General features: G+C 67.3%; 60 protein-coding genes (2 of these 60 running past the window's edge). 32 read left to right on the plus strand and 28 right to left on the minus strand.

Going from position 1 to position 54,465, the window contains the following annotated elements; all coding sequences use genetic code 11:
- Positions 1-719, plus strand: partial view of a biotin--[acetyl-CoA-carboxylase] ligase gene (locus ACWF4Z_RS30600; RefSeq protein ID WP_452246636.1) — the 3' portion only. It extends 91 nt beyond the left edge of the window; the window shows 719 of its 810 coding nt (coding positions 92-810); the start codon falls outside the window, past its left edge; its stop codon occupies positions 717-719.
- A gap of 377 nt (positions 720-1,096) precedes the next feature.
- On the opposite strand, the gene ACWF4Z_RS30605 is transcribed toward ACWF4Z_RS30600, so the two are convergent.
- Positions 1,097-1,204, minus strand: a complete 108-nt coding sequence (locus ACWF4Z_RS30605) for an MFS transporter small subunit (RefSeq protein WP_452246637.1) — start codon at positions 1,202-1,204, stop codon at positions 1,097-1,099.
- Positions 1,201-2,595 carry an OFA family MFS transporter gene (locus tag ACWF4Z_RS30610; RefSeq protein WP_452246638.1) on the minus strand — a complete coding sequence of 465 codons (1,395 nt, stop codon included), beginning with the start codon at positions 2,593-2,595 and terminating at the stop codon, positions 1,201-1,203. The genes ACWF4Z_RS30605 and ACWF4Z_RS30610 overlap by 4 nt, the downstream gene beginning before the upstream one ends.
- 162 nt (positions 2,596-2,757) lie before the next feature.
- Between ACWF4Z_RS30610 and ACWF4Z_RS30615 the strand changes: the two genes are divergently transcribed.
- Positions 2,758-3,387 carry a PH domain-containing protein gene (locus ACWF4Z_RS30615; protein ID WP_452246639.1) on the plus strand — a complete coding sequence of 210 codons (630 nt, stop codon included), beginning with the start codon at positions 2,758-2,760 and terminating at the stop codon, positions 3,385-3,387.
- Positions 3,388-3,390: 3 nt separating this feature from the next.
- On the opposite strand, the gene ACWF4Z_RS30620 is transcribed toward ACWF4Z_RS30615, so the two are convergent.
- The 4 genes from ACWF4Z_RS30620 to ACWF4Z_RS30635 all read right to left on the minus strand — a co-directional run bounded on the left by ACWF4Z_RS30620 (position 3,391) and on the right by ACWF4Z_RS30635 (position 6,087).
- A complete protein-coding gene (locus ACWF4Z_RS30620) occupies positions 3,391-4,602 on the minus strand; it encodes a GNAT family N-acetyltransferase (protein WP_452246640.1) in 1,212 nt (403 codons plus the stop codon).
- Positions 4,603-4,624: 22 nt separating this feature from the next.
- Positions 4,625-4,843, minus strand: coding sequence for a hypothetical protein (locus ACWF4Z_RS30625; protein ID WP_452246641.1), 219 nt, complete (start codon positions 4,841-4,843; stop codon positions 4,625-4,627).
- A 116-nt stretch (positions 4,844-4,959) separates the two neighbouring features.
- Positions 4,960-5,526 (minus strand): hypothetical protein, encoded by a 567-nt coding sequence (locus ACWF4Z_RS30630; protein ID WP_452246642.1) that lies wholly within the window; start codon positions 5,524-5,526, stop codon positions 4,960-4,962.
- Complete coding sequence (locus tag ACWF4Z_RS30635) at positions 5,527-6,087, minus strand: GtrA family protein (protein WP_452246643.1); 561 nt, start codon at positions 6,085-6,087, stop codon at positions 5,527-5,529.
- Positions 6,088-6,209: 122 nt separating this feature from the next.
- On the opposite strand from ACWF4Z_RS30635, the gene ACWF4Z_RS30640 reads away from it, so the two are divergent.
- The 3 genes from ACWF4Z_RS30640 (at position 6,210) to ACWF4Z_RS30650 (ending at position 9,210) form a co-directional block, all read left to right on the plus strand.
- Complete coding sequence (locus ACWF4Z_RS30640) at positions 6,210-7,403, plus strand: 5-(carboxyamino)imidazole ribonucleotide synthase (protein WP_452246644.1); 1,194 nt, start codon at positions 6,210-6,212, stop codon at positions 7,401-7,403.
- Positions 7,404-7,428: 25 nt separating this feature from the next.
- Complete coding sequence (purE, locus tag ACWF4Z_RS30645) at positions 7,429-7,914, plus strand: 5-(carboxyamino)imidazole ribonucleotide mutase (RefSeq protein WP_452246710.1); 486 nt, start codon at positions 7,429-7,431, stop codon at positions 7,912-7,914.
- Positions 7,915-7,989: 75 nt separating this feature from the next.
- Positions 7,990-9,210 carry an MFS transporter gene (locus ACWF4Z_RS30650; RefSeq protein ID WP_452246645.1) on the plus strand — a complete coding sequence of 407 codons (1,221 nt, stop codon included), beginning with the start codon at positions 7,990-7,992 and terminating at the stop codon, positions 9,208-9,210.
- Positions 9,211-9,242: 32 nt separating this feature from the next.
- Here the strand turns inward: ACWF4Z_RS30650 and ACWF4Z_RS30655 are convergent, their stop codons facing one another.
- On the minus strand, positions 9,243-10,580 hold the full coding sequence (locus tag ACWF4Z_RS30655; protein ID WP_452246646.1) for a UDP-glucose dehydrogenase family protein: 1,338 nt from the start codon (positions 10,578-10,580) through the stop codon (positions 9,243-9,245).
- Between the two features lie 135 nt (positions 10,581-10,715).
- Between ACWF4Z_RS30655 and ACWF4Z_RS30660 the strand changes: the two genes are divergently transcribed.
- A complete protein-coding gene (locus tag ACWF4Z_RS30660; protein ID WP_452246647.1) occupies positions 10,716-11,879 on the plus strand; it encodes an acyl-CoA dehydrogenase family protein in 1,164 nt (387 codons plus the stop codon).
- On the opposite strand, the gene ACWF4Z_RS30665 is transcribed toward ACWF4Z_RS30660, so the two are convergent.
- Positions 11,872-12,834, minus strand: coding sequence for an amidohydrolase family protein (locus tag ACWF4Z_RS30665; RefSeq protein ID WP_452246648.1), 963 nt, complete (start codon positions 12,832-12,834; stop codon positions 11,872-11,874). The genes ACWF4Z_RS30660 and ACWF4Z_RS30665 overlap by 8 nt on opposite strands.
- Before the next feature lie 170 nt (positions 12,835-13,004).
- Between ACWF4Z_RS30665 and ACWF4Z_RS30670 the strand changes: the two genes are divergently transcribed.
- Both ACWF4Z_RS30670 and ACWF4Z_RS30675 read left to right on the plus strand, forming a co-directional pair.
- Positions 13,005-14,255, plus strand: a complete 1,251-nt coding sequence (locus ACWF4Z_RS30670; protein WP_452246649.1) for an oxygenase MpaB family protein — start codon at positions 13,005-13,007, stop codon at positions 14,253-14,255.
- Positions 14,256-14,286: 31 nt separating this feature from the next.
- Entirely contained in the window at positions 14,287-14,955 is a 669-nt protein-coding gene (locus ACWF4Z_RS30675; RefSeq protein ID WP_452246650.1) for a TetR/AcrR family transcriptional regulator, read from the plus strand.
- Between the two features lie 28 nt (positions 14,956-14,983).
- On the opposite strand, the gene ACWF4Z_RS30680 is transcribed toward ACWF4Z_RS30675, so the two are convergent.
- The 9 genes from ACWF4Z_RS30680 to ACWF4Z_RS30720 all read right to left on the minus strand — a co-directional run bounded on the left by ACWF4Z_RS30680 (position 14,984) and on the right by ACWF4Z_RS30720 (position 23,735).
- Positions 14,984-16,249, minus strand: a complete 1,266-nt coding sequence (locus tag ACWF4Z_RS30680) for an ABC transporter substrate-binding protein (protein WP_452246651.1) — start codon at positions 16,247-16,249, stop codon at positions 14,984-14,986.
- A complete protein-coding gene (locus ACWF4Z_RS30685) occupies positions 16,246-17,313 on the minus strand; it encodes a branched-chain amino acid ABC transporter permease (protein ID WP_452246652.1) in 1,068 nt (355 codons plus the stop codon). The genes ACWF4Z_RS30680 and ACWF4Z_RS30685 overlap by 4 nt, the downstream gene beginning before the upstream one ends.
- Positions 17,306-18,181: a branched-chain amino acid ABC transporter permease gene (locus tag ACWF4Z_RS30690; RefSeq protein WP_452246653.1), complete on the minus strand. Its 876-nt coding sequence runs from the start codon at positions 18,179-18,181 to the stop codon at positions 17,306-17,308. The genes ACWF4Z_RS30685 and ACWF4Z_RS30690 overlap by 8 nt, the downstream gene beginning before the upstream one ends.
- Positions 18,178-18,942, minus strand: coding sequence for an ABC transporter ATP-binding protein (locus tag ACWF4Z_RS30695; protein WP_452246654.1), 765 nt, complete (start codon positions 18,940-18,942; stop codon positions 18,178-18,180). Before ACWF4Z_RS30695 ends, ACWF4Z_RS30690 begins: the two co-directional genes overlap by 4 nt.
- Complete coding sequence (locus ACWF4Z_RS30700) at positions 18,939-19,697, minus strand: ABC transporter ATP-binding protein (protein ID WP_452246655.1); 759 nt, start codon at positions 19,695-19,697, stop codon at positions 18,939-18,941. The genes ACWF4Z_RS30695 and ACWF4Z_RS30700 overlap by 4 nt, the downstream gene beginning before the upstream one ends.
- Before the next feature lie 147 nt (positions 19,698-19,844).
- Positions 19,845-20,489 (minus strand): response regulator, encoded by a 645-nt coding sequence (locus ACWF4Z_RS30705; RefSeq protein WP_452246656.1) that lies wholly within the window; start codon positions 20,487-20,489, stop codon positions 19,845-19,847.
- Complete coding sequence (locus ACWF4Z_RS30710; RefSeq protein ID WP_452246657.1) at positions 20,468-21,616, minus strand: GAF domain-containing protein; 1,149 nt, start codon at positions 21,614-21,616, stop codon at positions 20,468-20,470. The genes ACWF4Z_RS30705 and ACWF4Z_RS30710 overlap by 22 nt, the downstream gene beginning before the upstream one ends.
- Positions 21,617-21,744: 128 nt before the next feature.
- Positions 21,745-22,191 carry a pyridoxamine 5'-phosphate oxidase family protein gene (locus ACWF4Z_RS30715; RefSeq protein ID WP_452246658.1) on the minus strand — a complete coding sequence of 149 codons (447 nt, stop codon included), beginning with the start codon at positions 22,189-22,191 and terminating at the stop codon, positions 21,745-21,747.
- A gap of 953 nt (positions 22,192-23,144) precedes the next feature.
- A complete protein-coding gene (locus tag ACWF4Z_RS30720) occupies positions 23,145-23,735 on the minus strand; it encodes an ArsR/SmtB family transcription factor (RefSeq protein ID WP_452246659.1) in 591 nt (196 codons plus the stop codon).
- Between the two features lie 58 nt (positions 23,736-23,793).
- Here ACWF4Z_RS30720 and ACWF4Z_RS30725 point away from each other — a divergent pair, with 58 nt between their 5' ends.
- Positions 23,794-24,369 carry a dienelactone hydrolase family protein gene (locus ACWF4Z_RS30725; RefSeq protein ID WP_452246660.1) on the plus strand — a complete coding sequence of 192 codons (576 nt, stop codon included), beginning with the start codon at positions 23,794-23,796 and terminating at the stop codon, positions 24,367-24,369.
- Here the strand turns inward: ACWF4Z_RS30725 and ACWF4Z_RS30730 are convergent.
- Together ACWF4Z_RS30730 and ACWF4Z_RS30735 are read right to left on the minus strand one after the other, a co-directional pair.
- On the minus strand, positions 24,366-24,602 hold the full coding sequence (locus ACWF4Z_RS30730; protein WP_452246661.1) for a hypothetical protein: 237 nt from the start codon (positions 24,600-24,602) through the stop codon (positions 24,366-24,368). The genes ACWF4Z_RS30725 and ACWF4Z_RS30730 overlap by 4 nt on opposite strands.
- Positions 24,602-24,796, minus strand: coding sequence for a hypothetical protein (locus ACWF4Z_RS30735; RefSeq protein ID WP_452246662.1), 195 nt, complete (start codon positions 24,794-24,796; stop codon positions 24,602-24,604). Before ACWF4Z_RS30735 ends, ACWF4Z_RS30730 begins: the two co-directional genes overlap by 1 nt.
- A gap of 158 nt (positions 24,797-24,954) precedes the next feature.
- Between ACWF4Z_RS30735 and ACWF4Z_RS30740 the strand changes: the two genes are divergently transcribed.
- From ACWF4Z_RS30740 to ACWF4Z_RS30765, 6 genes are read left to right on the plus strand one after another with little or no spacing between them, the layout of a single operon-like run.
- Positions 24,955-26,163 carry a cytochrome P450 gene (locus tag ACWF4Z_RS30740; protein WP_452246663.1) on the plus strand — a complete coding sequence of 403 codons (1,209 nt, stop codon included), beginning with the start codon at positions 24,955-24,957 and terminating at the stop codon, positions 26,161-26,163.
- Complete coding sequence (locus ACWF4Z_RS30745; RefSeq protein WP_452246664.1) at positions 26,163-26,810, plus strand: TetR/AcrR family transcriptional regulator; 648 nt, start codon at positions 26,163-26,165, stop codon at positions 26,808-26,810. Before ACWF4Z_RS30740 ends, ACWF4Z_RS30745 begins: the two co-directional genes overlap by 1 nt.
- Positions 26,807-27,958 (plus strand): NAD(P)/FAD-dependent oxidoreductase, encoded by a 1,152-nt coding sequence (locus ACWF4Z_RS30750; RefSeq protein ID WP_452246665.1) that lies wholly within the window; start codon positions 26,807-26,809, stop codon positions 27,956-27,958. Before ACWF4Z_RS30745 ends, ACWF4Z_RS30750 begins: the two co-directional genes overlap by 4 nt.
- A gap of 51 nt (positions 27,959-28,009) precedes the next feature.
- Positions 28,010-29,221, plus strand: a complete 1,212-nt coding sequence (locus ACWF4Z_RS30755; RefSeq protein WP_452246666.1) for a cytochrome P450 — start codon at positions 28,010-28,012, stop codon at positions 29,219-29,221.
- 14 nt (positions 29,222-29,235) lie between these two features.
- Positions 29,236-29,430, plus strand: coding sequence for a ferredoxin (locus tag ACWF4Z_RS30760; protein WP_452246667.1), 195 nt, complete (start codon positions 29,236-29,238; stop codon positions 29,428-29,430).
- Positions 29,431-29,475: 45 nt separating this feature from the next.
- A complete protein-coding gene (locus tag ACWF4Z_RS30765) occupies positions 29,476-29,823 on the plus strand; it encodes a VOC family protein (RefSeq protein WP_452246668.1) in 348 nt (115 codons plus the stop codon).
- Here the strand turns inward: ACWF4Z_RS30765 and ACWF4Z_RS30770 are convergent.
- Positions 29,714-30,415 (minus strand): GNAT family N-acetyltransferase, encoded by a 702-nt coding sequence (locus ACWF4Z_RS30770; protein WP_452246669.1) that lies wholly within the window; start codon positions 30,413-30,415, stop codon positions 29,714-29,716. The genes ACWF4Z_RS30765 and ACWF4Z_RS30770 overlap by 110 nt on opposite strands.
- A 55-nt stretch (positions 30,416-30,470) precedes the next feature.
- Between ACWF4Z_RS30770 and ACWF4Z_RS30775 the strand changes: the two genes are divergently transcribed.
- Entirely contained in the window at positions 30,471-30,962 is a 492-nt protein-coding gene (locus ACWF4Z_RS30775) for a winged helix-turn-helix transcriptional regulator (protein ID WP_452246670.1), read from the plus strand.
- A gap of 58 nt (positions 30,963-31,020) precedes the next feature.
- Here the strand turns inward: ACWF4Z_RS30775 and ACWF4Z_RS30780 are convergent, their stop codons facing one another.
- Entirely contained in the window at positions 31,021-31,893 is an 873-nt protein-coding gene (locus tag ACWF4Z_RS30780; protein WP_452246671.1) for a helix-turn-helix domain-containing protein, read from the minus strand.
- 160 nt (positions 31,894-32,053) lie between these two features.
- On the opposite strand from ACWF4Z_RS30780, the gene ACWF4Z_RS30785 reads away from it, so the two are divergent.
- A complete protein-coding gene (locus ACWF4Z_RS30785) occupies positions 32,054-32,884 on the plus strand; it encodes an SAM-dependent methyltransferase (protein ID WP_452246672.1) in 831 nt (276 codons plus the stop codon).
- 60 nt (positions 32,885-32,944) lie between these two features.
- Here the strand turns inward: ACWF4Z_RS30785 and ACWF4Z_RS30790 are convergent, their stop codons facing one another.
- A complete protein-coding gene (locus tag ACWF4Z_RS30790) occupies positions 32,945-33,550 on the minus strand; it encodes a helix-turn-helix domain-containing protein (protein WP_452246673.1) in 606 nt (201 codons plus the stop codon).
- Positions 33,551-33,617: 67 nt separating this feature from the next.
- Here ACWF4Z_RS30790 and ACWF4Z_RS30795 point away from each other — a divergent pair, with 67 nt between their 5' ends.
- Genes ACWF4Z_RS30795 through ACWF4Z_RS30820 form a run of 6 tightly spaced genes read left to right on the plus strand, consistent with a single transcriptional unit; the run spans position 33,618 to position 37,629 of the window.
- Entirely contained in the window at positions 33,618-34,304 is a 687-nt protein-coding gene (locus tag ACWF4Z_RS30795; RefSeq protein WP_452246674.1) for an AzlC family ABC transporter permease, read from the plus strand.
- Positions 34,301-34,621, plus strand: a complete 321-nt coding sequence (locus ACWF4Z_RS30800; RefSeq protein WP_452246675.1) for an AzlD domain-containing protein — start codon at positions 34,301-34,303, stop codon at positions 34,619-34,621. The genes ACWF4Z_RS30795 and ACWF4Z_RS30800 overlap by 4 nt, the downstream gene beginning before the upstream one ends.
- 24 nt (positions 34,622-34,645) lie before the next feature.
- Positions 34,646-35,251: a hypothetical protein gene (locus ACWF4Z_RS30805; protein WP_452246676.1), complete on the plus strand. Its 606-nt coding sequence runs from the start codon at positions 34,646-34,648 to the stop codon at positions 35,249-35,251.
- A complete protein-coding gene (locus ACWF4Z_RS30810; RefSeq protein ID WP_452246677.1) occupies positions 35,241-35,942 on the plus strand; it encodes a tyrosine-protein phosphatase in 702 nt (233 codons plus the stop codon). Before ACWF4Z_RS30805 ends, ACWF4Z_RS30810 begins: the two co-directional genes overlap by 11 nt.
- Positions 35,943-35,996: 54 nt before the next feature.
- Positions 35,997-36,887 carry an ABC transporter permease gene (locus tag ACWF4Z_RS30815; protein WP_452246678.1) on the plus strand — a complete coding sequence of 297 codons (891 nt, stop codon included), beginning with the start codon at positions 35,997-35,999 and terminating at the stop codon, positions 36,885-36,887.
- The gene (locus ACWF4Z_RS30820; protein WP_452246679.1) at positions 36,874-37,629 is read left to right on the plus strand and encodes an ABC transporter ATP-binding protein; all 756 of its coding nucleotides are present in this window, start codon (positions 36,874-36,876) and stop codon (positions 37,627-37,629) included. Before ACWF4Z_RS30815 ends, ACWF4Z_RS30820 begins: the two co-directional genes overlap by 14 nt.
- A 6-nt stretch (positions 37,630-37,635) precedes the next feature.
- On the opposite strand, the gene ACWF4Z_RS30825 is transcribed toward ACWF4Z_RS30820, so the two are convergent.
- Positions 37,636-38,640, minus strand: a complete 1,005-nt coding sequence (locus tag ACWF4Z_RS30825) for a glycosyltransferase family 2 protein (protein ID WP_452246680.1) — start codon at positions 38,638-38,640, stop codon at positions 37,636-37,638.
- A gap of 6 nt (positions 38,641-38,646) precedes the next feature.
- Positions 38,647-40,188 (minus strand): LCP family protein, encoded by a 1,542-nt coding sequence (locus ACWF4Z_RS30830; RefSeq protein ID WP_452246681.1) that lies wholly within the window; start codon positions 40,186-40,188, stop codon positions 38,647-38,649.
- 252 nt (positions 40,189-40,440) lie between these two features.
- Here ACWF4Z_RS30830 and ACWF4Z_RS30835 point away from each other — a divergent pair, with 252 nt between their 5' ends.
- The 4 genes from ACWF4Z_RS30835 to galE all read left to right on the plus strand — a co-directional run bounded on the left by ACWF4Z_RS30835 (position 40,441) and on the right by galE (position 45,382).
- A complete protein-coding gene (locus ACWF4Z_RS30835; protein ID WP_452246682.1) occupies positions 40,441-41,319 on the plus strand; it encodes a S1 family peptidase in 879 nt (292 codons plus the stop codon).
- Positions 41,320-41,477: 158 nt separating this feature from the next.
- Positions 41,478-43,568: a spermine/spermidine synthase domain-containing protein gene (locus tag ACWF4Z_RS30840; protein WP_452246683.1), complete on the plus strand. Its 2,091-nt coding sequence runs from the start codon at positions 41,478-41,480 to the stop codon at positions 43,566-43,568.
- A gap of 59 nt (positions 43,569-43,627) precedes the next feature.
- On the plus strand, positions 43,628-44,260 hold the full coding sequence (locus tag ACWF4Z_RS30845; RefSeq protein WP_452246684.1) for a class I SAM-dependent methyltransferase: 633 nt from the start codon (positions 43,628-43,630) through the stop codon (positions 44,258-44,260).
- A gap of 168 nt (positions 44,261-44,428) precedes the next feature.
- The gene (gene galE / locus ACWF4Z_RS30850; protein WP_452246685.1) at positions 44,429-45,382 is read left to right on the plus strand and encodes a UDP-glucose 4-epimerase GalE; all 954 of its coding nucleotides are present in this window, start codon (positions 44,429-44,431) and stop codon (positions 45,380-45,382) included.
- A 42-nt stretch (positions 45,383-45,424) separates the two neighbouring features.
- On the opposite strand, the gene ACWF4Z_RS30855 is transcribed toward galE, so the two are convergent.
- Both ACWF4Z_RS30855 and ACWF4Z_RS30860 read right to left on the minus strand, forming a co-directional pair.
- On the minus strand, positions 45,425-46,207 hold the full coding sequence (locus ACWF4Z_RS30855) for an SDR family NAD(P)-dependent oxidoreductase (RefSeq protein WP_452246686.1): 783 nt from the start codon (positions 46,205-46,207) through the stop codon (positions 45,425-45,427).
- 2 nt (positions 46,208-46,209) lie between these two features.
- Positions 46,210-46,890 carry a TIGR03089 family protein gene (locus tag ACWF4Z_RS30860; protein ID WP_452246687.1) on the minus strand — a complete coding sequence of 227 codons (681 nt, stop codon included), beginning with the start codon at positions 46,888-46,890 and terminating at the stop codon, positions 46,210-46,212.
- A 66-nt stretch (positions 46,891-46,956) separates the two neighbouring features.
- Here ACWF4Z_RS30860 and ACWF4Z_RS30865 point away from each other — a divergent pair, with 66 nt between their 5' ends.
- From ACWF4Z_RS30865 to ACWF4Z_RS30885, 5 genes are all read left to right on the plus strand, one after another.
- On the plus strand, positions 46,957-47,208 hold the full coding sequence (locus tag ACWF4Z_RS30865) for a twin-arginine translocase TatA/TatE family subunit (RefSeq protein ID WP_452246688.1): 252 nt from the start codon (positions 46,957-46,959) through the stop codon (positions 47,206-47,208).
- A 97-nt stretch (positions 47,209-47,305) separates the two neighbouring features.
- Complete coding sequence (locus ACWF4Z_RS30870; protein ID WP_452246689.1) at positions 47,306-48,643, plus strand: hemolysin family protein; 1,338 nt, start codon at positions 47,306-47,308, stop codon at positions 48,641-48,643.
- Positions 48,640-49,707 (plus strand): hemolysin family protein, encoded by a 1,068-nt coding sequence (locus tag ACWF4Z_RS30875; protein WP_452246690.1) that lies wholly within the window; start codon positions 48,640-48,642, stop codon positions 49,705-49,707. Before ACWF4Z_RS30870 ends, ACWF4Z_RS30875 begins: the two co-directional genes overlap by 4 nt.
- Positions 49,708-49,847: 140 nt before the next feature.
- The gene (locus tag ACWF4Z_RS30880) at positions 49,848-50,912 is read left to right on the plus strand and encodes an NAD(+)/NADH kinase (protein ID WP_452246691.1); all 1,065 of its coding nucleotides are present in this window, start codon (positions 49,848-49,850) and stop codon (positions 50,910-50,912) included.
- 11 nt (positions 50,913-50,923) lie between these two features.
- A complete protein-coding gene (locus ACWF4Z_RS30885) occupies positions 50,924-52,018 on the plus strand; it encodes a mannose-1-phosphate guanylyltransferase (RefSeq protein WP_452246692.1) in 1,095 nt (364 codons plus the stop codon).
- A gap of 750 nt (positions 52,019-52,768) precedes the next feature.
- Here ACWF4Z_RS30885 and ACWF4Z_RS30890 read toward each other — a convergent pair.
- On the minus strand, positions 52,769-53,488 hold the full coding sequence (locus tag ACWF4Z_RS30890) for a DUF3105 domain-containing protein (RefSeq protein ID WP_452246693.1): 720 nt from the start codon (positions 53,486-53,488) through the stop codon (positions 52,769-52,771).
- Positions 53,489-53,574: 86 nt separating this feature from the next.
- A protein-coding gene (locus ACWF4Z_RS30895) for a coenzyme F420-0:L-glutamate ligase (protein ID WP_452246694.1) crosses the window boundary here: on the minus strand, positions 53,575-54,465 show its 3' portion. 84 nt of this gene lie beyond the right edge of the window; 891 of the gene's 975 nt are visible here — the last part of the coding sequence; its start codon lies beyond the right edge, outside the window — the gene reads right to left on this strand; its stop codon occupies positions 53,575-53,577.

Below are 54,465 nucleotides of genomic sequence, written 5' to 3' on the forward strand. Positions count from 1 at the left end.
ACGTACTCACCGAGACGCCGTCGACCAACGCGGTCGTCGCGGCTGCGGCGGCCGAAGGTGCGGCCGAGGGGTTGGTGGTCGCCGCGGAGTACCAGTCGTCCGGTCGCGGGCGGTTGGGACGCACGTGGACCACTCCGCCGCGCTCTGCCGTGCTCATGTCGGCTCTGCTGCGTCCGACCGCTGTGAGCGCGTCACGATGGCCGTGGCTGGGTCTCCTGGTCCCGCTGGCCGTGGCCGCCGCGGTACGACGGGTTGCCGAGATCCCCGCGCTGGTGAAGTGGCCGAACGACGTACTGGTCGAAGACCGGAAGCTGGCCGGCATCCTGCTCGAGCGGATCGACGGTCCGGCCGCTGTCGTCGGCATCGGCCTCAACGTAACGCTCCGCGAGGCTGAGCGCCCGCACCCTGCAGCAACGTCGCTGGCCCTGGAAAAAGCCGCCACCACCGACCGCGCCACCGTAACGGCCGCCATCCTCCGAGAACTCGCAACCCGCTATCAAACCTGGGTCGACTCAAACGGCGACCCAGCCACAATCCTCCCCGAATACCGCACCCTCTCAGCCACCCTCGGCAACAAAGTCCGAGTAGAACTCCCCGACAACACCTTCCTAGAAGGCACCGCCACCGACCTGGCCGACGACGGCCGCCTAATCATAGAAACCCCCAACGGCCCACGCCCCCTGGCCGCCGGCGACGTAACCCACCTACGAAGTTCTTGAAGAACAAAACCTAAAAAAAACAAGCAAAGAAAAGAACAGACAAAGACGAGAGATTAGATTGGCCGGGTGCCTGGCTGAGGTCGGCGCCAGTCAGCGGTCGGTCAGGTGAGCATTCAGAGCATCGGCCACCCGATCTCCAGGCCATCACAATCGTCGTCCAGCAGGCGAATCACGCCTGATCTTCACCAGAACCGTGGATTGTGATGGCCTCCAGCACCTGCTCGCTCGGTGGCTGGTCCTCGGCAGCCCCGATCCCTCGCATGCGTGTGAGTCGCTGCACTCCTCACCCGCCGACCACCGGCTGGCCGCACATACGCGCCGAGCCCGCCAGGCACCCAGCCACCCTGTTCTTTCTTTTCTCTTCTTTTCTTTGGTTTTTAGTTTGTGAAGAGTTTGGCGGCTGTGATCAGGGTTTCTACTATGCCGTAGCCGAGGAGGATGGCGATCAGGAGCCAGGAAATTACCAGGCGTGGGGTTTGGTTCATGGTGTTGCCTCCACCGGGGTTTCGGAGGGTTCGTGGAAGCGGGCGGAGACTGAGCGGATCAGGAGGTTGGCGATGAAGCCGACTGCCAGTACGCCGACCATCGTGAAGAGCGCGGGGCGGTAGGCCGATGCCGTCAGGGTGCCTGGCTTTCCTTCGCGGTCGAGGAAGCCGTTGACGATGAGTGGACCCGCGATGCCCGCCGCCGACCACGCGGTCAGCAGGCGGCCGTGGATCGCGCCGACCTGATACGTCCCGAACAGATCCCGCAGGTACGCCGGAACCGTCGCGAACCCGCCTCCGTAGAACGAGATGATCACGGCTGCGAGCAGCACGAAGATCACCGTGCTGTTGGGCCCGACCGTGGCGAGCAGGAAGTACGCGATGATCCCGACGCCGAGATACATCGCGTAGATCGGCTTGCGGCCGATCAGGTCCGACGTGGTCGACCAGCCGAATCGCCCGGCCATGTTGAAGATCGAGAGCAGGCCGACGAACCCGGCCGCCGCCGCGACCGCGACGCTCGACTTGCCGTCCGCGCCACGGAAGAAGTCCTGGATCATCGGGCTGGCCTGCTCGAGGATGCCGATCCCCGCGGTCACGTTGCAGAACAGCACGACCCAGAGGAACCAGAACTGCGGGGTCTTGATCGCGTTCGCCGCCGACACGTTGGAGGTGGTGACCAGCGTCTTCTGCTTGACCGCGGCCGAGTCGAACCCGTCCGGCATCCAGCCGTCGGCGGGCACGCGGATGTTGACGACGCCGAACATCATGACGACGAAGTAGCCGATGCCGAGCGTGACGAAGAGCCCGACCAGGGCTCCGCCACCGGCGACCGACGTACTCACGTTGGGGTCGTAGCCCGAGTCGTACAGGCTGAGGAGCTGGCGGGACAGCGGGCTCGCGACGAGCGCGCCGCCGCCGAAGCCCATGATCGCCAGGCCGGTCGCCAGACCCGGGCGGTCCGGGAACCACTTGATCAGCGTGGACACCGGCGAGATGTAGCCGATCCCGAGCCCGATGCCGCCGATGACGCCGTACCCGAGGTAGACGAGCCAGAGCTGGCCCGTGCCGATGCCGAGCGCGCCGACCAGGAAGCCCGTGGCCCAGAAACTGGCGGACACGAACATCGCCTTGCGCGGGCCGTTGCGTTCGACCCAGGTGCCACCGATCGCGGCGGACAGGCCCAGCATCACGATCGCGATGCTGAAGATCACCCCGACCGCGGTCTGACTGGTGTCGAAGTGCTTCACCATCGACGTCTTGTACACGCTGGTCGCGTACGCCTGCCCGATACAGAGGTGGACAGCCAGCGCGGCCGGCGGGATCAGCCAGCGGCTGTATCCCGCGGGCGCAACGGTGCGCTCCCGATCGAGTACCGACAAGATGCCCATCACGGCTCCTTCTCCTGCCCCCCAGAGTTACCCTTCGCGCATCCTCGCCGACTGTATGCAGTTTTGTGAAGGCTTCAACCACTATCTGGCCGGGCGTGTCGCCCCGACCGTTCATCGTGTCGGGGGAGGACAGCGGACCCCGGGAACTGTGAGACTGGGCCCATGGCGATCTCGGCGAAGTTGTTGGGTGAGGACGAGTACGTCGTCGTCAGCACCCGGACGCACTGGAAGGCACTGATCTTCCCGGTGTTCCTGCTGCTGGTGGTGGCGGGTCTGGGCGGTTTCCTGGCCGCGATCGTGCCGTCGGGGTCGATGCAGACACCGGCCCGGATCGCGATCCTCGCGGTCGGTGTGGTGGTCCTGGTGGCGTTCGCGCTGAAGCCGTTCCTGAACTGGTACTTCTCGACGTACACGGTGACGAACCGGCGGCTCATCACGCGGCACGGCATCCTCACCCGGACCGGACGCGACATCCCGCTGATGCGCGTGAACGACGTCTCCTACGAGCACGGCCTGATCGACCGGCTGCTCGGCTGCGGCACGCTGCACATCGAGTCCGCCGGTGAGCGGGGTCAGGTCGACCTGCCCGACGTACCGCATGTCGAGCACATCCACCTGCAGATGTCCGACCTGCTCTTCGGTGGCCCGGAAGGCCGGCCCGGCGACGGCATCCTGGCCGACGAGGAGCCGCCGGAGCACATGCGCCGCCGCCCGGAGCAGTCCGAGCAGCAGCAGCCTCGCTCGGAGGACGGGCAGACGCTGTTCAGCTCGGACGACGACCGGCAGTCGTAACCCTCAGAAGATCTCTAGGCTGACCGGGCGGACCGGCCACGAGAACGCAGCGGACGCCGTGCCGAGCGCGCCCGCGGTGTGCTCGACGACCCGGCCGCTCGCGGCGAACTCGGCGAGCGCACGTCCACCGAGGTAGACCGCACCGAGCTCGTGCACGGACAGGCTGAGGTCGGCTGGATCAGCTGTAGCTGAGCACTGCGCGGAAGCTCTGTCCGCGGTGAGGCGGAACCGGCCCGCGTTGGCCGGCATCAGGTCGTCGCGGACCTCCAGCACCACATCGAGGGGAACGGCGTACCGGCGCTGTTCGAGAGCGCGGACGACGTCGGTCACCCGGAGCCAGAGCGACTCGTTCACCCTGCGGTTCAGCGCGGCCGGGTTGGCGACGAGTTGCTGGACCGGCTCGTCCAGCGCGGCGAACCCGAACTCGAGCTTTGCGGCCAGGTCCATCGTCAGCAGATAGTGCCACAACGCCTTGTACGCCGTGGGTTCCAGCGCGACGAGCTCTTCGAGCGCCACCTCGCTGGCCGGGCCTGCCGAGTCCCAGGTCGGCTTGCCACGCCACAGCGCGTACCCGTCGATGGCACCGGACTCGTCGCGGTGCACAAGGATCTCGCGGGGCGTCCGCCCTTCGCGATCCTCCTTCTTGTCCTCCAGGTGTGCCTGCCACTCGAGCTCCGACCGGCCGGAGACGCCAGGTCGTCGTTCCTGCAGCGCACGCAGGAGCGGCGCCAGCTCCTTGACCGCGGCCTCGGCGGTGAGCAGCCCGAACTCACCAGGCCGGGACTCGACGGGATGCGGTACGACGCGGTGCAGGTCGACGTCGTACGACACTCCCTGCGCGGCCGCGCCGTACCCGAAGCGTCCGTAGATGGCGGGCTCGCTGGCCCACAGGATCGCGATCGCCTCCGGCACCTCGCGCAGTTGCCGCGTGATCAGGCCGGACATGACACCCCGGCGGCGATGCGTCGGCCGCACGCCCACCCCGGTCACATGCGCCGCCGGCACCACCGCGCCCGGCACCGACAGATCACGGGTGATCGCCCGAGCGGTGCCGATCACCTCGCCGTCGTCGGTCGCGACCAGCGCCCGCTCGGGCTCGAACATCCGTTGACCGAGCTCGTCCACCGGCCAGTCGAACATCATCGCCGCGGCGAACAACGCCCTGACGGCCGGATAGTCCTCGGTCACCCCTGCACGAACAGTGATCTCACTCACCGTCGCATCTTCACACGGGGACTCACTTGACGAACAGGTACCAGGTGCCCTGAACGTTGGTCCGGCAGCTGTACTTGTCCCAACCTTCGCGCTGGTACGACTGCCCCATGTCGATGCACTTCGACTTGGTCGGGTACTCGCCGATGTACGTCCAGTCGGCGGCGTGCGCCGGGAGTGCGATCCCGGTCAGGGTGGTGGCGGCCAGGCCGGCCGTGACGATTGCTGCTGCGCGCTTGGTCATGATGGTCCTTCCGGTGGGGCGAACGTCGGGATGCACCGAAGCATCCTGTGAAGTTCTCACCGGAACAAGCGATCAGGTGTGGCAGATACCGGAGCTGACTGTTAATGGACAGCCGGTCAGACCGCGTCAACCCCGTCGACCAGCCAGCGTCCGCCGGCCAGCTTGAGGGTGAGCTCTACCCGGGTCCGCTGCACGCTCGGCGTCTTCGAGGTCTTGGTAGTCGTGGTCGTGTCGACGAACATCAGCACGTGGGCGCTGTCAGCCGTCGCGTCCTTGACCGCCGCGTCCGTGACCGCTGCCTTGGCGACAGCCTGCTGGGCCAACTGCTGCGGGTGAATCGCGGCGACGGTCTTCGCGAACTCGACCCCGAAGGTATCCGTCGTCACCGTCTTGGCCGCGGCCGCGTAGTCGTCCAGCTTGCGGTAGTCGTAGCTGAAGAGGGTGGTCACGTCGGTCTGCGCCGCCGCCAGGATGTCCTTCTGGACCGCTGCGCCCGGCCCGGCGGCGTCGAGCTTCTGCTGCAGGTCGTCGGCGCGCTTCTGCTGCGTGTTGCGCTGCGACCCTTCGATCGCAATGCCCGCGATCCCGGCACCGGCGGTGCCCAGCAACAGCACCGCCAGGATGATGCTGACGATGATCGCCGGATGAACCCCGGATCGCCGCGGCGGCGCTGGATGGGTCATTCAGCGAACGACGGGCAGGTCGCCGGTGCTCTCGCCATCTAACTCGGCGGGGGAGTCCGGGGCCGGCGTGTGCTCGACCTCGTCCAGCTCGATCTCTTCCTTGAAGACGAACTTCCGGTACGACCAGAACCGGAACAGCGTGCCGAGCCCCAGGCCGACGAAGTTCGCGGCGATGTTGTCCGACAGCCAGGTGTGCAGGTCGAGGACGTAGCGGGAGAACGCGAGGCAGCCGGCCGCGATCAGCAGGCCGATGCCGTTGAGCACGAAGAACAGCACGTACTCACGGTGCAGTCCGCTGCGCTCGCGGTGTCGCCAGGTCCAGAAGCGGTTACCGAAGTAGGTGACCACGGTCGCGACCGTGGTGGAGATCAGCTTCGCCGTCAGCGGCTTGTGATGCAGCATGCCTTCGCCGGAGTCGGCGAGCACCAGCGGGTTGTTGAAGACCAGCCAGTTGTAGATCGGCAGGTCGACGACCAGACCGAGCAGACCGACCAGACCGAACTTGGCCACTTCGTGCACCAGGTGCTGGAACTGGCGATACAGCGTGGTGACGAGCTTCAACGGTCTCGGGCACTTTCTGTGATCACACCGCAACGGGAGGGCAGCTTCCCACGGTACCCGGCGACAGGGCCGACACAGAAATCCCCCGCGCGTCCCGGTGGCCGCCGTACGCGCTGTGTTGTATGGACATTAGGCTCGAGCCCGTGAAGTTTGCTCGCAATGATCTCCCGGTCGGGACGCCCGTGGTCGGCATGATCGGTGGCGGTCAGCTGGCCCGGATGACCCAGGAGACCGCGATCGCGCTGGGAGTGCAGCTCCGCGTGCTCGCCGAGGGACCGACGGTCTCGGCCGCCCAGGCGGTCGCGGACGCGCCGGTCGGCGACTACCGCGACCCGGAGACGGTACGACGGTTCGCCGCGGAGTGCGACGTGGTCACGTTCGACCACGAGCACGTCCCGACCGATCTGCTGCATGCCCTGGAAGCCGAGGGAATCAAGGTCTTCCCGGGTCCGGACGCGCTGGTCCACGCGCAGGACAAGGCGGTGATGCGCCGGCGGCTCGACACGTTCGACGCGCCCGCACCGGCCCATCAGGTGGTCGAGAACGCCGCCGACGTCGCGGACTTCGCCAAGCGGGTCGGCGGATTCCCGATCATCCTCAAGACCACCCGCGGCGGGTACGACGGTAAGGGCGTCTGGTTCATCGACGGTCCGGACGACGATCAGATCGCGGTCGCGTTCGGCAGCGGCGTACCGATCCTGGCCGAGGAGAAGGTCGACTTCGTCCGTGAGCTGTCCGCGATCGTGGCCCGTTCGCCGCACGGCCAGGCGGTCGCGTATCCGATCGTCGAGTCGGTCCAGAAGGACGGGATCTGCGTCGAGGTCACCGCGCCCGCTCCCGGCCTCGCGCCGGAGAAGGCAGCACAGGCGCAGCAGACCGCACTGCGGATCGCCGGCGAGCTCGGAGTGGTCGGTGTGCTCGCGGTCGAGATGTTCGAGGCCCGCGATGGACGCCTACTCGTCAACGAGTTGGCGATGCGTCCGCACAACACCGGTCACTGGTCGATCGACGGCGCGGTCACCTCGCAGTTCGAGAACCACCTCCGGGCCGTGCTCGACCTCCCACTCGGGTCGCCGGCCGCCAGAGCGCCGTACACGGTGATGGTCAACGTGCTCGGCGGGGACGTGGAGGACATGCACCGCGGGCTGCTGCACTGTCTGGCGCGCGATCCCGGGCTGAAGGTCCACTTCTACGGCAAGTCGGTGAAGCCGGGTCGCAAGGTCGGCCATGTGACGGCGTACGGCGACTCGCTGGAGGAGACCCGTGAACGCGCACGCCACGCGGCCGCCTATCTGACCGGAACCATCGACGAGTAAGGGAATCGCTGTGATTGGCATCGTGATGGGGTCGGACTCGGACTGGCCGACGATGAAGGCCGCGGCCGAGGTGTGCGTCGAGTTCGACGTGCCTTTTGAGGCAGATGTCGTGTCGGCGCACCGGATGCCGGCCGAGATGATCGACTACGGACGGTCAGCCCACGAGCGGGGGTTGAAGGTGCTGATCGCGGGCGCGGGCGGCGCGGCCCATCTGCCGGGCATGCTGGCGTCGGTGACTCCGCTGCCGGTGATCGGCGTACCGGTGCCACTCAAATACCTCGACGGGATGGACTCGCTGCTGTCGATCGTGCAGATGCCGGCGGGAGTTCCGGTGGCGACGGTCTCGATCGGCAACGCCCGGAACGCGGGCCTGCTGGCGGTCCGGATCCTGGCCGCGTCCGACCAGAAGCTACGGGACCGGATGATCGCCTTCCAGGAGTCCCTCGCCGACGTCGCGCGGGCCAAGGGCGGCACGGTGCGTGACGGCGCGGCAGAGCTGCGTAAAGGCTGACCGAACGTCAGTTTTCCACAAGCTGCAGCCGGGTATTCGTGAGTTCCCATCCGTTGTCGTCTAAGGTCGTCGATCGTGACTCCGCCCACTGAACCGGATACGCAGCGCATCCCGATCCGCTATTGGATCTGGCTGCTCGGTGCTGCCGTATCCCTGCTGGGCGACCTGACCATGACGTTCGCGATCGGGTGGTCGGCGAGCCGGCACGGTGGTGGCGTCGCCGGATTGATCCTGCTCCTGGCCGCGGCTCCGCGCGCCGCACTGCTGCTCGTCGGCGGCGCGGTCGGCGACCGCTTCGGCGCGCCGCGCGTCCTGCTCGCCAGCTGTACGGCGATGTTCGTGGTGACGGCCGCCCTCGTCCCCGCCTCGATCCACGTCGGCGAGCCCGTCTGGCTGCTCGTCGTCCTGGCGCTTGTCGTCGGGGTGATCGACGCGTTCTTCCTGCCCTCGTCGCGGTCGATGCCGCGGCTGCTCGTCCCGCCGGCCCAGGTGCCACGCGCCCTGGCCAGCTTTCAGGTCACGGGCGTCGTCTTCGCCGTCACCGGTACGGCGGTTGGTGGTCTGCTGGTCAACTGGGCCGGGCTGAAGGCCGCGGCCGGATTCGATGCGGTGACCTTCGGCGTGATGATCGTCGTACTGATCCTGCTGCGGAAGACGATCACGCCGCCCGGACGGATGCCGACCGGTCTGCTGCGGTCCATCGGTGCAGGCATCCGGGTTGCCTTCGGCCGTCCTCTCACGCGTGCCTTGCTGATCACGATGACCGTGGCGGCCGGTCTGCTGATGCCGCTCGACGCGTTGCTCTTCCCACTGCTCGCGCGATCGCACGGATGGGACGCCAGGACCGCGGGTCTGCTCGTCGCGAGCCGCAGCCTGGGGGTGGGGGTGATCGCGCTACGCATCCTCATGCGTGGCGCATTTCCACGCCCGGGCATCTTCGCCGGCGTCGGCCTGGTCGTGGCTGCCGCCGGCCTGTTCGGGCTGTCCGTCTTCGATCCACTGCCGCTGACCTTCGCGGCAGGAATGCTCAGCGGAATCGGCGTGGGCACGTTCACCGGTCACGTGCTGCCCCTGCTGATGAACTCGGTCGAACGCGAGTACCAGTCCCGCCTGCAGTCCGTCGTCGTCCTCTGCCAGAACATCGCCCTGGTCATCATGAACCCGGTGCTGGGCGGCCTGTCGGACGTGAACGGCATCGGCATCACCGGCGTCTGCCTGGGCATCTCGATCCTGGCAGCCTTCACGGGCCTGGTCGTGCTGACCCGACCCGTCCTCCGCGCAGCGACAGTCTCTTAAGGGCGAGGCAGTGTCTTAAAGGCGGCCGGTTCTTAAGGGCGGCCGGGGGCTCGGTAGGTCCAGCCGGCGGCGCGCCAGGCGTCCGCGTCCATGCGTAGGCGGGCGTCGATGATGACGGGGGTCGCGACGACCTGCTTGAGGGCGGCCGGGTCGAGGTCGCGGAACTCGGGCCACTCGGTCAGGTGCAGTACGGCGTGTGCACCTTCGCAGGCCTCGACCGCCGAGGCGGCGTAGCGCAGGGTCGGGCGGACCCGGCGGGCGTTCTCCATCGCTTCTGGGTCGAAGACGGAGACGTTCGCGCCGTGCAGGTGGATCCGGCCCGCGATGTCGAGAGCGGGCGAGTCGCGGACGTCGTCCGTACCGGCCTTGAAGGCGGCGCCGAGGACGGCCACGTTCTTGCCGACCCACTCACCGCCGAGCATGTCGTGGGTGATGTCGACGATCCCCGCGCGGCGACGACGATTGATGTCGTCGACCTCGCGCAGCAGCGTGATGACCTCTTCGACACCAAGCTCACCGGCGCGGTGCATGAACGCGCGCAGGTCCTTCGGCAGGCAGCCGCCGCCGTACCCGGGGCCGGCGTTCAGCATGCCGCGGCCGATCCGCTTGTCGTAGCCGAGCGCGTCGGCCAGCTGGGTGACGTCGGCGCCGGTCGCGTCGGCCATCTCGGCGAGCGCGTTGATGAACGAGATCTTCGTGGCCAGGAAGGCGTTCGCGCCACCCTTGACCAGCTCCGCGGTCGGCAGGTTGCAGACGACCACCGGCGTGCCCTCGCTGATCGGGGTCGCGAACACCTCGCGCAACCGCGCCTCGGCCTCCGCCGACTGCACGCCGAAGACGAGCCGGTCCGGGTGCAGCGTGTCGTCGACGCCGTGCGCCTCGCGGAGGAACTCGGGCTGCCAGGCGATCTCGATCGACGAACCGGCCGGGGCCTCGGTGTGGAAGCGGGCCTCGACGAGCTTCGACGTACCGACCGGGACCGTGGACCGGCCGACCACGAGCGCCGGCCGGGTCAGCAGCGGCGCGAGCATGTCGACCACCGAGTTGACCTGGGACAGGTCGGCCGCTTCGCTGCCCTCGAGCTGCGGGGTGCCGACGCAGATGAAGTGCACGTCGGCCCAGTCCGCGATCTCGCGGTAGTCCTTGGTGAACCGCAGCCGGCCGGAGTCCACGTGCTTCTTCAGCAGGGGGTCCAGCCCGGGCTCGTACAGCGGGGCCTTGCCGTCGTTCAGCAGCTTCAGCCGGTGCTCGTCGATCTCGACCCCGACGACGTCGAAACCGAACTCGGCCATCCCCGCTGCGGTGTTCGCCCCGAGATAGTTGGTGCCGATCACGGCGATCCGCAGGGGGCGGGAGGTCGCTTCACTCATGGCTGGGACTCTACCCATCGGGGTTATCAGCCGGTGACCGGCGTGTGGCCACCGGTGTTCCAGGCCGTGCGGAGTTGGTCACTTTCGGCGTACGACGTCCTGTGTTCGCGGAATGTTCGTCGTACTGTGTGACTCGTGAGTAACTCATTCGAGCTGTACGCGCTGTCCGAGGAGCACGAGGCGATCCGGGCAGCCGTCCGCGACGTCTGCGACGCCAAGGTCGCCCCGCACGCGGGTGACGTGGATGAGCTGGCCGAGTTCCCGAAGGCGTCGTACGACGCGCTGAAGGCCTCGGACTTCCACGCGCCGCACATCCCGGAGGAGTACGGCGGTGCCGGCGCGGACGCGCTCGCGACGGTGATCGTGATCGAGGAGGTCGCCCGGGCCTGCGCCTCGACCTCGCTCATCCCCGCGGTGAACAAACTCGGCTCGCTGCCGCTGCTGCTGTCGGCCTCCGAGGAGGTCAAGCAGCGCTACCTGCCGCCGGTCGCGGCCGGCGACGCGATGTTCTCGTACTGCCTGTCCGAGCCCGAGGCCGGTTCGGATGCGGCCTCGATGAAGGCGCGGGCGGTGCTGGACGGCTCGGAGTACGTGCTGAACGGCGTGAAGCGCTGGATCACGAACGCCGGGGTGTCCGACTACTACACGGTGTTCGCGGTGACGGATCCGGACGCGCGGTCTCGCGGGATCTCGGCGTTCGTGGTCGAGAAGTCCGACGACGGAGTCTCGTTCGGTGCGCCGGAGAAGAAGCTCGGCATCAAGGGTTCGCCGACCCGCGAGGTGTACCTCGACAACGTCCGGATCCCGGCCTCGCGGCTGATCGGTGCGCCCGGGACCGGGTTCGCGACCGCGATGGCGACGCTGGACCACACCCGCGTGACGATCGCCGCGCAGGCGCTCGGGATCGCGCAGGGTGCGCTCGACTACGCGCTCGGGTACATGCAGGAGCGCAAGCAGTTCGGCAAGGCGATCGCGGAGTTCCAGGGCCTGCAGTTCATGGTCGCCGACATGGGCATGAAGATCGAGGCCGCCCGCCAGCTCACGTACGCCGCCGCGGCGCGCTCCGAACGCCGCGACAGCGACCTCACGTACTTCGGCGCAGCCGCCAAGTGCTTCGCTTCCGACGTCGCCATGGCGGTCACCACCGACGCCGTCCAACTCCTCGGCGGCTACGGCTACACCCACGACTACCCGGTCGAACGCATGATGCGCGACGCCAAGATCACCCAGATCTACGAAGGCACCAACCAGGTCCAACGCATCGTCATGGCCCGCCAGTTGCTGAAGGGCCTCAGCTGAAGCGTGGGAACAGCCGGAGGGCGTTGTCGCGCTCGACTCCGCGCAGGTCGTCGGCGGTGAAGCCGTCGAAGCTGGTGAGGTTGGCGATGTTGTGCTCCGCGGTGGCTTCGGGCGCGGCCGGCCAGTCGGTGCCGAAGAGGATGTGGTCCGCGGTGGTGACCTCGAGGGTCGGCAGCAGGGAGTTGCGGTTGCCGGCCAGCGCCGTGTCGTAGTAGAGCCCGCGCAACACGCTCGCGACGTGGGCTGGATCGATGTCAGCGTCGTCGGGTCCGCGACCCATGACGGTATGTTCGCCGATCCGCCAGCCGAGGGTGGGCAGTGCGCCACCGCAGTGGGCGAGGATCAGCCGCAACGTCGGGTGGCGTTGGAAGACGCCCGTGTAGATGGCGTTGGTGATGGTACGTGCGGTGTCGAACGGGAACTCGACGATCGAGCTCGGGCGACCGAACCCCAGTACGTCGATGTACGGGCAGTCGGTCGGGTGAACGAAGACCGGCACCTCCCGTCGGGCCAGTTCGGCCAGCACCGGCTCCAGGGCCGGATCGCCGAAGTAGTGCCCGAGCACGTTCGAGGTCAGCACGACACCGTCGAGCCCCAGCTCGTCCAGGGCGTACGCGAGCTCTGCCAACGCCTGATCGGGGCCGTCGCCCGGTAGCGTCGCGAACGCGCCGAATCGGCCGGGGTGCTTCGCGATCAACTCGGCGCCGTTCTCGTTGATCATCCGGGACAGGCGAGTGCCGAACTCGGGGTCGGCGGCAGTTCCGCCGAACGCGATCGGCATGGACACGATCTGGGTGGCGATGTCGTGCCGGTCCATGTAGCCCAGCGCTGCTTCAGGCGTCCACTGAACCGAGATGGTGTAGCCGCCCCGGGCCTGGTAGCCGTGCCGCGCGGCTTCCGCCATCGCCTCCGCTGGCATGGCGTGAGTGTGAACGTCAATCCGTTGACCTACCACGACGCACTCCTTCCAAAACTGTCCCTAATCACTTTAATCATGCCCCGGAAGATCCTCAACCGCTGCGCTGTGCGAGAGATCTCAAGGAAGAAGGCCTGATAGTAAATTGACGAGCGACACTTTAAAGTCGTACGGTGATGGGACCCAACGCCCTCAACGAGGTGACATCGATGACCCGGTCGACCGACGTATCCGTCCCGGAATGCTTCTCCTACTTCCAGGCACAGCGCAGTCCTGACGGGCTCGCGGCCAAGCGGCAGCTCGAACGTTTCGCGAAGCGCCGGCTCGAGGTCCCCGACGAGCTCGCGATCGCGTTCGGGCAGGCGATGAACACCGGAGACCGGCTCGGCGACGCGTACATCGACGCGGCGTTCGCCTCGCCGAGCGGCAAGAGGCGGGCCAGGAAGGACGTCGAGCAGGCTCTGCAGGACGGGATCGAGAGTGTCACCGATCCGTCGCCGGAGCTGGTGGCGCTCTTCGAGCAGATCAACACCGACCCCGACTGGGTGGACTGGGCGAAGGTCGAACACGGCGCCGAGGTGTTCCGCCGGTACCGGGAGCTGTACCCCTACTTCGGCATGGTCACGTTCAACGGCTACACGCTTGAGACCATCAGCAAGCCGCTCGCGATGACCGGCGCGTACACCGGCGGATCGGCGTTCGGCCGGTTCCTGGAGACCTGTCGCTTCTGGACCGACACCACCGAGCCTGGCGCCCTGCGGCCCGGCGGTGTGGGACGCCGGTCCGCGGTGTTCGTGCGCACCCTGCACTCGATGATCCGCCACACGCTGCTGCCGCACAGCGAGTGGGACCGGGCCAAGCTGGGGGTGCCCATCAGTCAGTTCGGGATGTTCGGGACGCTGATGCTCAGCTCGTTCGCGCCCGGGCAGCAGCTGAAACTGATCGGGTATCGCCCCACCGACGCCGATGTCGAGGCGATGATGCACCACTGGCGGTACGTCGGACACCTGATGGGTGCGGAGGCACCGTGGTATCCGGAGACCGTCGCCGACGGCTTCCTCGCCCAACTCCTGCTCACGCTGTCGGACACGCCGAAGCCGAGCAAGGACTCCGACGAGCTCTGCCGGTCGTTCATGGACACGTTCCGGCCCGGACCCGATGTGCGCGGCGTGCGTCGGGCGTACGGCGACCTTCGGTTCAAGGCGCAACTCGGTCACGCGCGCTTCTATCTGGGTCAGGACAACTTCCGCCGCAGCGGCCTGCCCGACCCGGGCCTGTGGCGGTACGCGCCGCTCGCCCGGGTGGTACCGAACTTCACCCGGGAAACCCTCCGCCGGCACGTTCCGGGGGTGGCCGGGTGGATCGATCGGACCAACCGGCGCGATCGGCAGGAATTCCTCAGCCGGAACCTCGAGGGTGGCGCCGCGAAATTCAAGCCTGTCGACAAGCTCACGCGGTAACGGCGCACCGGCCGCCCGCTAAGGTGCTCGTATGCCCGATCTACCGCCGCGGGTCGCCCGCCCGCGTGGTCGTCCGCGGAAAGACGAACAGATCGCGCCGGCCGATCAGGTGCTGGCGGCCGCGATCGAGGCCTTCTCGGTGCACGGATACAACGGGGTGTCACTGCGGACGGTGAACGACCAGTTGGGCGCCAGCCGTAATTTGCTTTATCAGCGCTTCGGTTCGAAAGCCAATCTGTGGCGTGCCGCCGTCGACTGGGCGTTCCGCCCCCTGGTCGAGCATCTGGAGGCCGCGGACAACGAGTCGGCCGACCCCATGGTGCGACTCCGGGTGCTGACCCGGAGCTTTATCGAGTATTCGGCGTCGCGGCCGTATCTCGCCCGCCTGGTCATGGTGGAAGGAAGCGTCGGCACAGACCGGCTCGAATACCTTTACCACACCTATATCGAGCCGATCCGTGCGCGGTTCCTTCCCGTTTTCGCCTCGCTGCGCGACCAAGGCAGAATCAAGAACATCCCGCCCGAGGTGTTCTATTTCCTGCTGACCTCCGGCGGTTCCGCGCCGTACGGGCAGGCCGGGCTCGTCGCATTGATGAGCCCGGACCTGATCCCGACCGACGAGAATGCCGCACAGTTGTACGCCGAGAATGTCGCCGAAGTACTCATCAACGGTCTGGCATTACCCGGCGCACCCGGATGACCGGTCTGCCCCTTCGGTGCGGAGGGTGCTACTTGGTTTGGTGAGGTGCTTGGTAGGTCTTGGCGTCGTCGGCTTCGAAGAGGGGCTCTACTACCTTGGCTCCGCCTTCGACCGAGGCGTCGGGCTGGGCCACGTAGACCTGGCGGGTCGGCGGGGCTCCGGGGTTGGAGAAGTCGAGGGTTGCGACCAGGTTGCCGGTGTCGGCGGAGGTCGTCTCCTGCAGTGCCTTCTGGATGCCGTCGCGGGTCAGGTCCTTGTTGTCACAGGCCTTCTTTAGTATGGCGCCCCACACTTCGGCCACCGCGTAGCCGTAGGGGACACCGGCGTTCGGCGCCTCGGTGTAGCCGGCGGCCTTGTACTTCTGCACGATCTCCTTGGCCTTCGGGACATCGGCGGAGTACGGCACGGTGCTGGCCACGACGTACAGCTTGTCGAGCGCGGACGCGGCCGGGCTCTTCAGCAGCAGCGGGTCGTATGCCGGGTTGTTCGACAGGACCGGCACGTTGAGTCCGAGTGCCTTGTTCGCGGCCATCGCGGATCCGGTCTGGCCGGGTGTCGTCGTGAGCAGGATCGCCTTGACCCCGTCGCCCTTCAGGCCGGTCACGACGTTGGTCAGATCGGTGTCGGTCGAGGTGAGCTTGACGTCCTTGAGCTTCAGCCCGTGCTTCTCCGCGTAGTACTTCGCGCCGCGGAGCCCGTTCGCGCCGTACTCGCCGTCCACGTAGATGTGCCCGACGGTGTCGCCGTCCTTGATCAGCCCCTTCTTCTGCAGGTACGACAGGCCGTCGATCATCTCGACGTCGTAGGTGGTGCCAACGACCACGACGTACGGGTTGCTGAGCAGCTCCGACGACCACGAGGCCGGCGTCGTGGTGACCTTGTCGGCCTGTACGTCGCTCTTGAGCGCGGCCATGATCGGCGAGCCGGTGATCTGCATGAACCCGAGGATCTTCGGCTCCAGTTGCGGATACAGCGTCTTCGCGGTGTCTGCCTTGTACCCGTGGTCGACGATCTCGAGCTTGACCTGCCGCCCACACACACCGCCGGCCGCGTTCAGGTCCTTGACCCACAACTCGTTGCCATGCGTGATCGCGGTGCCCAGGTTCTTGAAGACACCGGTCTTGTCGGTCATCACGCCGAGCGTGATCTCCTTGTCGGTGACGCCGACTCCGGACTTGACCCCGTCCGACCCCGAGGCCGCGCTGTCGTTGGTATCCGCCTTGGTGCTGCAGGCTGTCACCAGGAGCAAACAGCAGCCTGCCGTCAACAGCTTCGGTTTCAGGTTGAATTTCATGGTGTTCCCCTTCTGGGCTGAGTGAGCCTCCGCCCGATCGCCGCCAGTCCGCCAGGCTCGAACAGCACGATCAGGACGATCGCCGAGCCGTAGACCAGGGAACTGACGAGAACCGGCGTAAGCCCGCCTTCGGCCGACCCGTCGAACCAGCCCAGCTCCACCGAGTACAACGCGAGGATCTGGGGCAGGCCGTTGACGAGGACGGCACCGGCCAGCGCACCAGGCACCGAGCCCAGGCCGCCGATGATGGCCATCGCGAGGTACGCGATGGAGATGTTGATTCCGTAGGTGCCGAACTCGCTCTCGTCCGGTTTGAGAATGTCGAACCAGAGAACGGTCATCACCCCGGCCAGACCGGCGTACGCCGATGACACGGCGAAGACTCCGGCCTTGACGCGTCGTACGTCGACACCCATCGCCGCCGCGGACGCCTCGTTGTCCCGGACCGCCCGCCATGCGCGACCGACCCGGCCCTTCACCGCACCCCGCGCGAGGACGAACGCGATGATCGCCAGCGCGAGGAACAGGTACCACACCCGCTCGGTCGCCCGCATCCGAACGCCGGCGATCACCAGTTCGCCTTCGTTGGAGAACGAGAAACCGAACAGGGAGAACGCCTCCGGCGACCGGCCGGTCGACGTACCCCCGGTCAGCGACGACGCCTCCTGCCCCAGGTAAAGCCCAAGGAACACGAGCGACAGCGACGCCACTCCCAGGTAAATCCCGCGCAGCCGTCCCGCCACCGGAGCGAACGCCAGCCCGAGTGCGGCGGTGATCAGAACCGCACCGAGCAGAGCCGGCAACGGATTCCAGCCGAACCCGATGAGGTCCTCACCCCGCGGTCCGGAAAGGACCGTGTACGACGTGGCACCCGCGAGCACGAAGAACGCATGGGCCAGCGACAACTGCCCGGCCTGCCCACTCAGGAGGGTCAGCCCGATCGCGCCGACCGCACCGATCATCACGAACTGACCAGCCTTGAGCCACGCGGCGTCGAGATAGAGCGGTAGGGCAAGCAGTACGACGAGAGCCGCCACCCAGGCCCCGATACGGAGCTTAGACACGAAGCGTCTCCCTGCTGCCGAACAATCCCGTCGGCCGCACGACGAGGACGACGAGCATCACCAGGAAGACGGCGCTCTTCGCGAACGAGAACGAAATGTAGTGCGTCGACAACGCGTCCACGAGCCCGACCGTGAGCCCACCGACCACAGCGCCCGCGGTCGAATCCAGGCCGCCGAGGATCGCCGCCGGGAACGCGGCCAGCGCGATCGAGTGTGTCCCGCGGGACAGACCCGCACCGGAGAAGTCCTGCGTTGCGATGAACAGCACCGCGACGCCGGCGAGCAGGCCCGCCACCAGCCATGCGCTCGCCGTCACCCGCGAGCTCCGAATCCCTACCAGCGCTGCGGCTTCGGAGTTCTCGGCCTGAGCACGCATCCGGATTCCCCAGTTGGAGAAGCGGAAGGCCAGGAAGAACGCGGTGATCAGTACGGTCGCAACCGCCAGCGCGAGGAGGTGGGTCCGGAACAGCGTGATCCCGCCGACGTTGATCGGATGCGCGTCCCAGCTGCCGCCCAGGAAGGGAAGTGAGATCCCCAAGCGTCGAACGATCTCCTCGGTGATCACCACATCGGCGCCGATCGTCAACAAGGCCAGGCTGAACGGATCGGCCAGCCTGGACAGGGACATCAGCCGCTCGAGGGCGACCGCCAGCAGTCCGGCGCCGACGATCCCGATGACCGCGGCGCCGGCCCAGCCGACCGAGTCCCGGGTCACGACGACGAGATAGCCGCCGAACATCACGAACGAGCCGTGCGCGAAGTTGACCACCCCGGTGGCCTTGAAGATCACCACGAAACCCAAGGCGAGCAAGGCGAACACGGCGCCCTTGCCGAGACCGTTGAGTACCAACTGGACGAACGTGTTCACGAACGAACCTCCGTACCGAGATAGGCCTTGATCACCGCGGGATCGTCGCGGACTTCCTTGGGTGTGCCGTCGGCGATGACCCGGCCGAAGTCGAGCACGGTGACCTGATCGGCGATGCCCATCACGAGGTTCATGTCGTGTTCGACCAGGAGGATGGAGATGTCGAGGCCGGTGTTGACCGCCTGGATCGTGCTCGCCAGCTCGGCGGTCTCGGCCGCGTTCAGACCGGCGGCCGGTTCGTCGAGCAGCAACAGCGACGGTTCGACCGCGAGGGCGCGGGCGATGTCGACGCGTTTCGCCTTGCCGTACGGCAACGAGCCGACGGTCGCGGTGAGGACATCGCCTATCCCGAGGAAGTCGCAGATCTCCTTGGCCCGCGCTGTGTGCCGGCGCTCCTGCCGCGCGGTCAGGTTCAGCGCACAGGCGAGAAAACCGCCGCGGGTCAGGGCATGACGACCGAGCATGACGTTGTCCAGCACGGTCGAGTGCGGTGAGAGGGCGGTGTTCTGGAAGGCCCGGCCGACACCGAGTTGGGCGCGTTGGTGCGGTCGCAGTACGCCGAGGTTCTTACCGCCGAGCGTCAGCGTCCCCGAGGTCGCCCGGTAGAGTCCGCTGATCACGTTGAAACAACTGGACTTCCCGGCACCGTTGGGCCCGATCAGCGCATGTAAGTTGCCCTTGGCAACGACGAACGAGACGTTGTCCAAGGCGCGCAGTCCACCGAACTGCAAGGTCACGCCGGCAACGCGCAGGTCCGTCATCGGACCCACCGCGCCAACGTCCGTTCGGTAGTGGTCACCGGCGCTTCCAGCTCGGCATGTCCGCCCAGATAAAGGCTTTGCAGCTCGTCGCTGTCCGCCAGCTCCGAAGCCGAACCGGACAACGCGACCCGGCCGACCTCGAGCGCGACCACGCGATCCGCGACGCTGAGCGCCATCATCGCGTTCTGTTCCACCAGCACCACAGCCGTTCCCTGTGCGTGGATCTCGCGGATGGTCGCACCGATTCGCTCGACCATCAGCGGAGCCAGTCCGAGCGACGGCTCGTCGAGCAGCAGGAGCCGGGGGCCGGACATCAACGCCCGCCCGATCGCGAGCATCTGCTGCTCTCCGCCCGACAGCAGCCCGGCTCGTTGGCGCGAACGCTCTGCTAGCACAGGGAAAAGTTCAAGCACTCGTTTCTTGGCGGCAGTCCGCGCCGACGCCGAGGCCGCAGCGATTCCGCCGGCCCGAAGGTTCTCCTCGACGGTCATCCGGGCGAAGATCTGCCGGCCCTCCGGTACGCCGACGACGCCCTTGCGCACGATCACGGCCGGATCGAGCTTGTCGAGCCGCGCGCCGTCGTACCGGATCTCGCCGGCGGAGATCACCCCGCGGTGCAGCCGCAAGGTGGCCGAGATCGACCGTAGGACAGTGGATTTCCCGGCGCCGTTGTTGCCGAGCAGTGCCAGTACGCCGTCATCGGGCACATCGAGGTCGACACCGTGCAACGCGGCCGCCGAGCGGCCGTAACGCACACACAAGCCTCGTATCGACAACACAACGAGCCCCTCCGCTCACCCGGCAAGCTAGCCAGTGGCGGTATTCTGCGCAGCGCGCTCCGGCCGACCACACCCCCAGATGGAGAGGGTGTTACAACAACCCGGCGTCAGATGACGCAGGTGTTACAACAACCCGGCTTCGCTCGCCTTGCCGATGGCTTCGACCCGGTTGCGGGCTCCGAGCTTGTGCAGCGCAGATTGCAGGTAGGTCTTCACCGTGTTGCGGGTCAGGCCGGTCGACTCCGCGATCTCCGGGTTCGTCTTGCCCTGCGCGGCATGACGCAGCACTTCGTACTCGCGCCGGGTCAGCCCGGTCCGGGCCAACGCACCGGACCGCTGCGAATCATCAGGCAGGATGCGTGGATCCACCACGCGTTCCCCGCCGAGCACCCGACGCAAAGCCGTCGACAGATCGGTCCCGGCCACGTCCTTCAGCAGCCCGCCGTCGGCGCCGGCCTCGATCGCGGCGATCACTCCGCCGTGGTCCGCGTGCGCGGTGAAGATGACGATCTTGACGCCTGGATGCACCTGCCGCAGCCGGGTGATCACCTCGGGCGCCAGCATGTCCGGGAGTCGAAGGTCGAGCAGCACCACATCGGGAAGCAGCTCGGCGGTCCGGTCGATCGCGGCGTGCCCGGACTCGGCCGAGCCGATGAACACCAACACCGGATCGGCCCGCAGCAGCCGAGTCACCCCGTCCCGGACGACGGGGTGGTCGTCGACGACCAGCACGGTCTTGGCCGCGGTCATCGGGTGTCCGGCAGCCATGCGCGCAAAGTACATCCGCCATCGTCGTCGCGGACCAGACTGACCCGGCCGGACACGTTTTCGGCCCGTTCGGCCAGGGATCGCACGCCCATCCCGGTGCTGTCGGAGTTCTCCGGAGCTGCGCCACCACCGTCGTCGGCGACGACCAGTTGCGTGCCGCCGTCGCACGGACCGAGGCTGACGATCACCGAATGCGGCCGCGCGTGCTTCTCGATGTTCAGCAGGCCTTCCCGGACGACGGCCAGCAACAACGCCGTACGCTCGGAATCCATCGGCGCGACGTCGCCCAGCTGGACGAACCGCGTGGGTACGCCGGTCCGCGCCTCGAAGGACCTCGTGTACTCGGCGAGCCCGACCGGCAACGCTCGTTCGGGGGTGGAATCCGACAACGACAGCAGCGACTCCCGCAGTGCGCTGGATGCGGCCGAGATGTCGGACTCCAGCCGGGACAGGCGTAGCTCGAGCGCGGGGTTGTCCCGGATGGCCTGGTGCAGATCGCGGACCTGCACCCCGATCGAGAACAGCAACGCGCCGACCGAATCGTGCAAAGCGCTCTGCATCCGTTGCCGTTCTGCCGTAACCGCCGCTGCCTTGGTGGTCTCCGCGATCCCCGCGATCCGCAGCGCGGTCGCGGCCTGCTCGGCGATCTCCTCCATCTGCGCGACAGCCTTGTCGCCGAAGTCGGTCGCCGTCCGCATCGCGGCGTACATGACCGCGACCGTCTTGGTCTTGCTGAGAATCGGTACGGCGATCATCGCGCCGATGCCCTCACCCCGGACCTGCGCGTCGAAGTGATGGGTGATGTCGGTCGAGGAGACGTAGTTGCTGACCCGGACCGCCTGGCCCAGCGCCAGCACCCGGCCGCCGATGCCCTGGCCGACCGGGACGGTGAGGTTCTGCAGGAGGTCGGTCCGGGTGCCGGACATCCACCGGACCACCGCCTGATCGGGCGCCTCGAGGTCGGCGACGAAGCCGGAATCGACCCCGATCGTGGCCCGGATCATCCGGGCGGTGCCGTGCAGGGCCACGATCCGGTCCATGACCGTGAGCAGGCCGTCCCGCTCGCGCAGCATCTCGTCGAGCACATTGATCTGCTCGACGGCACGCTCCGCCGGGTTCCGCCGCACGTTCGCTAGGGTCGCACAGCAATCCCGCTCACGGATATCTCCAGGTGGAGATGTTATCGACCCGCTGCCGCCACCGGACCGACCCCGGCCGTTGCCCAGGGCACCGGGATGCCGTCCCTGTTAGTTAATCAACTGGTGAAGTGTTCCGGCGTCAGCAAGACCGCCGTACGACGGTCGGCCACCATCTCGCGGTCGTATTCGTCGAGGTCCGGGTGGCTGCCGCCCGCGGCGTGGTAGATGTCGCGCAGCAGCACCCGCAACCGCTCGGGGTCGATGCCGTCGAGCGCGTCATCCGGTCCGGCGAGCTCGACCGGCCCGGTGACGCCGACCCACTGCCACCCAGCCCGAAACACCAGTGTGGCGTGCGGATTCCGACGCAGATGCGCGAGCTTCGCCGTCCCGCCGCGAGCGACCATGGCAACCACCGGTTCGCCGGTGAGCGGATGATCCAACACCCCGGCATTCACGACCGACGCAGCCGGCTCGCCAGACTTCCGCTGCGTGATCATCACCGCCAGCCAGTGATCCTGCCGCCCCAGCTCCGCAACCCGATCAAGTCCCGCACGAGTATCCATACCCCGAATCTAGACGTCGGCCGGGAGCGTGGGGGTACAGGTCATTAGGACGTATACGGTCACTGAGCGCGAATGTGCGCCTGCGGGCTGGTCTCGGCGCAGGGCAGTGGGGATATACGGCTCTTGTGTTGGATGTGTGGGTTGATGCGGACAGCGCTTCGCGGCGCCTGGTCCGTTTGCCGCCCTTCGGCGGGGGGCGCGGATGGCTGTTGTGCGCTCAGGTCGTGTACGCGAGCGGGGTGGTGGCAGCGGATGCCGGCGATGTGGTTATCGCGGTCTCCGAACCCCTTGGGGGTTGTGAGCCGGGTTCAGGTGATCGAGTCGTGGATCCGGGTCAGGAATCGGCGGCGAATTTCGCCGATATCCACGACTCGAAAAACCCGGCCCGAACCACTCGCCACGACTCGATGCGCCCGGCCACGGCCGCCGCCGTCGCCCCGAGCACGATGCTGACCGCGAACAGCGCCCACCGGTCTTTCCGGAACTTCCTGGTCGCTATCCGCAGATTTACTTCCGGAAAGACCCAGCCCGCCCCTCACCACGGTCCGCCCCCGTGATCACACCCACCCCGCACGGACCCCATTCGTCAGCCTCACCACAGTCCACTCCCGTGACCACACCCCGCGCGTGCGACTACTCGGGTGAGCGGCTCCGGAATAGCTGCGATCCGACCAGCACCATCACGCAGCCCGGAGACCGCGCCACCACAGTTGCCTCGCGTCGCAGCGACGCCGAAGGCGCCCTTGACGCACACCACCGCGACTGGCACGATCACGCAGCCCGGAGACCGCGCCACCACAGTCGCCTCGCGCAAAACCACACGAGCCGGCGAATCCACCACCCGCGCCCCCGCCGCAGGCGGCAACAGCACAGCCGCCGCGAAGCGGCGACCAATCAACCCACACATCCGACACAAGACCCGGATATACGTCCTGTTGAGCTGTACGGGCTCGTTACTTCTCGGCGGGTGGGAGGGTCGGGTAGTCGAGGATGGGGTAGACGCCGACGGTGAAGCCGTAGGTGGTGGCGCCGGAGCGGGGGAGCTGGTCGAACTCGTGGACGATGCCCATCACGCGTGTCCAGAACTCGCCGGCCAGTTCGTCGGGGATGCGGGCGTGGCGGATGAATGTGCGGATCTGACCGGCGTCGTACGCCGCCTTGGACTCGCCGGCCGCGACCTCGAAGTCGTTGAAGTCCCCGGGGAGGCGTTCTTCGTCGCGGCCGAGGCCGTAGTAGAACATCCGGGCCGCGCGACCGTAGAACCGCTCCTCGATCGCCCGGACCTTCCGGGTCCGGACCACGCGCAGAATGCCTGCGTCGGTCAGCACCTTGACGTGGTGCGCGACCGTGCTCTTCGGGCGTTTGACCGCGGTGGCCAGCTCCGTGACCGTCGCGGCCCGCTCGTGCAGCAAGGAAATGATCGTCGTCCGCAACGGGTCGCTGAGCGCGCGGACCTGCTCGATGGTGGTCAGCTCGATGGTGTCCTCGAGCTCGTAGTCCGGGACCTGAGCAGGACCGTCAGAGGCTTGGCCATTGATCGACATGATGCGAATAGTCTAACATCGTCGATTGTTCGAGATAAATGGATCATTGGAGTCGAGCATGGCCGAGATCGTGATGTTCCACCACTCGCAAGGACTCACCGACGGGGTGAAGTCCTTCGCGGACGAGCTACGCGGGGCGGGTCACACCGTCCACACTCCCGACGCGTACGAGGGCCGGACGTACGCAACCATCGAGGAGGGGATGGCCTACGCCAAAGAGGTCGGCTTCGGGAATCTCCTCGAGCGCAGCGTGAAGGCCGGCGAGGAGCTGGGCGACGGACTCGTCTACATCGGCCACTCGCTCGGGGTGATGCCCGCGCAGCAGTTGGCGCAGACTCATCCGGGCGCGAAGGCCGCCGTGTTCCTGTACTCGTGCCTGCCGGTATCCGAGTTCGGCACGTGGCCGGACGGCGTACCGGTGCAGATCCACGGCATGGATCACGATCCGTGGTTCACCGAGGAGGGTGGCGACCTCGACGCGGCCCGGGAGCTGGTCGCGAGTACCAGCGACGCGGAGCTCTTCCTTTACCCAGGGGCGGACCACCTCTTCGCCGACGCCTCACTTCCGGCGTACGACGAAGCGGCAGCCTCACTGCTGAGGAGCCGAGTGCTCGGGCTCCTCGACAAGCTTTAGTCCGTTTCGAGGGCGTGGAGTTTGGCGAAGGGGGCCTGGATGCGCATGAGCTTTCCTGCACCGAAGTCGACGACGACTGCATAGCCGCCGTCGACCGAGCTGATCCGGCCTAGTCCTTCTTTGTCATGCGACACCCGCTGCCCGACCTCGAAAACTTTGATCGGGTCCGGCACGCGGGGTTTGAAGGGGCTCGTGGACAGATGACGACGCGTCGTCCCGCGGAAAGAATCCATCAGGCTTCCAGTATGCGCCAACCCTGCCGTGCCGGGGAACCGGTCAGGATTTCCTGTGCCTGATCCGGTACCCCGGCAGCGTTGTCAGGTCCGTGCACCTTCGGCCGCGAGAGCGGTGACTTCTGCGACGGCAGGGTCGTGCCGCCGAAGGAGATCGTCAGCTGGGCGAGGATCACGCCGAGCGCGGCCGCCACCCAGAACAGCGTGTGCCAGGTGAGACGGGCCTGCCGACGCTCAGGGGTGAGCGGGATGGAATTAGTTGGTTTGTGCAACCATATGTTTAAGTCAGGCAGTTGACTTAAACAAGTCGTCGGGGCAAGCTGGAGGAACGACGACGCGGAGGTGATGGCTCGTGACCGACAGTGATACGAGCGCCGATCTGACCTACCCGATGCCCCCCATCGACGCCATCGACCCGCCTCCGGAGTGGGAGCAGCTGCGGCAGCAATGCCCGGTCGCCCACGTCCGGCTCCCCAGCGGCGACCAGGCAACGCTGCTGACCCGGTACGACGACGTCCGGCAGGTGCTCGCCGACCCGCGGTTCGGCCGGACCGCGGAGGGTTCGGCCCGGATCTCGACCGCGGGCACGAGCGTCTTCGAACGCCGGCGCTCGCCGATCCCGCAATCCGGTGATGGCCATCAGCGCTGGCGGCGGATGCTCACCAAATGGTTCACGACCAAGCGGATGGCCGCCTTGCGACCGGACATCGAGGCGATGGCCGACCAGCTCGTTGACGAAATGGTCGCGGCCGGGCAGCCGGCCGACCTGAAGGCGCGGCTCGCGTTTCCGCTCCCGGTGTGGGTGATTTGCAAGCTCCTCGGCGTACCGGACTCGGACCGGGACCGCTTCTCCTACTGGTCCGACACCTTCCTGACCCTGAGCCGGTACTCGCAGGCTGTGGTCGAGGCGGCGCATGCCGAGTTCAACGCGTACATGGCCGGCCACGTCGAGGCCAAGCGCGCGCAGCCCGGCACGGATCTGCTCAGCGACCTGATCACCGGCACGGACTCCGCGGGGGAGTATCTGAGCGACGAGGCGCTGGTTGCTACCGGGACCGGTCTGCTGGTCGCGGGACACGAGACCACGACCAACATGATCGGCAAGATGACGGCGATGCTGCTCGCCGATCGCAGCCACTGGGAGGCGCTGCTCGCCGATCCCGGTCTCGTCCGCACTGCCGTCGAGGAAACCCTTCGGTACGACGCCAACGCCGGCTTCGGCATGCTCCGCTACGTATCCGAGGAGCTCGAGGTTGCCAGCGGCGTTCTGCCGGCCGGTACGACGGCGGTGTGCAGCATGGCGTCGGCGAATCGCGACGAGAGCATCTTCGCCGACGCGGACGAGCTGGATCTGTCTCGCAGTCCGAACGTCCATCTCTCCTTTGGCGCAGGTCCGCATTCGTGTGTCGGTCAGTCGCTGGCGCGGACCGAGTTGCAGGTCGTGCTCGAGGTTCTCCTGCGCCGGTTGCCGACCCTCGCGCTGGCGGTCCCGCCGGCCGAGTTGCCCGTGGTCGAAGGACTCCTGGTCGGCGGCCTGCGGGAAGTGCCGGTGGTCTGGTGATGATGATGGCGAAAGAGGTCCGGACGCGGCGGGTGAACGCCACCCGCGAGTTGATCCTGGCGACGGCCGAGCGGATGTACGCCGAGCGCGGGATTCACGAGGTGTCGAACCGGCAGATCAGCGAGGCGGCCGGGCAGGGCAACAACACCGCGGTGGGCTACCACTTCGGCACCAAGTCCGACCTGATCCAGGCGATCGCGGCCAAGCACGCCGAGCAGGTCGAGGTGCGGCGCCGGCAGCTGGTCGCCGAGGTGGAAGGCAGCACGGACCTTCGCGACTGGGTCATCTGTTTGGTCCGACCGACCACCGACTACCTCGACTCGCTCGGCGTCCCGAGCTGGTTGGCCCGGTTCAACGCCCAACTGATGAACGATCCGTCCTTGCGCTCGCTGGTGTTCGACACGGTTCTGAACTCGCCGTCGATGCTGCGCATCATCGGGGCGCTCAGTGACTGCCTGGCCGACCTGCCGGACGCCGTACGGCGGGAACGTGCCGACATGGGTCGCCACCTGATCCTGCAGATGTGCGCGGAGTACGAGCGTGCGTTGGATGAGGGACTTCCGACTGTGCGCGGCAGCTGGCAAGAGATGTCGACCGGTTTGGTCGACGGTCTCGTGGGTCTGTGGACCGCTCCGGTGACTTCATGAGCGTCCTAGTTGTCGGGGCATCCGCGGCCGGACTGTCGACCGTGGAAGCCCTGCGGCGTAAGGGATATCGGGAGCCGATCACCGTGCTGGGTGCCGAATGGCATCTGCCCTACGACCGGCCGCCGCTGTCCAAGCAGTTCCTCTGCGGCGACTGGGACGAGGGCCGGACCAGGTTGCGCCCGGACACGATGTTGTCGGCGCTCGAGGCCGAGTTCGTCCTGGGTGATTCAGCGGTCGCGCTGGATGCGGAACGTCGTACCGTGCACACCGCGTCGGGACGCTCCTTGCAGGCCGATGCCGTTGTGGTCGCGACCGGGCTGCGCGCCCGGGTGCTGGCCGGGCAGGACGGGCTCGAGGGCGTGCATGTGCTGCGGACGTTGGATGACGCCGCCGCGCTACGCAAGGATCTGCTGGAAGCGTCGCGGGTGGTCGTCGTGGGTGACGGCGTACTCGGGGCCGAGATCGCTGCCACTGCACGGAAGATGGGCCTGCCTGTCACGATGGCCGGGCCGCAGGCGGCTCCGCTGGAGAGTCAGTTCGGCTCGGTAGTGGCCGGATTGCTCGGGGAGTTGCACCAGGGTGAGGGTGTCGATCTGCGCCTTGGTACGGCGGTGACCGGTCTCACGGACGTGGATGGGCGGGTCAGCGGCGTACGGCTGGAGAGCGGTGAGGTGCTGCCGGCCGACGTGGTTGTGGTGGCGCTCGGGGCGGCTCCGGCGACGGAGTGGCTGAACGACAGCGGACTGCGTCTTGAGAACGGCGTGGTCTGCGATGCGCACTGCCGTGCGGCCGACGGGATCTACGCGGCCGGTGATGTGGCGCGATGGCAGCACGATGAGCTGGACTCCCTGCTCCGCTTGGAGAATCGGACCAACGCGACCGAGCAGGCAGCGTGCGTCGCGGCGAACATCCTCGGCGACGCGCAGACGTACCGGCCGGTGCCGTACTTCTGGACCGACCAGTTCGCCACCAAGATCCAGGTCCACGGGATCCCCTCGGCGACCGCCGAGATCACTGTGGAAGAAGGCGGTCTCGAGGAACGGCGCTTCGTCGTCCACTACCGCCAGGACGACCGGGTGGTCGCCGTACTGGGCTGGAACATGCCCAAACAGGCTCGCTTGCACCGGGCAGCGCTGGTGCCGGCGTAAACGCAGTATCGAAACCTCGCTGTATGGAAACCTCTCTGGGGAAGGATTCGCATGAAGATCGAGGAAGTACCGGCCTACCCGATGACCCGGGCATCCGGTTGCCCGTTCGATCCGCCGCCGAAACTGCGTGAACTGCAGGAGGAGGCGCGGCTGGTGAAGGTGCAGGTCTACGACCAGACCGCGTGGCTGGTCACCGGGTACGACGACCAGCGCACGCTGATGTCGGATCCGCGGCTCAGCTCCGACTTCACCAAGCCGGGGTTCCCGAATGTGGGGTTCCGGCCGCTGCCGCGCGACGACGACGAGGCCGGGATCGGGTTCATCACGATGGACGATCCCGATCACGCCCGGATGCGGCGGATGGTGACCGCGCCGTTCATGATCAAGCGGGTCGAGGCGATGCGGCCGCAGGTGCAGGAGATCGTCGACGGTCTGATCGACGACCTGCTGGCCGGGCCGAAGCCGGTCGACCTGGTCCAGGCGTTCGCGCTGCCGGTGCCGTCGCTGGTGATCTGCCAGCTGCTCGGCGTCCCGTACGAGGATCACGACTTCTTCCAGAAGAACAGCCAGATTCTGATCCGGACCAGTGCCTCGATGGAGGACCGGACCAAGGCGCGCGGCAACATCGGCGGCTACCTGAACGAGCTGATGGGTGACAAGATCGCCAACCCGCAGGACGATCTGCTGTCGGGGCTGGGCGAGCGAGTGAAGGCCGGTGAACTCACCCGCAAGGAGGCGGCCGGGATCGGCGTACTGCTGCTGATCGCCGGGCACGAGACGACCGCGAACATGATTGCCCTCGGCACCCTCGCCCTGCTGGAACACCCCGACCAGCTGGCGATCCTGCGCGACACCGACGACCCGAAGCTGGTCGCGGGCGCGGTCGAGGAGCTGCTGCGGTACCTGAACATCACCCACAACGGCCGTCGCCGCGCCGTGCTCGAGGACATCGAGATCGCGGGCCAGGTGGTCAAGGCCGGTGAGGGGATCATCTTCCCCAACGACATCGCCAACCGCGATGCCTCGGTCTTCCCCGACCCGGACGAGCTGGATCTGCACCGCGACGCCCGTCGGCATGTGGCGTTCGGCTTCGGCGTACATCAGTGCCTTGGGCAACCATTGGCGCGGATGGAGCTGCAGGTCGTCTACAGCACGCTGTACCGGCGTATCCCGACCCTGCGGCGGGCGGCCGAGCTGGCGGAGATCCCGTTCAAGCACGACGGTGCCGTGTACGGCGTCTACTCCCTGCCCGTCACCTGGTAACGAAGGAGCCACTCGTGAAGATCATCGTCGACCAAGACAAATGCGTCGCCTCGGGGCAGTGCGTCACCGCGGCCGGTGACGTTTTCGACCAGCGGGACGAGGACGGTGTCGTCGTCCTCCTCACCGACAACCCACCCGAGGAGCTGGCCGCCGACGTCCACCAGGCCGCCGCCGTTTGCCCAGCCCTCGCCATCCTCGTCGAGGACTGAATCATCCAGCACCGTTGATCATCTCCCGCGAGTAGAGTGCGGGAGATGATCAACGGTGCGCATGTGATCATCTACAGCCGGGACGCCGAGGCGGACCGGGATTTCTTCCGGGACGTGCTTGGCTATCCGCATGCTGATGCCGGTCACGGGTGGTTGATCTTCAAGCTGCCACCCGCCGAGGTCGCGGTTCATCCGGCTGAAGTGGAGTCGCATGAGCTGTTCCTGATGTGTGACGACCTCGACCAGACGGTCGCGGAGTTGACCGCCCGGGGAGTGGAGTTCGTCAAGCCGGTGCAGAGGGAGCGGTGGGGCGTGCTGACGTCGATCCGCCTGCCGGGCGGTGGCGAGGTCGGGCTCTATCAGCCGTTGCACGAGACTGCGTATGACCTCTGAGGTCACGCCGTTCCGCATCGCTCGGGCAGGTGGTGGATCCGTTGTGCGTGGTCGGCGTACATATCAACCTGACCTTCTCGTCGACGACATCCGCGCGTTCCTTCGGCTGGTCCGGTAGGCGGGCCGGTACGACGAAGTTGAGCAGCGAGCCGTCGCGTTCGATCGTTGCCTCGGGCCACCGGGTGCGGACCATCCGGAGCGCGCGATCGTTGGCCGCGCTGACGACGAAGAGGAAGTGGGTCGCGCCCGCGGCGATCGCGTCGGCGGCGGCCACCGCAAGCATGCGGACCCCGAGGCCGCGGTGCTGGTCGGCTTCACCGATGACCGCGGCGAGCTCGGCGGTACGTTCTGCCTGAGTCCACGCCCACATGGCGTGGCCGACGAACGCGCCGTCGCGCGTTGCGACCCAGGCTCCGCCGTTCGGCTGCAGCATCCGCAGGACGACCGCCGGTCGGGGCGGGCTTCCGATCGCGGTCTGGAACCGGAAGTAGCGGCTGAGGTCGCTCAGCCCGGCCAGCATCCGCGCCAGCTCGTCCGCGTCGGGGTCGCCGGCAGGCCGGATGAGCGGCGTACTCATCTGAGTCTGGTTCACGGATTCAGCCTGGCCTGGATTGGCTTAGTCTGTCAAGTAGACTTAGCATGGTGGTATGAGTGCTGGTGTGGACGAGTACGCGCCCGAGGCGATGCAGTGGTCGACCGAGAACTGCACGATCTCGCGGGTGATGGAGATCCTCGGCGACAAATGGACGTTCCACGTGCTGCGCGAGCTGTTCGTCGGCGTACGACGCTTCGAAGACATCCGGACCCGCGCCGGGATCCCACGGCAGGTCCTGACCGAGCGGCTCGCCTCCCTGATCGAGCGCGGATTGTTGCGCCGTCAGCCGTACCGCCTGCCGGGCCAGCGCGAACGCTACGAATACCGGCTGACCCAAGCCGGCCTGGATCTCTATCCGGTGCTGGTCGCGATGATCCAGTGGGGCGACGAGTACCTGGCCCTGGACGACGGCCCCCCACTAGAGCCCCGCCACCGAGGCGACTGCAACGCCCACGTCTCGGTAGTACTCCGCTGCGACGCCGGCCACGAACCGACCCCCCGCGAAGTAGCCATCCGCCCCGGCCCCGGAGCCCGCCTCCGATAAGCCCCGCGTGCTCCGCAGACGCACCTCGTCGCCGCGCCCACTACGCGCGCCAGACCTGTCAGAGGAGGTCTATCGCTTCTCGGAGGATTCGTTCTGTTTCTCGGGGTTGGGCTGCGGTGATGGAGAGGGCGTCCATGGTGACGACGTAGGTGTCTAGTTCTTCGCGCTTGTCCAGGTAGACGGCACTGGTCAGGTGCTCGATGTAGACGATGTCCGGTAGGTCGGTGTCGTTGAAGCGGAGGAGGGTGAACGCGCCGCCGGTGGCGGTGTAGCCGCCTTTGTCGAACGGGATGATCTGCAGGGTGACGTTGTGCCGTTTGGAAGCCTCGATCAAGTACTCCAGTTGGCCTTTGAGCACCGCCGTACCGCCGATCGGGCGCCGCAGCACGGCCTCGTCGATGACTGCCCACAACCTGGCCGGTCGCTGCCGCGTCAGCACTTGCTGGCGGCCCATTCGCAACGCGACCAGACGCTCCTGCTCCGCCCGGGCCAGGGCTCTGTCCTGCCGCCCGAGTTGAACAACGGCCCGCGCATAGTCATCGGTCTGCAAAAGCCCAGGAATGAACTGGAGCTCGAACGTACGGATCAGATCCGCCGCCATCTCCAGCCCGAGATACGAGTGGAACCACGTCGGCGTCAGGTCGTCCCAGCGTTGCCACCAGCCGGGGTTGTTCGCCTCGCGGGCCAGGTTGAGCAGCCGGTCCCGTTCCTCGCCGTCTTCGAGCTTGTACAGCGTGAGCAGGTCATCGACATCGCGGACCTTGAAGCCGACCCGGCCGAGCTCGAGCCGGCTGATCTTCGACTCCGAACCACGGATCGCCCAGCCCGCGTCGGTCCGGGTGATCCCCGCCCCTTCGCGCAGCCGGCGCAGGTGGACGCCGAGCATGATGCGCAGGGCGGTAGGGCCGCCGTACGCGCCCGTCTCGGTCACGCCTCGCCTCCCACAGCAACTCTCCCGACGCAGGTTTTGATCATTCCACAACAGAATGTGAACTGGCGCAGCCCGACGCGCTTACAGCATGTGTTCACGTGACTCTACTGTCAGTAGAGTCGGACCCACAGTCATCCCGACCAATCTGCGAGGTTCGCTGATGCCCGATGCCGCCAAGGCACCCAGTTCCGATCCGGTGGGCGTGGACACCACCCGAGCCAGTATCGCCCGGGTGTACGACGCCGCGCTGAACGGCAAGGACAACTTCGAGGTCGACCGCGAAGTGCTCCGCCAGGTGGCCGCCGTCGCGCCCCAGGTCAACGATCTGGCCTGGTCCAACCGGAACTTCCTGATCCGCGCCTGCCGCTTCCTGGCCGGCCAGGCGGGTATCACGCAGTACCTGGACTGCGGCTCCGGACTACCGACCGCGGAGAACACCCACCAGGTCGTGCAGCGGCTGCAGCCGGAGGCGAAGGTTCTCTACATCGACAACGACCCGGTGGTGCTCGCACACGGCCGCGCGCTGCTCGAGGAGAACGAGAACACCCGCTTCGTCAGCGCCGACATCTTCGATCCCGAGACCACGTTGGCGCGGGTCAAGGAGGAGAACTTCCTCGACTTCGACCAGCCGATCGCCCTGATCCAGAACGGCACTCTGCACCACTACATCGGCGACGACGGCGCGCAGATCATGCAGACGTACGTCGACGCCCTCGTGCCCGGGTCGTACACGGTGATCGCGCATTTCTACGACCCGGAGACGCCGGAGCACTCCGAGGTCGCGCGCAAGATGGAGGAGAAGTTCGTCCACAGCCCGATGGGCAGCGGCATGTTCCGCACCCGCAAGCAGCTGATGGAGTTCTTCCCCGACCAGGAGCTGGTCACCCCGGGTCTGGTCCTCTGCGACGACTGGTGGCCGGACGGCCCCCGGGTCAAGCCGCTGAACCAGGTCGAGGAGTGCATCGTCGGAGGCGTCGGCCGCAAGCTCTGACGCCGCCGTCCACCGACTTTCGGTTGCCCAGGGCATCTTTGCCCTGGGCAACTGTCGTTGCTAGACGTGCTCGGAGACGAGCGTCGCGGCGGTGCCGTCCTCGAGCGCCTGGAAAATATGCGGGATGTCACCCGGATAGGCGACGTAGTCACCGGGGTTGAGTTCGATCGGGTCGTCGGCCGGTCCGACCAAGGCGCGGCCGGAGCCGAGGATGACGTGTTCGACGACACCGGGCATGTGTGGCTCGGACTTCCGGCCCGGGCCGGGGAAGACGACGATCCGATACAGATCGCGCCGGGCGTTCGGCGGGCTGGAGGCGACCAGCGTCGCGCTGTACTCGGCCTGGTCGGAGTAGATCACCGGCCCCTCGCCCGCGCGGATGATCTGGACCCGGGGCCGCGGCGGATCGAGCAGCGCCGCGAACGGCGTGTCCAGGGCGACCGCCAACGCCCACAACGTCTCGACGCTCGGATTGCCGGTGCCTGACTCCAACTGCGACAGCGTGGACTTGGCGACGCCGGCGCGTTTGGCCACCTCGCTGAGCGACAGGCCGACCCGCGCGCGGTGCCGGCGCAGCGACGCCGCGATCGCCTCCAACGGCGCCTTGCTGTCCCGGTTCATCGGGCCGGTCACTGTCGGTCCGGTTCCGGTCGGCTCGATATCCATGGTGTTCGCTCCATCGGTCCGGTTGTTCGGCTTGACGAACGGCGGTCTTCCGTTCACTATAATGCCCATGCGTTCGATCTGGCGAACACTCGACACCGGCCTGGCCCGCGACATCGCGCTGGTCTGCCTGGCCGACGGCGTCGTCGGTCTCTCGTACGGCGCGATCAGCGTCGGCGGCGGCCTGCCGCTGTGGGTCCCCGTGCTGCTGTCGATCGTGGTGTTCGCGGGTGCTTCGCAGTTCCTCTTCGTCGGGATCGTGGCGGCCGGCGGAAGCCCGATCGCCGCCATGATCGGTGGTTTGCTGGTGAACTCACGGCATGTCGCGTTCGGCCTGGCGGTCAGCGATGTGATCGGCAGCGGTTGGCGACGCCTGGCTGGCAGCCACGTGATGACCGACGAGAACGTCGCGTTCGCGCTGAGCCAGGAGGAGCACGCCGAGAAGCGCGCCGCGTACTGGGCCTGCGGTATCGGTATCTTCGTCTGCTGGAACCTCGGTGTCGTCGCCGGTGGTCTGGCCGGATCGGTCATCACCGACACCGACGTGTTCGGTCTCGACGCCGCATTTCCGGCGGTCCTGCTCGCGCTGGTGCTGCCGTCGTTGCGCGATCGTTCGACTCGTACGGCGGCTTTGGCCGGAGTCGTGGTCGCGTTGGCGGCAACGCCGTTCCTGCCTGCTGGTCTGCCCGTACTCCTAGCCCTGGTGGGGCTGCTGTTCTATCGCGCCCCGAAACCTGCACTGGAGGTGTCTCGATGAACACCCCGCTTGTCCTCGTCGGCATCGGGATCCTTGCCGTCGGCACCTTTTCGCTGCGGCTCGCCGGTCCCGCGTTGCGCAGTCGCTTCGAGATTCCGGAGCGGGCTCAGCAACTGCTGGCTGTGGCGGCGATACTCCTGCTGACCGCTCTCGTCGCGACATCCGCGCTGACCGAGGGGCACGGTCCGGCGGGGATCGCCCGCCCGGCCGGCGTGCTGGTCGGCGGCGTTCTGGCCTGGCGCAAGGCGCCGTTCATCCTCGTCGTGGTTGCTGCTGCGGCGACCGCGGCCGGCCTGCGGTTGCTCGGCGTACCGTAACCCTGGACGCGATAGCGTGCGGCCATGACCGCATACCCTGGCCAACCGCCCTACCCTGGCCAGCCGCCTTACCCTGGGCAGCCCGCGCCGGCGAAGAAGACGCTGATCTGGATCGCGATCGCGTGCTTCGTGATCGGCGCCCTGGTGACCGGCTTCTTCGTCTGGAGGATCGTCGAGACGGCGCCGCGGTCACCGCAGTCGATCGCGGGCGGCACGGTCCACCTCGAGCGCGAGGGTCTGACGATCTACTCGTCCGTGCCCGTGCCCGGGCCGCCGTGTGAAGCGAAGGATCCGTCGGGTGTCAACGTACCGCTGACGAAGCAGACCACGTCCGAGGTGCTCACGATCAACGGCGACACCTGGTACGTCGTGGCCAAGTCGGCGTCGCCCGTACCGGCCGGCGACTACAGCGTCTCCTGTACCGACAGCGAGACCTCCGCGAGCTACGCGGCCGGACCGCGGACGTCGCTGGGCGGCTTCGTCGGATCGATCTTCGGAGCCATCGGTGCGATGGCGATCTTCGGCATCCTCGGCACCGTCCTCCTGATCATCGGCATAGTCCGTGTATCCCGTCGCAAGCAGGCGCCCGGCCCGTTCCCGCCGCAACCAGGAGCCCCTTATGGATCTTGACTGGCCCGGATGCCGAAACGCTCGTGATGTCGGCGGTCTGCCCACCGCCGACGGGCGGACCATCCGCGCGGGTGTGCTGATTCGGTCCGAGAGTCTGCAGTACCTGACTCCCGAGGGCGTCGAGGCGGTACGGCGTTCGCCGGTGACGCGGATCCTGGACCTGCGCGGTGACGACGAGGTGGCGATCGCGCCGACCGCGTTCACCGGTACCCCGCTGGCCGTCCGGCAGGCGTTGCAGGATCCGGCCGACCCCGAGCATGGGCAGGCCACCATCGTCGCCGCGTGCATCGTGATGCTGGATCGCCGGCCCGAGCTGTTCGCCGCGGCGGTGAAGGCGATCGCGGACGAACCCGAGGGCGCGGTCGTCGTGCACTGCCATGGCGGCAAGGACAGGACCGGCATGGTGGTCGCGCTGGCGTTGAGTGTGGCCGGCGTACCCGAGGACGTCATCGTCGCCGACTACTTCCTGACCCAGTCGCGACTCGCCCCGTGGTTGGAGGAGCAACTCGCGGCCGAGCCGGATGTTTCGCGGCACCCGGAGATGATCGAGTTCCGCGATACCCGGGCCGAGTCGCTGGTCGCGATTCTGCGTCATCTCGACGAAAAGTACGGCGGACCCGAGGCATACCTGCGTCACGGTGGTCTCACCACCGAGGATCTGGATCGGTTGCGCGACCGGCTGGTGGCCTGACCCCGACGTCGACCTCAGTCACGGGACCGTCACGGAACGCAGTACATTGACGCAATGCCGACCGCCGCACAGCCGACCGGGGTAACCGACCCGGCGGCCTTGGCCGAACGCTACGGACTCTCCAAAAGCTCGATCCGCCCCGCGCTCGGCTCGTACCTGCGCGAGCTGTGGAGCCGTCGCCAGTTCGTCCTCAGTTACGCAACCGCTCGCACCTACGCCATGTACGCCGGGGCCCGCCTCGGCTCGCTGTGGCAGGTGCTGACCCCGCTGCTCAACGCGGCGGTCTACTACCTCGCCTTCGGGGTCCTGCTCGGGACGAAGAACGGGATCGACAACTACGTCGCGTTCCTGCTCAGCGGGATCTTCGTCTTCACGTTCACCCAACGCTGCATGACCGAGGGCTCGCGATCACTCGCGCTGAACCTCTCGCTGATCCGCACCCTGCACTTCCCACGGGCGACGCTGCCGTTGGCGTACGTACTGAACGAGCTGAACCAGATGCTCGTCTCGATGGCGATCCTGTTCGTGCTCGTGGGTTTCACCGACGGACTCGCGTGGCGCTGGCTGCTCGTCGTACCGGCGTTGTTGTTGCAGGTGATGTTCAACGTCGGGATCACGCTGGTGTTCGCGCGGATCGGGACGTTCGTTTCGGACATCAGTCAGTTGCTGCCGTTCATCACCCGGACCTGGCTGTACGCGTCCGGGATCTTCTTCTCGCTGCCGGGCAAGCTGACCCAGATCGACGCGCCGGGGTGGGTGATCCAGGTGCTCGCGTTCAACCCGATCTCGGCGTACATCGACATCGTCCGCCGGTCGCTGCTCGACGAGCACACCAAGAACCAGTTGCCGCACGCGTGGACGATCGCGATCGTCTGGTCGATCGTGATGCTGGCCGCCGGATTCGTCTACTTCTGGCGGGCGGAGGATCGCTATGGGAGAGGCTGAGCCCACTGTCATCGCCGACCACGTCGACATCATCTACAAGGTGATCGCGGGACAGGGCGGCAAGGGTACGGCGGCGACCGCGTTCCGGCGGATCCTGAAACGGCAGGACCGGCCGACGATCCGCGAGGTACACGCGGTCAAGGACGTCAGTTTCACCGCCTACAAAGGCGATGCGATCGGCGTGATCGGCCGCAACGGGTCCGGCAAGTCGACCCTGCTGCGGGCGATCGCCGGGTTGCTGCCGCCCGCGTCCGGCGTGGTCTACACCGGCGGGCGGCCGTCGCTGCTGGGCGTCAACGCCGCGATGATGAACGACCTCACCGGCGACCGGAACGTCGTCCTCGGCTGTCTCGCGATGGGCATGTCGTCGGCCGAGGTCCAGCAGCGGTACGACGAGATCGTCGAGTTCTCCGGGATCGGCGACTTCATCGACCTGCCGATGTCGACGTACTCCTCCGGGATGGCGGCGCGGCTGAAGTTCGCGATCGCGTCCGCGAAGACGCACGACATCCTGCTCGTCGACGAGGCGCTGGCCACCGGGGACGCCGAGTTCCGGATCCGCTCCGAGCGCAAGATCCGCGAACTCCGCGACCAGGCCGGCACCGTCTTCCTGGTCAGCCACAGCCTCGACGTCGTCCTCGACACCTGCAACCGAGCCATCTGGCTCGACGCCGGCATCCTCAAACAAGACGGCCCAGCCGACGAGGTAGTAGCCGCCTACACCAAATCCACCCGCTCCTGAGCGGCTTCAGACTGCCTTTGGCTTTTCCTTGAGGCCGACGAGGAAGCCTAGGCCCCAGGAGACGTGCATGGTGGCTATGACGGGGGGCATCCAGGCCAGGGCTTTCCAGGGGAGGTAGCGGCCTTCTACGGCGGAGCCGGCCAGGAGGAGGACGGCGTAGCCGAGGGGGGCGATGAAGCCCAGGTCGAGCCAGCTGGTGCCGGTGATGAGGCCGATGATGCCGAGGATGGTGCCGAGTGCCAGCAGGATCACCGCGACCGGCGGGGCGAGGTAGCGCTTGTTCGCGGTCTCGGGGTGCCGGCGGATCACCTCGCGCCGCCACTGGCCGGTGTGGAAGAACTGCTTGGCCACCGCGGACAGCGACGAGCGCGGCCGATACGTGACCGACAGGTCCGGGCTGAACCAGATGAGCCCACCGGTCTTGCGGATCCGGTAGTTCAGCTCCCAGTCCTGGGCCCGGTGCATGGTCTCGTCGAAGCCACCGACGCGCTCGAGCGCGGCCCGCCGGAACACGCCGAGATAGACCGTGTCGGCCGGCCCGGCCTTACCGCCTTGATGGAACGTCGACGCGCCCAGCCCCAACCGGGATCGGTACGCGCACGCGACCGCCATCTCGATCGGCGTCCGGCCCTCGGCCGCCATCACGCCGCCGACGTTGTCCGCGCCGCTCTCGTCGAGGACCTCGACCGCCCGGGTGATGTACCCGTCGGTGAGGGCGCCGTGGCCGTCGACCCGGACCAGGATGTCGTGCTTGGCGTGCGCGATCCCGGCGTTCAGCGCGGCCGGCGTCTTGCCGGTCGGGTTGGCCACGAGATTGATCCGCGGATCGCGGTCGGCCAGCTTCTCCGCGATCTCCTGGGTCCGGTCCTTGCTCGGACCGATGGCGAGCACGACTTCGAGCTCGCCGGGATAGTCCTGGTCGAGCACGCGCCCGACCGCCTCTTCGAGATGGCGTTCCTCGTTCAGCACGGGTATCACGACGGACACGGGTGGCCAGTGGGACAGCGGCATATCAGGTCAGGCCTTACAGATCGAAGCGACGTCGTCGACGCCGTTGGCGGGTGGGGGTGTACTGGTCTTCGACGTACTGGGTTTCTTGGTGGTGCTGGTCGTGGGCTTGCTGGTGGTGCTACGCGGAGTGCTCGACGTCTTACCGTCTCCCCCCGAGCCGTCCTTGTCCAGCGCTTCCGACTTCGCGATCGCCTCGGCCACCTTGGTCTTGATCAGCGCGAAGTCGGGATTGCCGGTGTGGATCAACGGCGGGACCGCGGAGAAGCTTGACACCGGCAGCTTCTTCGCGTCCAGCGCGAGGTCGGTGAAGGTGCCCAGCTCACCGGCCGGAATATCGGTCTTGACCACTTGTTTACTCGCCGAGGCGATGCCCTGGAACTTGGTCAGCACGGTCTGCGGCGACAGTTGGTTGAGCATGGCCGACATCACGCACTTCTGCCGGGTCATCCGCTCGTAGTCCGAGGACTCGGCGCGGGACCGGGCGAACCACAGCGCGTGGTAGCCGTCCAGATGCTGGTTCTCGCCGGCCTCGATGTAGCCCTTGATCGGCGACGTGCCGCCGCCGATCGGGACCCGCTTGCCGATGTCCAGCGTCAGCCCGCCCACCGCGTTGATCAGGTCACGAAAGCCGGCCAGGTCGATCAGGACGAAGTAGTTCACCTTCAGGCCGGTGACCGCCTCGATGGCCTGCGTGGTAGCGGTCTCACCGGGATTCGGGTCGCCTGGGAACAGGCTTTTGTGGTTGGCGGCGTACGTGTAGACGGCGTTGAGCAGGCACTCGGCCGCGCATTTCGTCCACTGGAAGCCGTTCGGGAACTGCTTGGCCATCGCCGTACCGGCCGGGAACGGGACCTTGGCCAGGTTGCGCGGCAGGCCGATCAGCACGGTCCGTCCGGTGTCGGCGTCGATACTGGCCACCGTCATGCTGTCCGGGCGGGTGCCGACCCGGTCCGCGCCGGAGTCGCCGCCCATCAGCAGCACGTTGTAGCGGCCCTTCTCGGCCTTCGACTTGTGCCCGCTGCCGAACACGCTGGCGACGAAGTCGCGCTGAGTGTTGACGACCACGCTGGCATAGACGAGCGCACCGGCCACACAGAGCACGAGAACCGTGTCCAGGATGCTGGTGATCAGACGATGGTTCCGCTCCAGCGTCAACGGCCGGCCGAGCCGGTACGCGTCGATGAACAGTGCCGCCCAGCCGATCGCGAGCAGGATCAGCACGATCTGTACGGCGCGCAGAGTGCCCGGCCGGGCCACGAAGTTGATCGTGCCGGAGCGCCAGATCAGCCCGAGCACCACGAGGAAGACGACGATCGCGATCAGTCCGGCGAGCACGCGCCAGGCCCACCGCCCGGCCTTCTTGCTGCCCGCCACGATCTGCGCGGACCCGGGCAGCACCAGCGTCATCAGGACCAGCGTCAATGCCCGCTTGAACCGCACCGGCTCGCCGAGATTGCGCAGGTCAGGCTTCTCCTGCGGCATGACGTCCTTCCGTTCCTCGTCTACGCCGTACGGCGGGCTCTGCCGACCGTACCTTGTCGTCCTCACCCTCACCCGGTACGACGTGCCGGGGTGGCGGATGGTTCGAGCGGAAGCGGACCCGGAGACGAAGAGTAGCAGTCCTGCCACGGAGCGCAGGAAAACCCGTGCGGACACCCTGTGGAGCCCCGGATTCACACAGTTGTGATGGTGGCGGCGGCGCGGATCGGATACGAAGTGTTCCAAGGCGACTACGCCCCGCTTGCACCGTCCCCCACGGCAGGCACACAGCAGCACATCAGTGAGGACAGGAAACCGCCCATGAAACTGTTCACTGCACTTGCGGCCGGAGCAGCGGCCGCAACCATCACCATGCTCGGCACCAGCTCGGCTCAGGCGTTCGAGGCCGCCGAGCCGGCATCCGCCGTACCAGCTGCCAGGCCCGCTCTCAGGGCTCCCGGTGCTGACTTCACCGGGATCGCAGCACTCAGCAACTGTTCGGGTTCACTCGTTCGGTTCGCCGAGTCGGTGTCCACCGACCCGGCGTTGATCCTGACCAACGGCCACTGCTTCGAAGGCGGTATGCCGAGCCCGGGTCAGGTGATCGTCAACCGCTCGTCCACCCGCTCGTTCACGCTGCTCAAGCCGAGCTCCAGCAACGCCGGCACGGTCCGCGCGAACCGGGTCCTGTACTCGACGATGACGAAGACCGACATCACTCTGTACCGGCTCACCGAGACCTACGCCGCGATCGCGTCCCGGCTGAACGTGACCCCGCTGACGCTGGCCAAGGCCGGTCCGGCCGACGGCGCCGGGATGGCCGTCGTCTCCGGCTACTGGAAGCGGATCTACACCTGCTCGGTGCAGGCGACCATCCCCGAGCTGCGCGAGGCCGGCTGGGTGATGAAGAGCTCGATCAAGTACCGCCAGCCGGGGTGCGAGACCATCGGCGGCACCTCGGGCTCACCGGTCGTGAGTACGTCGACCGGTGAGGTCATCGGCGTCAACAACACCGGCAACGAGGACGGCGAACGCTGCACGCTGAACAACCCGTGCGAGGTCGACGCGAACGGAAACATCACCGTTGACCAAGGTGCGGCGTACGGCCAGCAGACGTGGTGGCTCTACACCTGCCTGACCGCCACCCGCACTCTCGACCTCAACAAGGCCGGCTGCCAACTCGCCAAGCCCGCCGCCTGACCCACCGATCCCCCCACTTTGTGCACGAGGTCCGCACGTTGACCGCCCCTACGTACGGACGTCGTGCACAAAGCTGGGGCCTGGGATGGTGCCGGGGTGGTTGCCGGGGTGGTTGAGGGTGTGACTTGTGGCACTTGGCTCGGGTAACGTCGCGCCGCATGGCAGTCGACTCCTCCACCGAGCAGGTCACTACGTCGCGTTGGCCGAGCCCTCTGGGGGTTCGGACCCGGCTGGTCGCATCCAGTGCGCTGATGCTCTTCACCGAGCTCGCGTTGATCCGGTGGACCGGCTCGAACGTCGTCCATCTCAGCTACTTCTCGAACTTCGTCCTGCTCGGTTCCTTCCTCGGCATCGGGATCGGCATCCTCCGGTCCAGCCGGGCGCGCTGGCTGCCGTACTACTCACCGATCATGCTCGGCCTGCTGGTCGCGGTGATCGCGTGGAAGCCGGTCACGGTCAACCGCGGGACCTCGTCCAGCGTCATCTACTTCACCAGCCTGAACACGACCGGCCCGCCGACCTGGGTGATCCTGCCGATCATCTTCGTGGCGGCCGCGGTCGTCCTGGCCGGTCCGGCCGAATTGGTCGGGCGATGCTTCGCCGAGTTGCCGCGGTTGACGGCGTACCGGTTCGACCTGGTCGGAAGCCTGATCGGGATCGTCAGTTTCACGGCCCTGTCGTTCCTGGGCGCGCCGCCGATCTGGTGGGGCTTGATCGTCACGATCGTCTTTGCGGCCCTGATGATTCCGCGGGTCGCGGTCCCGTCCGGGCGTCGGTTGGTGGCGACCGGGGTGAGCGCCGTACTGGTGCTGTCGCCGTTGGTGGTCATGCTCGGGGTGCTGTTCCACGAGTCGACCCGGCCGGAGAACAGTTGGTCGCCGTACTACAAGGTGCAGACCAAGCAGTACACCTGGGAGAACGTGCCGCTGCTGACGATCACTGTGAACGGCGTCCCGCATCAGCAGGCGATCCCCGCGGACGCGCGGCTGCAGTGGGAACCGCAGTACGGCCTGCCGTACGAGCGGGCCAACGTCGGCAAGGAGCCGAAGAACGTGCTGATCATCGGCGCCGGTTCCGGGTCGGACGTGGCGATCGCGCTGAAGAAGGGCGCCACGCATGTGGACGCGGTCGAGATCGACCCGCGGATCCGCGACCTCGGGAAGGCGCTGCACCCGGACCGGCCGTACCAGGACCCGCGGGTGACGTCGTACATCAACGACGGACGCGCGTATCTGTCGGGGACCAGCAAGAAGTACGACCTGATCCTGCTGGCGTTGCCGGACTCGCTGACGCTGGTGAACGGCGCGAGTTCGCTGCGGCTGGAGAGTTACCTGTTCACGGAGCAGGCGTTCAAGTCCGCGCGTGAACACCTCAACCCGGGTGGCGCGTTCGCGATGTACAACTACTACCGCGAGACGTGGCTGATCGACCGGCTGGCGTCGACGGCGCAGGAGGCGTTCGGGCACAAGCCGTGCGTCGACAAGGTCGGTGACGATCTGCAGCAGGCGGTGGTCACGGTCGGACTGACCGAGGCCGACCAGACGTGTGGCGCGGCCTGGCCCGGGCCTTCCGCGATCACGCCGCCACCCGCGACCGACAACCGGCCGTTCCTCTATCTCTTCACCGACCGGGTGCCGTCGCTGTACCTGATCACGCTCGGGCTGGTGCTGGTCGCCGGTCTGATCGGAGTCGGGATCGCCGGCGGCGGATCGTCGTACCGGCGGATGCGCCCGTACGCCGACCTGTTCCTGCTCGGTGCCGGCTTCATGCTGCTCGAGACGAAGAGCATCACCGGGTTCGCGTTGCTCTTCGGTACGACGTGGGTCGTGAACGCGATCGTGTTCGCCGGGGTCCTGGTCGCCGTACTCGCCGCCGTCGAAGTGACCAGACGCTTCAAGACTCCACCGATCAAGGTGATGTTCGCGATCCTGTTCGGCGGGCTCGCGCTGTCGTGGATCTTCCCCGACGAGTGGTTGCTGGAGATGCCGGTCGGGCTGCGGGCCGTCGTCGCGGTCCTGATCGCGTTCCTGCCGATCTTCGCCGCGAACGTCATCTTCGCCAAACGCTTCACCGACACCGAAGACGGCACCGCCTCCTTCGGCGCGAACCTCCTCGGCGCCATGCTCGGCGGCTGCCTCGAATACGCCGCCCTCATCATCGGCTTCGACGGCCTCCTCATCATCGCCGCCCTCCTCTACGCCGGCGCCTTCCTCCTCACCCCCAAACTCCGCGCATCCCTACGGACCTAGCTGGTAGGTTCTGACGTTTGGGTCGCCGGACCTCCTGGAACACCGTGGAGGTTGCAGAGATGAACGAGCTCACCGAGTACTACCGGCAGCGCGCGACGGAGTACGACGCGGTCTACGCGAAGCCGGAACGGCAGGAAGGCATCGCCCAGCTCCGAGGCCTCCTGCCGCCGCTCGTTGCCGGCCGATCGGTGCTGGAGTTGGCCGCCGGCACGGGCTACTGGACAACTGCTCTGGCTTCGTCGGCGAAGTCGGTGCTGGTCACCGACGTGAACGACGAGACCCTGGCCGTCGCGAGGGCCCGGACCTATGGCCCGGCCGAGGTGACTTTGCAGGTCGCCGATGCGTACGACCTGGACGCGATCCCCGGGCGATTCGGCGCGATCTTCGCCGGGTTCTTCTGGTCACACGTGCCGCGGGCCGACGTACGACGGTTCGCCCGGACGCTGCTCGATCGGGTCGAGCCGGGCGGGGTGGTCATCCTGACCGACAACCGATATGTGGAAGGTAGCAACCAGCCGATCACGCGGACCGGTCCGGACGGCGACACCTACCAGACGCGAACGCTGTCCGACGGCCGTACGTTCGAGGTGCTGAAGAACTTCCCGGATCGCGAGCGGTTCGCGCTGGACGTCGCACCGGCTCGGGTTGTGTGGACCGACCTCACGTACTTCTGGTTGGCGACGATCTCGTAGGTTCCCGTGCAGTTCGACAGGACGTATACGTCCACTGGCCGCCGTTGGGCGGTCGGCTGAGTGTGCGGCGGTTTGCCGGCTGCTGACACGTCCTGTCGGAATGCACGGCTGGTACGGGATCGGCCCGTCTGCGGGGTGTGCGTTGGCGGGCCGTGCCAGGATCGAGGCATGACATGGCTTGTGAGTGGTGGTGCGGGGTATATCGGGGCTCATGTGGTGCGGGCGTTCCTTGCTGATGGCATCGATGTGCGGGTGATCGATGATCTGTCGAGCGGGAAGGCCGAGTTCGTGCCGGACGGGGTTCCGTTCGTGCGGGCGAATGTGCTGGACGGGACCGCGGTGCGGGAGGCGCTCGACGGGGTGAGCGGGGTTGTTCACCTGGCCGGGTTCAAGTACGCCGGGGTCTCGGTGGAGAAGCCACTGCACACCTACACACAGAACGTGACCGGCATGGTGTCGCTGCTGGAAGCGATGGCGGAGAAGGAGATCCGCAACATCGTGTTCTCGTCCAGCGCGGGGGTGTACGGCACTCCGGAGGTCGAGTTGGTGACCGAGCAGACGCCGCCGCATCCGGAGAGCCCGTACGGCGAGTCCAAGCTGATCGGGGAGTGGTTGCTCCGGGACCAGGCGGCCGCCACCGAGTTGCACCACACGTCGTTGCGATACTTCAACGTGGTCGGGTCCGGTGATCCGACTGTGTACGACGCGAGCCCGTACAACCTGTTCCCGATCATCTGCAACCTGCTCACCCAGGGGAAGGTGCCGCAGATCTACGGCACCGACCACCCGACTCCCGACGGGACGTCGGTCAAGGACTACGTGCACGTGGCCGACCTGGCCCGCGCGCATGTCGCGGCCGCGCGGGTGCTGGAGTCAGGGAAGACGCTGGAGCAGGTCTACAACCTCGGCAGCGGCACCGGCACCTCGGTCCGCCAGATCATGGACGCCGCCCGCCGCGTCACCGGCATCGACTTCACCCCCACCGAAGGCCCTCGCCGCCCGGGTGACCCCTCCCGCGTAGTAGCCGACGGCCACCTCGCCACCCGAGACCTCGACTGGAAAAACACCCACACAGTCGACGAAATGTTCGCCACAGCCTGGGAGGCCTGGCCCAAGAGATAGCAGACGAGGGTGCCTGGCGGTCGGTCACCCCAACGCCAACCTTCAGTACACCTTCTTGAAGTGCCCGGAGGGGGTCAGGTTCATGCTGCCGCGGGGGCCGGTGAGGACGCCGCCTTCTACTGGGAGGGTGTGGCCGGTGATCCAGGCGGCGTCGGTGGAGGCCAGGAAGGCTACGGCGGCGGCGATGTCTTCGGGTTCGCCGATTCGGCCGAGGGGGTACATCTCGGAGAGGCGGGCCAGGGTGTCCGGCTGGTTGTCCCAGTTCGGGGTGCGAATGGTGCCTGGGGCAACCACATTGAAGCGGACGCCGAGTTCGCCGTAGCGGGCCGCGTAGTTGACCGACATCGCGACCTGGCCGGCCTTGGCCGCCGAGTACTCGATGTTGCCGAAGGCGGCGAGTCCGTTCACCGAGGAGATCGTGACGACGTTGCCGCGGGTCTTGACCAGCTCGGGGAGTGCCGCCTGGATGCACCGGGACGCACCGACCAGCGTGAGGTCGAGCTGCGCGTGCCACGCCTCGTCGGTCGTGTCTTCCGGTGCGTTGCCCACGATGCAGGCGCCCGCGTTGTTCACCACCACGTCCAGCCGGCCGAACTGCTCGACCGCTGTGGCCACGGCAGCCTCAACGTCCTCACGGCTAGTGACATCCACCCGCAGCGCCAAGGCCCGCGGCCCGATCTCGGCGGCGACCTTGGCGGCCTTCTCCTCCTGGAGACCGGTCACGAGCACCAACGCGCCCTCATCCGCGAGCCGCCGTGCGACCGCCTCGCCGATGCCCTGCGCCGCCGCCGTGACCAGTGCGACTCGCCCTTCGAAACGCTGCACGTCTACCCCTCCACGATTCGGTCGACCTTTTCGTCCGCCACCCGGCGCTCCAGCTTGGCCGGATCCAGATTGCGGCAAAGCACGATCGAACCACCTCCGGAGATCACCCCGACCAGCAGCCCCAGCCCGTCGCGTGACACCAGGTCCCGCGTGACCAGGATGCGGTCGGTGACGGGTTCCGCCGTACGGATCAGGTCGTCGTGCGTGAGTTCGTCGTACGCCGGTGTCGTCGGCGACGGTGGATCGAACGGGACGAACACGTCCGGGTGGTTGTACACCTCGGCGCCGTAGTCCTGGATCCCCTCCGGCACCGGCTCCCGGAACCGCCCACCCAGCGGCAGCAACGCCGACGCGACCGTCTCGCGGGACCCACGGATCGTGAAGTCCGGCCCAGTGATCGCGAGCGTGCCGACCCCACTCGTGAGCGACGCACCCACCGACCAGGTCGACAATGCCCAGACCACGCCCAGCCAGTGCGGCGGCAGCCCGATCGCGACGGTCTCGCCGGACTCGAGGTCGTACTCGTCGACGAGCAGGTTGGCCGTCTTGGCGACCCAGTTCGCGGTGGTCACGGCGCTGAGCTCGATCCGCTCGCCGCTCGTGTCGTCGTAGTAGGTGAGGAACGGGGCGCCGCCGTCCCGCCGGACCGCGGCCGCGAAGAGCTCGGGCAAGACTCGTGACATATGACCCACCCTACGGTTCGGGCACCGACGTACCGTGGTGGGGGATTCCCGGAAAGAAGGCTTGTCATGGTTCCACAGCTGGAGCTGCCGCAAGGTGGCGAATGGATCGTCATCCTGGTCATCGTCGTCCTGCTCTTCGGCGCGAAGAAGCTGCCCGAGCTGACGAAGAACGCGGCCAAGGCGTTGAACGAGTTCAACAAAGCGCGCAACGACGACGACAAACCCGAGGTCACCCAGGCCCAGGCCCCGGCCGCACAGCCGGCCCCCGCCGCGCCACCGACACCGGCAACGGACAGCGAGCGCCCGTCCACTCCGTGAATCGACCCCTGCCGGTCGCGAGGCTTTAGGTAGCCTTGGCTGAGCGACCGGCACGACGATACGCAGCGATCGGATCGGGATCGATTAGGGTCGAGCCATGCTGATCCTGGCCGGCCTGGCCCTGATCCTGGTGCTGACCGTTGCCACGGGCTACTTCGTCTCGCAGGAGTTCGCGTACGTCGCAGTGGACCGGAGCCGGCTGCGGACACTCGCCGATGGTGGTAATGCCGCCGCGGCGCGGGCGCTGAAGGTGACGTCGCGGCTGTCGTTCGTGCTGTCCGGTGCACAGGTCGGCATCACCATCACCGCACTGCTGGCCGGGTACTTCGCCGAGCCCTACCTCGGCAAGGGGCTCGAGCGCGTCCTCGGCTCGGCCGGCGTTCCGACGGCCGTGAGTACGTCGGTCTCGGTCATCCTGGCGTTGCTGTTGGCAACGATCATCCAGATGGTGCTCGGCGAGCTGGCCCCGAAGAACCTGGCGATCGCGAAGGCCGAGGCGCTCGCGCTGCGACTGTCGCGGTCCACGCTGACGTACCTGACCATCGCCGGCCCGGTGATCCGTGTCTTCGACTCCGCCTCGAACCGGATCCTGCGCCGGGTCGGCATCGAGCCGGTCGAGGAGCTTCCGCAGGGCGCGACCGCGCAGGAGCTCGACCGGATCATCGTCACGTCGTACGAGCAGGGCCTGCTGGACCAGGACACGATGCGCCTGCTCGACCGCGGTCTCGACTTCCGCGGCCGGATCGCCGAGGAGGCGATGATCCCGCGCGTCGACGTGGTCACCATGCATCGCGACGAGCCGCTGACCCGGGTGGTCGAGCTGCAGGACACCGGCCACAGTCGATTCCCCGTCATCGGCGACTCGGTCGACGAGGTGATCGGCGTGGTCGGGATCGGCGACGTGGTCGAGCTCGAACCGGCCGATCGGGCCAAGATCGTGGTCGGCTCACTGGCGTCGCCGCCGGTCGTCGTACCGTCGACGTTGCCGCTGCCCGCCGTCCTCGAACGCCTCCGGATCGCCCGCCGCCAGCTCGCGATCGTCGTCGACGAGTACGGCGGTTTCGCCGGCATCGTCTCGCTGGAGGACATCGCCGAGGAGCTGGTCGGCGAGATCCGCGACGAGGACGATCTCCCGGAGACCGGGCTGGTGCAGGGCGGCGACGGTTCGTGGGTCGTGCCCGCGCGGTGGCGGCTCGACGAGGTCGAGGAGGCCACCGGGGTCGCGCTGCCCGACGGCGACAACTACGAGACGGTGTCCGGTCTGGTGATGGCCCGGCTCGGCCGGATCCCGGTCGTCGGCGATGAGCTCGTGGTCGAGCTGCCGCACCGCATCGACCACGAGGGCCGGCCGGTCCCGCCCGAGTTCGTCCGGCTCGTCGTTCAGACCATCGAACGCCGCGTGCCCGGGCTCGTCGTGATGGAGCGGACGGCATGAGTACGACGCTCGCCCTCGTCATCTCGGCGATTCTGTTGGCACTGAACGGGTTCTTCGTCGCGGCCGAGTTCTCGCTGGTCGCGTCGAAACGCCACCGGCTCGAGGAGGCGGCCGCGTCCGGCAGCCGCTCGGCCCGCGCCGCGATCGCCGGCGTGAGCGAACTGTCGGTGATGCTCGCCGGGGCCCAGCTCGGCATCACGCTGTGCACCCTCGGCCTCGGCTCGCTGAGTGAACCGGCCGTCGCGCACCTGCTGCATCCGCTGTTCGAGTTGGCCCACGTGCCCGAGGGTGTTGGTCATGTGATCGCGCTGATCATCGCGGTCGGCGGGATCGGCCTGTTGCATGTGCTGCTCGGCGAGATGGCGCCGAAGTCGTGGGCGATCAGCAACCCCGAGCGTTCCGCGCTCATCCTCGCGCTCCCGTTCCGTGCCTTCACCTGGGTCTTCCGCCCGCTGCTGCTCGTCCTCAACTGGCTTGCCAACCTCTGCGTCCGGCTGGTCGGAGTGACCCCGCAGAACGAACTGGCCAACGCGCATGGTCCGGACGAGCTTGCTCTACTGATCGAGTCGTCCCGCGAGCACGGCACGCTGGCAGCGCCCGAACACGACCTGCTCACCGCGATGCTCGCGCTCCAGAACACCACGGTGGCGCAGGTGATGACTCCGATCTCGCAGCTGTCCACTGTTCCCGCGGCCGCGTCCGCCCGCGAGGTCGAGCTCACGAGTCGCCGCGAAGGACGATCCCGCCTGGCAGTCGTGAGCTCCGGTACGACGATCTGTGGCATCGTCCACGTCCGTGACGCCGCCCGGGCGACGACGGCAGGCGATACGACGGTGCATGCCTCGGATTTGATGACGGCACCACTCGAGTTGACTGCCGGGACCCCGGTGGCGACGGCGATCCGGACGATGCGCGACGAGCGTTCGCAGCTGGCAGTCGTCTGCGATGGCGGTCCGATCGGAGTCGTTGCGTTGGAGGATCTGCTGGAGGAGGTGATCGGGGAGTTCGACGACGAGACCGACCCGATCGTCAGTGCCGCGAAGGCAGAATCACCGGAGCGTTAGGTCCTCGCCGTACAAGTTGCTGACGGCAACTAGTTCGAGAGCTGGTGCCGTCGTCCGATCGGCCCCGGTTCCGCTCGGAGTTCGCCCGGATGGGGCGGGAGGCTACCGTGTAGGCAGGTTGTCTTCTGAGGAGGTCTGTCGTGGCTGTGACCCGGCTGGGGTTGGTCGTGCACCAGGGGCGTCCGGTGGCCGTGGAGACCGCGGAGACGGTCCGCCGGTGGGCCGCGAAGCATGACATCGGGTGTACCGACATCGACGTGTGGAACCAGGAGCGGCGCAGCGGGATGGACGAGCTGCACCACGCCGGGAATCCGGATCTGGTGGTCACGCTCGGCGGTGACGGCACCTTCCTGCGCGGGGCGCGGATCGCCGCGAAGAACAACGCGATGATTCTCGGGGTCGACCTCGGCAAGGTCGGGTTCCTGACCGAAGTGGCCTGCAGCGAGGTCGAAGCGGCGCTCGAGGCGGTGCACCACGGCGGCGCCACCATCGAGGAGCGGATGACACTGACGATGCGGGCGTCGCGTCCGCTCGAGATTCCGCCCGGTATCGAGGGGCTGCTGCGCTACGGGCACGGCCCGGCGCTGCCGCCACCTGCCATCAGCGCTGAGTCGCCCGGAGACGACGGTTGGGGCGTTGCGCTCGACGTGACTGCCCTGAACGACGTCGTACTGGAGAAGCTGGCTCGCGATCATCAGGTGGCGCTGGGTGTGTACCTGGCTGGTCGGCTGTTGGCGTCGTACTCGGCTGACGCGGTCATTGTGGCCACGCCGACTGGGTCGACTGCATACAGCTTCGCGGCGGGCGGTCCGATCCTCTCGCCGAATACAGAGGCTGTGGTGTTCACTCCGGTCGCGCCGCACATGACGTTCAACCGCACGGTGATTGCGGCGCCCGATGAGCCGGTTGCGCTGCGAGTGCTGCCGCACTCCGGCCAGGCCGCGGTCAGTATCGACGGGCAGCTTCGCGGAGTGCTCGATCCGGGTGACTGGATCGGTGTGTACGGATCGACCCGGCGGCTGCGCCTGGTGCGGTTGCGTCCTACTGACTTCTACGGGCGGCTGCGGGATCGGTTCCGGCTGACCGATGCGCCTGCGACCGCGCTGGACGGGGAGTCCGACCTGTTCTGGCGGTCCACGTCGGACGTGCCGCCGGACCTGGCGCATCTGCGCATGGCGCGGCCGCCGTTGGGCGACGACCGGTAGGGTCTCTCCTCATGCGAAACGTGGTGATCCTGGCCGGTGGCTCGGGGACGCGGCTGTGGCCGATGTCCAGGGACGACCGGCCGAAGCAGGTGCTCCCGCTGGCGGCCGGGGAGTCGTTGCTCCGGGTGGCGTACAACCGGCTGTCGGGTCTGGTCGCGCCGGAGAACATCTACGTCTGCACGGTCGGTGCGTACACCGAGGTCGTGCGCAAGGAGCTGCCCGAGCTCGGCGAACACAACATCATCGGTGAGCCCGCCCGCCGCGATACCGCGAACGCGGTCGGCCTGGCGTCGGCGGTGGTCGCGCGGAACGATCCCGATGCGGTGGTGGCGTTCGTCGGGTCGGATCACCTGATCAGCCCGGAGGACGAGTTCCAGGCCGCGATCGAGAACGGGTTCGCCGTGGTCGAGCAGCGGGCGCGATCGCTGGTGACGTTCGGGATCGAGCCGACTCACCCGCACACCGGGCTCGGGTACATCGAGCGTGGTGCGCCGATCGACGGGACACCGGCGTTCGTCGTCGACCGGTTCCGGGAGAAGCCGGATCGCGAGACCGCCGAGGAGTATCTGGCCACCGGGCGGTTCTGGTGGAACTCCGGCATGTTCGTCTGGCGGGCCGAAACCGTGCTGAGCGTGCTCGACCAGCTGCTGCCCGAGTCCGCCGCCAACCTGCGTCAGGTCGCGTCGGTCTGGGACTCGGCCGAACGCGATGCCACGCTGGCGGAGATCTATCCGACCCTGCGCAAGATCAGCGTCGACTACGCGGTGATGGAGCCGGCCTCCCAAGGCAAGGTCGATGCCGACGTGGTCGTCGTACCGATGCCCGTCCACTGGCTCGACGTCGGCTCCTGGGCCGCGCTCGCCGGCACGTACGCCGCCGACGCCAACGGCAACCGGACCGACGGCACGACCCTCAGCTGCCTGCTGGACTCCCACAACAACATCATCGTCACCGACGACCCCGACCACCTGGTCGCCGCAGTCGGCCTCCAGGGCCACATCATCGTCCACACCCAAGACGTCACCATGGTCTGCCCACTGGCCGACGGCGAACGCGTCAAAGACCTGGTAGCCCAAGTCCAGTCCGACCACGCCAACTACATCTGAACAACAGCCGCCACGAAAGGCACACCGCTTCGCGGCGGCTGTGCTGTTGCCGCCTGCGGCGGGGGCGCGGGTGGTGGGTTCGCCGCTGGTGTGGTTTTGCGTGAGGCGATTGTGGTGGCGCGGTCTCCGGGCTGCGTGATGGTGCTGGTCGCGGTGGCGTGCGTCAAGGGCGCCTTCGGCGTCGCTGCGCGATCTTCGACCCTTGACCCACACCACCGCGACCAGGGAAGGATCGCAGCTGTCCCGGAGCCGCTGACCCGAGTGGTCGCACGGGCGGGGTGTGGTCACGGGGGTGGACTGTGGTGAGGCTGACGTACGGGGTCCGTGCGGGGTGGGTGTGATCACGGGGGTGGACCGTGGTGAGGGCGGGCTGGGTCTTTGCGGAAGTAAATCTGCGGATAGCGACCAGGAAGTTCCGGAAAGACGGCGGCCGTGGCCGGCGTCGGCTGTGGTTGGCGCATCGAGTCGTGGCGAGTGGTTCGGGCCGGGATATCGAGTCGTGGATATCGGCGAAATTCGCCGTCGATTCCTGACCCGGATCCACGACTCGATCACCTGAACCCGGCTCACAACTCCCCACGGGATCCGGAGACCGCCGGTTATCCGCTGAGATTGACCGTTCTCCCACCGACATTTCATGAGAGAACCGGCCATTTCATGGGAGAACCCATGAAATGGCCGGTTGATGAGTGCCGGTCGTGCGCCCCGCCGGAGGCGGCTGGAAGTCAGCCGCCGCGCAGCGGTGGCCGCTTAGCCGCCTAGGGGTTCTTGGGCGTCGGCTGAGGGGTATTTGTCCATGAACTGGGTGAGGGCTTCGCCGCTGACGGCGCTGCAGAACTGGCGGTGGCCGAACGCCTTGTCGGAGCCGGCGGCGTTACCGCTCCAGTGGGAGAAGGCGATGGTCTTGCCGTCCGGCCAGGGCTTGCCGTCGGTTTCGCGGAACGGCGCGGCGATGAATTTGCCGTTCGAGCTGTCCGGCAGCTTCGCCTTGGAGATCTTCTCGATCTGGTCCTTCTGGTCCTGCGGGATCGAGTCCTTGTACCAGAGGATCGTGTACCCGTGCTCGAGGTTGTGCACCAGGTTCGGGATCGCGGGCCGGTCGTCGAGCGTGTAGAACTTCTTGTCGAACGGCGCCCAGACCGGGTAGTGCGGACCGGACGACGGCGGCGACACGGAGTAGTTGATCACCGTGCCCTCGGCCTTGTGGTCCTGCGTACCGCCGGCCTCGTCGTCGGTGGGCGCCGCACAGGAGGCCGCCGACGCACCCACCCCGAAGTCGGTCAGGGCCTGGTTCTTCGTCTTGGAGTCCTGGATCAGCCGGATCGCCGGATACGCGATGATGGCCAGGCCGACCACGATCGACGCGACCACGATGATCAGCGTCCGGGTCCGGTCCGAGCGAGCCTGCTCGCGCTGCATCTTCTCGATCATCTCGCGGCGCGACTGCTTCTGCGACGACGCTTTACCCACAGTGTTGGTCTTCCCGGATCGGGGCGGCCACAGCGCCGCCGTGCGGGAGCAGTGTATGCAACGTTCCTAAGAGGTTGCCTAGAAAACTATCTCGACCGGGACCCGAACGTGACCGTCGCCTCACTGCCCGGGCCGGTGCGCACGGTGACGCCGTACCCCTCCGCGTGCAGCAGTACGGCGAGGCGCTCGGCGATCACGCCGACCGCGACCGGATCGTCACCGAAGACCGTGACGGCGTTGTCGAGCACCTCGAGGTGGATGTCCTCGACCTCGGCCAGCAGACCGTCCCACAGCGCCGGATCGACCTCACGCGGCCCGGTGGGCTCCTGACGCTCCAGTACGGCGGCACGCGCGGCCTCACGCGTCCCCAGACTGAACATGTCCATCTCGGCATCCCGAACCAGCGCCCGAGCCCCAGGCCCATGCTCGCCAGCCGGGAGTACGGCGTCCTGCAGCCCGCGCAGGACCGCGACAGGCACGCCATCGGCCTTCCCCTTGACCAGCTCACTCGCACTGGCGATCTCATCGGCCAGTGCGGGCTCGGTTACCGCGAGAACGTTGCCGTGGCTATCCGTCGTACCGCGGAGGTCTTCCACGACCCGGACTCCAGCCGCACCGATCGCCAGGTCGGTCTGACCGTTGCGCCACGGCCGGCCCAGGGTGTCCGTAATCACAATGCCGACGTTGACGTCGTACCGCTCCTTGAGATCGCTCCGCAGCTGCCGAGCCGACACATCAGGGTCGATCGGCAGTAGGAGGACAGTGCCGGGCGCAGTGTTGGACGTGTCCGTGCCGGCGGCCGCCATGACCAGGCCGTGCCGGGTCTGCACGATCCGGGTCTCACCGCGTTGCGCCACGACCCGCACCAGCTCGGCGTCGATCGCGTCCTGCCGACTGCCGTGGGTGAGACGTCCCTCTGCCTTGCTGACGATCTTGGACGTCACCGAGACGACGTCGCCGTCGCGCAGATCCGTCCC

The organism is Kribbella sp. NPDC055071 (assembly GCF_053608045.1).

Excerpts from the sequence above, each read along its gene's own strand:
- ACWF4Z_RS30605 (WP_452246637.1), bottom strand. The coding sequence starts at position 1,204 with ATGAACCAAACCCCACGCCTGGTAATTTCCTGGCTCCTGATCGCCATC.
- ACWF4Z_RS30610 (WP_452246638.1), bottom strand. The coding sequence starts at position 2,595 with ATGGGCATCTTGTCGGTACTCGATCGGGAGCGCACCGTTGCGCCCGCG.
- ACWF4Z_RS30615 (WP_452246639.1), top strand. The coding sequence starts at position 2,758 with ATGGCGATCTCGGCGAAGTTGTTGGGTGAGGACGAGTACGTCGTCGTC.
- ACWF4Z_RS30625 (WP_452246641.1), bottom strand. The coding sequence starts at position 4,843 with ATGACCAAGCGCGCAGCAGCAATCGTCACGGCCGGCCTGGCCGCCACC.
- ACWF4Z_RS30630 (WP_452246642.1), bottom strand. The coding sequence starts at position 5,526 with ATGACCCATCCAGCGCCGCCGCGGCGATCCGGGGTTCATCCGGCGATC.
- ACWF4Z_RS30640 (WP_452246644.1), top strand. The coding sequence starts at position 6,210 with ATGGACATTAGGCTCGAGCCCGTGAAGTTTGCTCGCAATGATCTCCCG.
- purE (WP_452246710.1), top strand. The coding sequence starts at position 7,429 with ATGGGGTCGGACTCGGACTGGCCGACGATGAAGGCCGCGGCCGAGGTG.
- ACWF4Z_RS30655 (WP_452246646.1), bottom strand. The coding sequence starts at position 10,580 with ATGAGTGAAGCGACCTCCCGCCCCCTGCGGATCGCCGTGATCGGCACC.
- ACWF4Z_RS30670 (WP_452246649.1), top strand. The coding sequence starts at position 13,005 with ATGACCCGGTCGACCGACGTATCCGTCCCGGAATGCTTCTCCTACTTC.
- ACWF4Z_RS30675 (WP_452246650.1), top strand. The coding sequence starts at position 14,287 with ATGCCCGATCTACCGCCGCGGGTCGCCCGCCCGCGTGGTCGTCCGCGG.
- ACWF4Z_RS30680 (WP_452246651.1), bottom strand. The coding sequence starts at position 16,249 with ATGAAATTCAACCTGAAACCGAAGCTGTTGACGGCAGGCTGCTGTTTG.
- ACWF4Z_RS30695 (WP_452246654.1), bottom strand. The coding sequence starts at position 18,942 with ATGACGGACCTGCGCGTTGCCGGCGTGACCTTGCAGTTCGGTGGACTG.
- ACWF4Z_RS30705 (WP_452246656.1), bottom strand. The coding sequence starts at position 20,489 with ATGGCTGCCGGACACCCGATGACCGCGGCCAAGACCGTGCTGGTCGTC.
- ACWF4Z_RS30715 (WP_452246658.1), bottom strand. The coding sequence starts at position 22,191 with ATGGATACTCGTGCGGGACTTGATCGGGTTGCGGAGCTGGGGCGGCAG.
- ACWF4Z_RS30720 (WP_452246659.1), bottom strand. The coding sequence starts at position 23,735 with ATGTCGATCAATGGCCAAGCCTCTGACGGTCCTGCTCAGGTCCCGGAC.
- ACWF4Z_RS30725 (WP_452246660.1), top strand. The coding sequence starts at position 23,794 with ATGGCCGAGATCGTGATGTTCCACCACTCGCAAGGACTCACCGACGGG.
- ACWF4Z_RS30730 (WP_452246661.1), bottom strand. The coding sequence starts at position 24,602 with ATGGATTCTTTCCGCGGGACGACGCGTCGTCATCTGTCCACGAGCCCC.
- ACWF4Z_RS30745 (WP_452246664.1), top strand. The coding sequence starts at position 26,163 with ATGATGATGGCGAAAGAGGTCCGGACGCGGCGGGTGAACGCCACCCGC.
- ACWF4Z_RS30750 (WP_452246665.1), top strand. The coding sequence starts at position 26,807 with ATGAGCGTCCTAGTTGTCGGGGCATCCGCGGCCGGACTGTCGACCGTG.
- ACWF4Z_RS30755 (WP_452246666.1), top strand. The coding sequence starts at position 28,010 with ATGAAGATCGAGGAAGTACCGGCCTACCCGATGACCCGGGCATCCGGT.
- ACWF4Z_RS30765 (WP_452246668.1), top strand. The coding sequence starts at position 29,476 with ATGATCAACGGTGCGCATGTGATCATCTACAGCCGGGACGCCGAGGCG.
- ACWF4Z_RS30775 (WP_452246670.1), top strand. The coding sequence starts at position 30,471 with ATGAGTGCTGGTGTGGACGAGTACGCGCCCGAGGCGATGCAGTGGTCG.
- ACWF4Z_RS30785 (WP_452246672.1), top strand. The coding sequence starts at position 32,054 with ATGCCCGATGCCGCCAAGGCACCCAGTTCCGATCCGGTGGGCGTGGAC.
- ACWF4Z_RS30790 (WP_452246673.1), bottom strand. The coding sequence starts at position 33,550 with ATGGATATCGAGCCGACCGGAACCGGACCGACAGTGACCGGCCCGATG.
- ACWF4Z_RS30795 (WP_452246674.1), top strand. The coding sequence starts at position 33,618 with ATGCGTTCGATCTGGCGAACACTCGACACCGGCCTGGCCCGCGACATC.
- ACWF4Z_RS30800 (WP_452246675.1), top strand. The coding sequence starts at position 34,301 with ATGAACACCCCGCTTGTCCTCGTCGGCATCGGGATCCTTGCCGTCGGC.
- ACWF4Z_RS30805 (WP_452246676.1), top strand. The coding sequence starts at position 34,646 with ATGACCGCATACCCTGGCCAACCGCCCTACCCTGGCCAGCCGCCTTAC.
- ACWF4Z_RS30810 (WP_452246677.1), top strand. The coding sequence starts at position 35,241 with ATGGATCTTGACTGGCCCGGATGCCGAAACGCTCGTGATGTCGGCGGT.
- ACWF4Z_RS30815 (WP_452246678.1), top strand. The coding sequence starts at position 35,997 with ATGCCGACCGCCGCACAGCCGACCGGGGTAACCGACCCGGCGGCCTTG.
- ACWF4Z_RS30820 (WP_452246679.1), top strand. The coding sequence starts at position 36,874 with ATGGGAGAGGCTGAGCCCACTGTCATCGCCGACCACGTCGACATCATC.
- ACWF4Z_RS30825 (WP_452246680.1), bottom strand. The coding sequence starts at position 38,640 with ATGCCGCTGTCCCACTGGCCACCCGTGTCCGTCGTGATACCCGTGCTG.
- ACWF4Z_RS30835 (WP_452246682.1), top strand. The coding sequence starts at position 40,441 with ATGAAACTGTTCACTGCACTTGCGGCCGGAGCAGCGGCCGCAACCATC.
- ACWF4Z_RS30840 (WP_452246683.1), top strand. The coding sequence starts at position 41,478 with ATGGCAGTCGACTCCTCCACCGAGCAGGTCACTACGTCGCGTTGGCCG.
- ACWF4Z_RS30845 (WP_452246684.1), top strand. The coding sequence starts at position 43,628 with ATGAACGAGCTCACCGAGTACTACCGGCAGCGCGCGACGGAGTACGAC.
- galE (WP_452246685.1), top strand. The coding sequence starts at position 44,429 with ATGACATGGCTTGTGAGTGGTGGTGCGGGGTATATCGGGGCTCATGTG.
- ACWF4Z_RS30860 (WP_452246687.1), bottom strand. The coding sequence starts at position 46,890 with ATGTCACGAGTCTTGCCCGAGCTCTTCGCGGCCGCGGTCCGGCGGGAC.
- ACWF4Z_RS30865 (WP_452246688.1), top strand. The coding sequence starts at position 46,957 with ATGGTTCCACAGCTGGAGCTGCCGCAAGGTGGCGAATGGATCGTCATC.
- ACWF4Z_RS30870 (WP_452246689.1), top strand. The coding sequence starts at position 47,306 with ATGCTGATCCTGGCCGGCCTGGCCCTGATCCTGGTGCTGACCGTTGCC.
- ACWF4Z_RS30875 (WP_452246690.1), top strand. The coding sequence starts at position 48,640 with ATGAGTACGACGCTCGCCCTCGTCATCTCGGCGATTCTGTTGGCACTG.
- ACWF4Z_RS30885 (WP_452246692.1), top strand. The coding sequence starts at position 50,924 with ATGCGAAACGTGGTGATCCTGGCCGGTGGCTCGGGGACGCGGCTGTGG.